The organism is Serratia sp. BW106 (assembly GCF_002607755.1).
In the GTDB taxonomy this organism is placed as follows: domain Bacteria; phylum Pseudomonadota; class Gammaproteobacteria; order Enterobacterales; family Enterobacteriaceae; genus Serratia; species Serratia proteamaculans.
The window spans coordinates 1-57,671 of sequence record NZ_MCGS01000001.1 but is presented as its reverse complement, the minus strand read 5'-3'; the positions used below and the strand labels follow the sequence as shown (position 1 = coordinate 57,671).

Here is a 57,671-nt window from a genome sequence, read left to right as displayed (position 1 = left end):
GTCCAGCCCGTACCGTGGCCCGGACGCCGACTCACTGTTCTCCTACCGTGGTCTGTTCTGGCATAAGCCAATTCTGTCCGCGGTCATGACGGTGATGATGCTGTCACTGGCCGGTATCCCGATGACTCTGGGCTTTATCGGTAAGTTCTTTGTTATCGCGATGGGTGTCAGTGCTCACCTGTGGTGGTTGACCGGCGCAGTGGTGCTGGGCAGCGCCATTGGTTTGTACTACTACCTGCGTGTGACCGTCAGCCTGTTCCTCAGTGCGCCGGAAGCGCTGCAGCGCGATACCCCGAACAACTGGGCGTTGACCGCAGGCGGTGTGGTAGTGCTGATCTCCGCCGCGTTGGTGCTGCTGTTGGGTGTTTATCCACAGCCACTGATTACGCTGGTGCAGATGGCACAGCCAATGTTCTGATTGGCAGCAAGGCAGTAAAAAAGGGCGCCATTTGGCGCCCTTTTTTTGAGTTTGATGAAGATGAAATCGTCATTGAAGCCGAGATACCCGGGCCTAGCGCACCGAGGGGCGCTCCGGCGGGCAAGCCGCTACGACCCCTTCGGCACGCTCTCCCTAATAACGGGCTTTGTCAGCAGTCTGAGGTCGCTTCGGCAACCTTTTTTTATGAGGCGGGAGATCAGCCGGGATTGTTTTGAAACGAGGCTTCCAGTGCCTGCACGACGGCACGTACCCGCGCGGCACGCTGCAGATCGGGATGCAGCACCAGCCAGATATCGACCCAGTCTTTATTCTCCGGGAAGATGCGCACCAGGTCCGGGTCTTTATCCGCCAGGAAGGAGGACAGCAGGCCGATCCCCAAGCCGTTACGGGTCGCCGAGCGCAGCAGTAACTGCGAATTACACTGCAGAACCACGTTGGGATCGATCAGCGCTTCGCCACAAAAGTCGTTCCAGTGACGGGGCACCAGTTCGCGCGGGAACATCAGCAGATCGTGACCGCGCAGATGGTCACCCTTGGTCGGCAAGCCGTGTTTGTCGAGATAGTCCTGTGTCGCATACAAGCCCATTTCGATGGTCGCCATACGTTTGATAATCAGCTCATCGGACTCGGGCCGTGCGCCGCGGATCGCCAGATCTGCGCCACGATAGGAAATATCAGAGATATTCACCGCCGTCAGCATGGTGACGGTGATTAGCGGGTGTTGCTCCCGCAGTGCTTTCAGCGCCGGGATGACAAAGGCCTCGGCCATGGTATCGGTGGTGGCGATGCGCACATTGCCGCACAGGCTGTCGTCGCCGCTGGTGGCTTTACGGCCAATCGCCTGCACGGCGTTTTCCATATTCATGACGTCCGCCAGCATTTCCTCGCCCAGGGGGCTGAGGGAAAATGATTTTGGCGTGCGGATAAACAGCTTGGAGCCGAGGCTCTCTTCAAAAGCGGTAATGCGCCGTCCGACGGTGGCCTGGTCGACGTGTAGTTCATTGGCGGCCTTTCGTAAAGTGCCGCAGCGTGCTACTGCCAGGAAGAAGCGTGCGTCATCCCAATTCATCATGCCATTTCCTTTGTACAGGCTTATCGGCCTTGTCGATGTTCATTCTTGCGCAACCGTACTGGCTCTGGTTTAGGCTGCAAATGGAGCCCACGTATCATAATTATTTATTATGTTTCAGGATATGAATAAATGCATCAACGTGAAGCAGTTTTGCATCTTTATTTTTACCCGACAATCTTTATGCTTATCAACGTTTATGCTGTGATCTGGCGCACATTTCGTGCCAGTGTTACCCTAAACGCATAAACAGATGCGTATGAGAGCCTGTCTCTGTTGGCTAACAGCCTGGTGGGATCGACTCTGAATCAGGTTGGCCTACCACGACTGGACATTAAAAATGGAGTCTCACGCAGAGAAGTTATACACCCCCGTTGCACTGGCAACTGCGGACGGTGTCAGGGTTATTGCAACGCCCGGCGCGAAAGCGGCAGAGCAAAGTAACGCTGATGTGATTATCCAGAGTCTTGAAGCACGCGGCATTCAGCACATATTCCTGGTACCCGGCAAGCTGGTGTACCCACTGATTAAATCCATTGAACATTCAGCCATTACCGGCATCGTCGGTGCTCATGAAACCGCCTGCGGTTTTATGGCCGATGGCTACGCCCGTGCTAATCGCAAATTTGGCGTCTGCCTGGGTATCTCCGGCCCCGGCACCATGAATTTCCTGCCGGCAATGGCCGCGGCACAGGCCGATAAAATCCCGGTGCTGTATCTGGCCGGCGGGATCGCCACTTATCATGAAGCGCAGGGCGCTTTCCAGGACGGCAGCAATAGCGGCATCGATGAGCTGACTATCGTCAAACCGCTGCTTTCCGCCGCCATAGAAGTGAAAAATAACCTTACGTTGCAGCACGAGCTGCGGCGCAGTTTGTCCTGCCTGAACACCCAGCGTAAAGGCCGTGCTTATTTAAGCGTGCCGGTTGATATGCAAAAGAAAGGGGTGGCCGGCAATTATGAAGCCAGCCCGCAGCGTACGCCGCAGTGCCGCGAAGCAGCGATCGACCAGCAGGCGCTGGAGCAGGTCGTGGACGATTATCTGCTGCGCGGGCTGAACGTTGCCTGCCTGGTGGGAAACCGCATGAATAACCCGCTGGATGCTGCACTGTTGTTGCGCCTGGCGGAGAAATACCGTTTGCCGGTCGCCACTACGCTGTCCGGCAAGGGCGCTTTTCCCGAAGGGCACGAGCTGGCGCTGGGGCTGTATGGCTTCGCCGGTCACACCCGGGCGGTGGAAACCATCAATGGCGACGAAGTCGATGTGCTGCTGGTGCTGGGCTGCGATCTCAGCCAGCGCGACAGCCTGAACTGGAATCCGCGGCTGCATGGCACCAAAACGCTGGTGGTAATTGATGAAGATTTTGACAAGGTCAGTTCGCATTATCAGCCGGACATGCAGATTTTCTCCAGCCTGACCGGCACGCTGCACCACCTGTTGGATGCGGTCAGCGATGAAGATGCGCATTTGGTCGGTATCAAAAGCTTGCGCAATGGCTGGCTCGAACAGGTGCGTTCACTGCCGCTGGAGCAACAACGACCCGATTTACAGGCGCGTCTTGCCCTGGGTGAAGCCAATATGTACCCCGGCGATGCCATCAAACGCATTCGCAGCCGTATGAATCAGGACACTAACGTGGTGGTCGACTCCGGTGCGCACCGGATCTTTATGGCACATCATTGGCTGGCCAGTGGGCGCGGTGATTACCATACCTCAAGCTCTCTGGCACCGATGGGCTGGGCGATTTGTGCCGGTATCGGCATCAAGCTGGCGGCGCCGCACCGTGATTGTGTGGTGGTCACCGGCGACGGTTGTATGCTGATGCACGGCATGGAGATCCAGACTGCGGCCCGTTATCAGGTCAAGATGACCTTTGTGGTGATGAATAACTGCGCCCATGGTGCGATGCACATAGATACCTTGCAGAACCGTGGTGTCTCGGCGGACTATACGGCGCTGCCGAATCACGACTGGAAGGCCTTCGCCAACAGTCTGGGGGTTCCTTCTGCCAAAGCGGCCACGCTGGAAGAGCTGGATGAGGCGTTAGCCGCTGCGGCTGAGCACGAAGGACCGTTCCTGATAGAAGTGTTGGTAGGTAATCATGTGGCGCCTAATCGATACTATGCCGAGAGCATCGTAGAATACGAGCAGCGTATCAAAGGCTTGTAAGGACGTAGCCCACAAACTGCGGGAGCCGTCATTATTGCTTTTGTATCACGCCATTCTATTTTGTTCACAGTAGTCATGGAGCGATAACAATGTATAAACTGGCACTTCTGGCATTAATGATGGCATTTCAGGGCTATGCCCAGGCCGCTGACGATCACGGCGAAGGCATTACCAAAGAAACCCTGCTGAAAACCGAGACCTCGTGGGAAGGTTCGCCGTACCAGCATTATCCGGCCGGCGCCCCGCAGATCACCATGTTGAAGGTCACGGTGGAGCCGAACAAGGTGCTCGCCTGGCATACCCATCCGTGCATTAGCGCGGTGTATATGACCGGTGGCAGCGTCTCACTGACGGTTAAGAAAACCGGCGTGAAGCACACCTTTAAGCAGGGCGACTCCTTTACCGACACGGTAGATATCGTGCATCAGGGCGTTTCCGGCGATAAAGGTGCCGAGATGCTGGTATTCTTTGCCTGCGCCGATAACAAGCCCTTGACGGTGAAAGCCGCCGAATAATATCCCCGACATCTTTCAAGCTACAGCGTTGTCGATTGCGTTACCTGTAGGGGGCGAATACATTCGCCCCGTTTTATTTTATTGCCCATTGGGGGCGGTATACCGAGGGAATCATGGTTGCTTTGTGGATGGTTGTCGCCAGCGGGTTCTTTGCGCTGATGGGGGCCAGCATCAAACTGGCTTCGGCCAAAGTCGGCTTTTTCGACATCATTTTTTACCGCTCGGTGATTAACGTGCTGATCGTCGCTGCGTTAATTCAGGTTAAAAACCTCGGCTTTCGCACCCGGCACCTGGGTCTGCATATGAAGCGCGCCGCCATCGGTAATGCGGCAATGTACTGCGGTTTCTATTCGCTGATCCACCTGCCGATCGCCACCGCCACCACGCTGGGCTACACCAACCCGATTTTCCAGTCGGCGATCGCCTTTGTGACGTCGAAAGGGCAGTTGACCGGCAAGCTGCTGTTCTCGGTGCTGCTGGGCTTTATCGGCATTGTGGTCCTGCTGCGCCCTGATACGCCGAACGGTGAGTATGCCGCCACGCTGATCGGCCTGTTTTCTGGCTTGTTGACCGCGCTGGCCTATTTTAACGTCGGCAAACTGGTGCGCAGTGGCGAACCGGAACTGCGGGTGGTGTTTTACTTCTCGCTGGTGGGCACCCTGGTGGGGGGCGTGATGACGACGGTCGTGGGCTTTACCACGCTGGATAGCGCCATGATGCTGTGCGTGGGTGCCATCGGCGTTTTTGGTAGCCTGGGGCAGATCACCATGACCCGTGCCTATGGCAGCGGCAACGCGGTGATCGTCAGCATTCTGTCCTACAGCACCATCATTTTCTCCACGCTGCTCGGCTATCTGCTGTTTGGCGAGACGCTATCTTATATTGCTGCGGGCGGTATGGCACTGATTATACTTTCCGGCGCGCTGGCTATTTTAAAACGCGCGCCGGCGAAGGTCGCCAAGGCCGAAGCGGTGTAGTTTTGCATGCAACAGGATGCATTAATGAATCACTATGATGCATTCTTGGCTATTTTGACGGTTATACCCGAAAGGTATGATGAACGCGTCTCCTGATGAGTTTGGTTTTCAGGGTTTAGTGTTTATCCAGATTATTTCGGGAGAGAAGAATGTCTGAAGGTGTGGCTGTTGATGAAGCGGCTAAAGCGAATTCGGGCACGTCGCATTTTGCCATCCTGCTGTTTTTAGCCCTGGCATTAATGTCTGCATTGCTCAACAGCAGTGCGCCGACGCCGCTTTATCCGCTTTATCAACATGAGTTGGCGTTAAGCTCGGTCAGCCTTACGGTCATTTATGGTGCCTATGCCGCCGGTGTGCTGATCTCGCTGTTCGGCGTGGGCAACATGGCCGGTAAGGTGAAAGACCTGCGCAGCATGATAGTACCGGCTTTGCTGGTGGTGCTGGCCGGGGCCTTGTTGTTCTCGATGGCCGATTCGTTTTTGATGATGTTTATGGCACGTTTGCTGGCCGGGATCGGCACCGGGGCGTTGACCGGTGCGGCCAACATTGCATTGGTGCGTTTTGGGCCGAAAGACGGCGGTAAAAATGCGGCGCTGATTGCCACGCTGTCATTCACCACCGGCCTGGCACTGGGACCGATTTTCAGCGGTGTGGCGCTGCAAACCGGGTTCCATACCACTTCGCTGCCGTTCATTATCATTATGGCGGTGGCCGCCGTGGCTGCGTTGGGCGTGATGCTGAAATGGCCGGTTGAAGCCGTTGCCGTGCCGTTAAGCGGGGCGCAGGGGAGTGATGCCGCAGCAGAGAAAAGTTCGTTGGCTGACGGCCTGCGCGCTACCGGCGGCAAGTTCTACCTGTGTGCCGGCGCACTGTTTATCTGTTGGGCGGTGGCCGCCAGTATTCTGGCGATCGGTCCGAGCGTGTCGGAAAAGCTGTTGGGTATGCATAGCCGCGGCGTTTACGGCTATGTGATTGCGGTTTACCTGGTGATTGCCGGTATCAGCCAGATCCTGAGTCGCCGCGTTAATGCGCGCCACTCGCTGATGTTTGGTTGTCTGGCGCAGGCGTTGTCGGTGGTGGTGTTTGCCGAAGCCATTCAGATCAACTCGTTGGGTCTGGCCAGTGCCGGCATGGTGATTGCCGGTTATGCCTACGGGGCTATTTTTGTCGGCAGTGCCACGCTGGTGAACCTGATTTCACCGAAGGCCAGCCATGCCAGACTGATTTCACTGTTTTACGTTATTGCTTATATCGCCAACTGGGTCCCGATCCTGTTGGGGGTAGTGATCGACCATGCCAGCCTGCATCTGGCGGTCAATCTGTTATTTATGGTCAGTGCCGTGGTGTGCTTAATTTTGAGCTTCATGGTGACCCGTGCGGGCTTCCCGCGCTGAGATACCCGTCGTCTTCCAAGCTGGATGTCTGATTGACTGAAAGTTGAAGTTGGTAGGGTATAAGTCTCTAGTCGCTGCGCAATGTGGCGATCCGATTTCCCTGGTGTTGTTGTGTGTCATTTCCAGCGTGCTTGCCACGCTGGTTTTTTTTGTGACAAATTCCACAACTCTGTAATTACCATGTTTCTCATTACATGTTTTATGTGAATTTCATCACATAACATTGCCGATTTTCGAGTAAACTGCGCGCTTTCTCTGCTGCGGGTCGGTTTATGAACGTTATTTTTGCCATTGCTGTGACGACCGGGATCCTGTCCGGCGTGTGGGGCTGGGTGGCGGTTAGCCTGGGGCTGATCAGCTGGGCCGGTTTCCTGGGCTGTACGGCCTATTTTGCTTGCCCACAGGGCGGGCTGAAAGGGTTGTTGATCAGCACGCTAACCTGTTGCAGCGGGATCTTTTGGGCGATGGTGATCATTCACGGCAGCGAATTGGCGCCCGCCTGGAGCATGCTCGGCTACCTGTTGACCGGTGCGGTGGCCTTCCTGATGTGCATTCAGGCCAGGCAGCAGTGGTTGGGGTTTGTTCCCGGTACCTTTATTGGCGCCTGCGCCACCTTCGCCGGTGGCGGTGACTGGCCGCTGGTCACCCTGTCCTTGCTGGTGGGGTTGGTATTCGGCTACGCGATGAAAAACAGCGGCCTGTGGCTGGCGGCGCGCAAAGATAAACCTAAACAGACAACGGCTGTTACCGAGCATGTTAACCGCTGATTTAAATGGTGCCGCCGAGTGAAATGCGGTAGTGCAGGTCAACGCGCTCAATGCAGGGCACCCCTTTGATGCGTTTCAGCAAAATCTCTGTAGCGACCTTGCCCATATCAAACCTTGGGGTGATCACGCTGGCGATCCCCGGCGTGGTAGCCTTACCGATATCCAGACCGTGAAAACCTGACAGGGCGATATCCTGCGGGACCTTCAGCCCGAGCCGCAGACACGCCTGCAATACACCCACCGCCAGATCATCATTGGTGCACAAGATAGCATCCAAATCAGGGTAGAGCTGTCGCGCCATCGCCAGCATGTCGGAGCCGACCGAGACCGACGACACCCGATGCGGCGTGATTTGCCGCGGCATCAACCCCTGCTTCTCCATCGCCCGGCAATAGCCCTGGAAACGTTTGGTGTCGCGTGCGTCGGACATGGCGCCAAAGTAAACCACCTGACGTTTACCGCTGGCGAGCAGCGCTTCGGTCATGTCAAAACCCGCCTGATAGTTATCAAACCCCACGGCGATCCGTCCTTCAGGCCCTTCAAGATCCATGACCTGCGCCACCGGGATTTTTGCCGCCGCCAGATATTTTTCCGCCCGCAGAGTGTGCTCTGAATCGGTGAGGATCAACCCGGCGATCGGGTAGGCCAGCAGTTGGATAATGTGCTCTTCTTCCCGCTGACGACTGTAGTCATAGTTCACCACCAGGGTTTGATAGCCGTGCTCCAGCGTGATGGATTCGATACCGGCCAGCAGATCGGCAAAAATCTGGTTGTTGAAGGAGGGGATCAACACGCCAATACGCGGTTTTTGAGTTGAGCGCGCCTCATCGCTGTCGGTGAAGTTAACTTCTTTCATCACCTGGGCAATTTTCGCGGCGGTTTCGGCCGCCACCTTTTCCGGCGTACGCAGATAGCGGCTGACGGTCATTTTGGTCACACCGGCGAGCAGTGCAATGTCCTGCAGCGTGACGCGTTGGTTCTTCATTCAGGGGCCTTAACAGGGTGGAGCGGAAAGATGGCTAATTCTGCCATGTTAACAAATCGATCTGGTGATAACAATCGACGTTGTAAAGTATAAACTTCATGTTTTTCAATTAAATATGGTAATTCCCTGCCCCGGGTGAATGCGCGGCTTCACGTTAAAGGTAACAGCTTTTAGTAACACTGTTTTAAGTGATCTTTATCACGTTTTTACCGACGGCGATCCGCTGAGATAGGCGTCAGTCCTATCCAAATGCTATTGCCGGGGAATGTTATGAACACCTTATTTTCACTGGATAACAAAAAAATACTGATTACCGGCGCTTCTCGAGGCATTGGTTTTCTGCTGGCTCGTGGGCTGGCGCAGTATGGCGCCCATATTCTGGTCAATGCCACCACTCAGGAAAACGCCCAGCGTGCGGTTGAAACACTGCGCCGTGAAGGGTTCCGCGCCGATGCGGCGGCTTTTGACGTCACCGACTCACAGGCTATTCATGCTGCGATAGAAAAAATCGAGGCGGAAAGCGGCGGGATTGATGTGTTGATCAACAACGCCGGTATTCAGCGCCGTCATCCGTTTACCGAATTTCCGGAAAAAGACTGGGACGACATTATCGCCGTCAACCAGAAGGCGGTATTTATGGTGTCACAAGCCGTAGCGCGCCATATGGTGCAGCGCCAAAGCGGCAAAATTATCAATATCGGCTCGATGCAGAGCGAACTGGGCCGCGACACCATCACGCCGTATGCCGCCTCCAAAGGTGCGGTAAAAATGTTGACGCGTGGCATGTGCGTGGAGCTGGCACGCTACAACATTCAGGTCAATGGTATCGCACCGGGCTATTTCAAAACCGAGATGACCCAGGCGCTGGCGGATAACCCGGAGTTTACCGCCTGGCTGACCAAGCGTACCCCGGCCGCCCGCTGGGGCGATCCGCAGGAGCTGATCGGCGCGGCGGTGTTCCTGTCGTCCAAAGCCTCGGATTTTGTTAATGGTCATCTGCTGTTTGTCGATGGCGGCATGTCCGCTGCGGTCTAGCCGCCTGCTCAAGGGAAAATCATGATGAAAATTCAAACCCAATCCTGCGTGGTAAACGGCAAATATGACGTGGCGGTGGTGGAGCAGGAAGTGGATTATCAGGGGATCGGCACGCTGGTGAAAATCACCCGTGGTGGCATCTGCGGTTCCGACCTGCATTATTACCAGGAAGGCAAAGTCGGCAGTTTTCAGGTGCGGCAGCCGATGGTGCTCGGCCATGAGGTGATCGGTGAAGTGGTGGCCAGTGATACCGCGCGGCTGCCAGTGGGGCAGAAGGTGGCGTTAAACCCCAGCAAACCCTGTGGACAGTGCAAGTATTGCCTGGCGAGTCAGCAAAACCAATGTACCCAAATGCGTTTCTTCGGCAGTGCGATGTACTTCCCGCATGTTGACGGCGCCTTTACTCAGTACAAGGTGGTCGATAGCACCCAGTGCATTGCCTTCGATGCCGATCGCGATGAAAAGGTGATGGTGTTTGCCGAACCCCTGGCGGTGGCGATCCACGCGGCGAAACAGCCGGGTGAGGTTAAAGGGAAAAGGGTGTTTGTTTCCGGCGTTGGCCCGATTGGCTGCCTGTTGGTGGCGGCACTGAAGGCGCTGGGCGCCGACGAAATTGTCTGTGCCGATCTCAGCCCACGTTGCCTGGATATTGCCCAGAAAATGGGGGCGACCCGTTGTCTGCATGCCGGCAATGACGATTTTAGCCCCTACCAGCAGGAAAAGGGGGTCTTTGATATCGCTTTTGAAGTTTCCGGCCACCCACTGTCGTTGCAGCGTTGTCTGGAAGTCACCCGCGCCAAAGGTACGGTAGTGCAGGTAGGCATGGGCGGCAGTTTCCCGGACTTCCCACTGATGTTGCTGATCGCCAAGGAGTTGACTCTGCTGGGATCGTTTCGTTTTGTTGAAGAGTTTGATTTGGCGGTGGCCTGGTTGGCCGAGGGGACCGTCAATCCGTTGCCGCTACTGTCTGCCGAGTTTGATAATCAGCAACTGGCACAGGCGTTGACCTTTGCCGGTGACAAGAGTCAGGCGGCCAAGGTACAGCTGGTGTTCTGATTTTAGCCGATAGTCTGATGGCGAAGAGCGGTGATCCTTGTCTATAGTTAAGGGCCTTTCATTTTTTATCACGGAGAACTTAACATGGCGAGAAATACGGATACGGATCAAACCACGCTCGATGACGATCTGAGAATGCTGAGCGACACGCTGGAAGAAGTGTTGAAGTACTCCGGCGATCGTGCCGATCAGGCCTATATTGACATCAAGGCTCATGCCGAAGAGGCGTTGAGCGAGGTCAAATCACGACTGGCTGACTCTACCGAGTCCTACTATGCGCGGGCCAAGGATGCGGTTTGCCGCACCGACGGTTACGTGCGTGAAAACCCATGGCACAGCGTGGGCATCGGCGCGACGGTCGGTCTGGTGCTGGGCTTGCTGCTGGCGCGTAAATAACGCCTGTCAGAAGGTGGGCGCGGCAACCGCCGCGCCCTGACATTTACTGCCCCAGCGTGACCTCCACCTGATGGATTTTCCCATCGTCCAGCAGCATTATCACGGCCTCCGGCTGTTTTTCACCGTCGACAGTCACCTGCGCATCACCCTGTCCCTGGCGGACAATCAACTGATACTCGCTGCCACCTTCCCGATAGTTAACCGTCACCTGCGGCCAGTCGGCTGGCAGACGGGTGTTAACGGTCAGCCGATCGCCATGGCGTTTCAGCCCCAGCAATGACTCGAGGATCAGCCGGTACATCCAGCCGGCCGAACCGGTATACCAACTCCAGCCGCCACGGCCAACATGCGGTGCCACCGCGTAAATATCGGCGGTGACCACGTAAGGTTCGACCTTGTAGCGCTCGGCAGCGGTGCTGTCCAGGCTATGGTTGATCGGGTTGATCAGCGCCATCAATTCCCAGGCGCGTTCAATATTGCCCATCTCGGCGAAGGCCATCACCGCCCATACGGCGCCGTGGGTATACTGGCCGCCATTTTCCCGCACGCCGGGCAGATAGCCGCGAATATAGCCAGGATTAGGGCCATTGCCGTCAAACGGCGGCGTCAGCAATTTGATCAGACCGGCCTGATCGTCGACCAGATGTTTGTCCAGTGACTGCATGGCCTGCAGGCTGCGCGGCTGATCGCCGGCCCCGGACAGCACTGACCAGCTCTGGGCGATGGCATCGATACGGCACTCGGCCGACTGATGAGATCCCAGCGGTTCCCCACTGTCAAAATAGCCCCGGCGATACCATTCGCCGTCCCAGGCGTGGTCGCGCAGATTATCGCGCAGGGTGGCGGCCTGTTGACGACACTGCGTGGCCAGGTCGGCGTCGTTACGGCGTTGCGCCAGTTCACCGTAGCGCTGCAGAATATGGAACAGGAAGAAACCGAGCCACACGCTCTCACCGCGGCCCTCCAGGCCCACCATATTCATGCCATCGTTCCAGTCACCGGCGCCCATCAGCGGCAGACCGTGTTCACCGAAGGTCAAGCCGTGTTTCAACGCTCGCACGCCGTGCTGGTACAGGGTTTCCTGCGTTGCACTCAGGGCCGGCTGTTCGTAGGAAGATTCCTCGCCCGGCGCCAGCTTGCGTGCCTCCAGATAACCTACCTGTTCGTCCAGAATGCTTTGATCGTCGGTGGCGTCCAGATAGTGACAAATCGCCAGCGGTAGCCACAGATAGTCATCTGAACAGCGCGTGCGCACCCCATTACCCTGTGGCGGGTGCCACCAGTGCTGCACGTCGCCTTCGACAAACTGACGTGAGGCGCACAGCAGGATCTGTTCTCGCAGGCGCTCAGGGGCGGCGTGGGTCAATGCCAGCGTATCCTGAAGCTGATCGCGGAAGCCAAAGGCACCGCCGGATTGGTAGTAACCGCTGCGCGCCTGAATTCGGCAGGACAGGGTCTGGTACAGCAGCCAGCCGTTGGCCAGCAGATCGACGGCCGGCTGCGGCGTGCCGATCTGCACCTTGTTGAGAATGCCGTCCCAATGCGCGGCGACCTGCTGCAGTTCATCTTGCAGGCTGTCTTCCCGCAGGTAATTTTGCAGCAGCGCCTGGGCCTCATCGGCGTTTTGCCCCAAGCCGAGGGCGAATACAAAGCTGCGCTGATCGCCGTCGATCAGACTGATGGCCGACTGCACGGCGCCACAGGGATCCATGGCTGCGCCGACCTTGCCAGACAGCCGCCGCAGCTTCAGCACCGCCGGATTGGTTAGCGAACCATTGCGGCCAATGAATTCACGCCGATCGCCGCTGATCGAACAGTGCACACCGGTCACGCCAAAGAAAGCCGTGCGTTCCGATCCGCTGCTGCCGTAGTGGTTGGTGGCCAGGATCCCGCAGCCGCTCTCGAGCGTTGCCGCCTGGGTGACGATGTGCATGGCGGATTTTTGCCGCAGATCGCCGAGGATAAACTCCACATAGCCCGTGGCAGACAGCTTGCGCGTGCGCCCGGAAGTGTTGGTCAGCGTCAGCAGGAACAGTTTGACCGGTGCCTCTTTGGCCACCAGCACGGTGAGCTGGCTGTCGATACCGTTTTCGCGGTGATCAAACACGCTGTAGCCAAAACCGTGGCGGGTCAGATAGTGACCGCGGCCGCGGGCGGGCAACGGTGTGGGCGACCAGAAATGCCCATTCTCTTCATCACGCAGATAGAAGGCTTCCCCGCTGCGGTCACAGATCGGATCGTTATCCCACGGCGTCAGGCGGTATTCATGGGCGTTTTCGTACCAGGTGTATGCCTGACCACTTTCCGAGATCACCGAGCCGAACATCGGGTTGGCGATCACGTTTGACCAGGGCGCGGGGGTGATCTTGCTTTCATTCATCGCAATCACATATTCACGGCCATCCTCCGAGAAGCCGCCGAGACCGTTATAGAACTGCAGTGCGTCAATGGCGGGCAACTGCGGCGAATGCAGGTTACGCGGCAGATTGTCCACCGTGGCCAGTTTCGACGAGGCGGTCACCGGCGACAGCGGTTGCTGCAGAATTTGCGGCAGTTGCAGGCGCTGATTGAGCTGTTCGGTCAGTCCACCGCGGCGATCGTCGAGATATATCCGCGCCACGCTGAGCAGCAGGCGGTGATCATCCGGTGACATATGTTCGCTGGTGCGCACGAAGATGCCGCCGGGCTTGTCGGTCTGGGTAGATTCCATCCCGGCGGCGATCAGGCTCATGATCTGATTTTGCAGTTCCTGGCGGTAGCCGCCGACGTCTTCGTTGAGGATCACCAGATCCACCTGCAGCCCTTTCAGACGCCAGTAGTTGTGCGCCTGGATCAGCTGCTGCACCAGCTCGATATTTTCACCGTCGGTGACGGTCAGCAGCACAATAGGCAGATCGCCGGAGATCGAATGTCCCCACAGCCCTGACTGGCCACGGCGGTTTTGGATAATCTCGTTGCTGGCAGCGCGCATTTCCTGCGCCGGGAACACCACCGCGCTGGCCAGGCGATTGAACAGGTTGGCGTCTTCCTCGTTGGCATTCAATTGGCGCAGTACCACCTGGCTGTGTGACCAGGCCAGTTCAAACACGCGGTCCGCCAGATGACGGTCGCGGTATTTTTCCAGCATCGCCAGGCTGCTGACTCGGTCTTCACAGACGCCATAGAAAATATCCAGCGTCAGCGGCACGTTCGGTTCCAACACCACGCGCTGGCGAATAGCGATGATCGGGTCAATTACCGGGCCGGCGCTGTTGCTCAGCGGCGTATTTTGATACAGCGCCTGGGGGTTGGCCGGGGTACGACCACGGCCGATAAATTTGGCACGGTCGGTTTCAAACGACGTTTGGCTGCTGCGGCCCTGTACCGTCATCATGTGCAGCAACCACGGGCATTTCTCTTGCGGTTCGCGTGGGCGGCGGTGGCACAAAATAGCGTCCTGATCCGCCAGCAGCTCGGTTTGTACAAACAGGTTGCTGAAGGCCGGGTGAGCCAGATCGTTGCCGGCCGGCGCCAGCACCACTTCCGCATAGCTGGTGACTTCGATAGTCCGCGGCTGTTTACCACGGTTGATCAGCGTCACCCGGCGTAGCTCGATATCATCCTCCGGTGACACCACGATCTGCGTTTTGACCGACAACGCGCCCTGCTGGCGCTGGAACTCGGCGCCGGCATCGTTGAATACGGCGCTGTACCCCTTGGCGGCACCGCCGATCGGTTGCCAGGTATTACTCCATACCTCGCCGGTTTGCGGATCGCGCAGGTAGCAGAAAGCGCCCCAGTTATCGCAGGTGGCATCTTCACGCCAGCGGGTCAGCGCCAGGTTCTGCCAGCGGCTGTAGCTGCCACCCGCCTGGGTCAGCATCAGGTGATAATTGACGTTGGACAGCAACTGCACTTCCGGGATCGGCGAGTCCACCCGGTTGAATTCGCGTGCGGCGAAACTGGCCGGGGTAATGGTGCCCTCATGGGTTTCGAAGTGGCGGCGGGTGCTGTACAGCTCAACCGCATCCGGCACCCGTTCCTGCAGCAGCAGGCGTGTCGACTGGAATGCCGGATAGTCTGCAAAGCGCGCCACCATCGGCGCATCCAGCAGCAGGTGCGACAGGGCCAGGAAGCTCATGCCCTGATGGTGCGCCATATAAGAACGGATAATTACGTACAGCTGACCGCGGCTGAGGCGGGCAGTGGTGTAATCCAGCGCCTCGTAGAAACCATAGCGGCCTTTAGCGCCGTTTTGTTCCAACGTGACCAGGTTATTGCAGGCGGCGTGCGGATCGACAATCAACGCCATCAGCGTGGCGTAAGGTGCGACCACCATATCGTCACCCAGCCCGCGTCTCAGGCCCAGTCCGGGCACGCCAAAGGCATGATACTGGTAGTTCTGATCGGCATCGAAGCCAAAGTAGCCGGATTCGGAAATGCCCCAGGGCACGCCACGTTCCTTGCCCCAGGCAATCTGCCGTTCCACCGCCGCCCGGCACATTTGCACCAGCAGCGAATCGGGGTAGGCGGGCATCACCAACTGCGGCATCAGGTATTCAAACATCGAACCGCTCCACGACATCAGCGCTGGTTCACGGTCGATCACGGTGAACAAGCGGCCAAGCGCAAACCAACTGCGTTGCGGTACCTGGTTAGTGGCGATAGCGACGTAGTTGGTCAGGCGGATCTCCGATGCCAGCAGATCGTATTTACTGCTGTCCATGCGGTTTTGATCGCAGTTAAAGCCGACGGTCAGTAAATGGGTCGATTCGTCATACAGGAAGTGGAAGTCCATCTGCGCCATTTTTTCCAGCCGCTGCTGCAGGCTGTACAACTGGGTCAGTCGTTCCTGCGCCAGGGCGCTGGCTGCCTCGAGTTGGCTTTGCTGCTCCGGCGACAGCTTCAAGGTTCCCGGTGGGTTAGCCAGCCAGTGCAGGCTGGGCACCTGTTCCAGTTCTGACAGACCGTCGCTCAGCCAGTCGCACCACTGCGCCCATTCCGCACAGAGCTCATTGAGCTGTTGATGCAGTGCACCGGCCCAGCGTTGGGTTTCCTCATCGTGATTCAGTGCCGGCTCTTGCAGCCCGTTGCTGTAATTGCGCATGGCATTCAGCTCCGCCAGCAGGGCGGCGGGGTGGCTGTGGTGCGCTCGCTCCCAGTGATTACGCAGCTTCGACAGGTTTTTCGGCGCAGCGTCGCCCCAATGTTGCTCCAGCAGTTGCAAACTGTCGCCCAGCCCGGCCAGCATCTGTTGCGGGTCAATGACCGGTTGGTGAGCCAGGGCCGGCAAGCCGGCGCTGAGGGTCAGCAGGTGACCGGCCAGGTTGCCGCTGTCGACGCTGGAGATATAACGCGGGGTCAGAGGCTCCAGCGTGCGAGTGTCGTACCAGTTGTACAGGTGGCCGCGATAGTGTTCCATTCGGTCGAGGGTATTGAGCGTCAGTTCGATACGCCGCAGTGCCTCACTGAGCGTCAGATAACCAAAGTCATAGGCAGTGAGGTTCGCCAGCAGCGACAGCCCGATATTGGTCGGTGAAGTGCGGTGCGCGACGACCGGTTCGGGTATTTCCTGATAGTTATCCGGCGGCAGCCAGTTTTCCTGTTGATTGACGAAGGTATTGAAGAAGTCCCAGGTCTGGCGGCTGGTATGGCGCAGGAAGCGCCGCTGTTCATCGTTAATGGCGGTTTTACTGCGCTGGGGTTCGTGGCTGAGATAGCACAGCAGCAGTGGCGCCAGCATCCACAGGGCGGCCAGCGGCAGGGTGATAAACAGCGCCATCGGGTTATGCATCAGGGTGAAGAACAGCAGCACCAGGCCGGTCACCGGATTGATCCACATCGCGCGGTAGAAGTTTTTCAGCGTGACCTGCTGGCGGGCTTTGGATTGATCGTAACTGGTCCACTCCTGCAGGTTGCGTTGAGTGATCAGCAATCGCCAGAGGGTGACGGCAATCGCTTTCAGGCTGTACAGCGTTTCATGCGGCAGCGTGGCCAGCCGCAATCCAACCTGCGACAGTCGGCGCAGTGAGCCTTTCAGCGCCAACAACAGGTGCTGCAGGAACGGCCTGCGAGGCGGTTTGTGCACGATGTCCTGCACCAGCGCCAACAGGGTCGGCAGCAGCAGAATAATGGCAAACACCGCCAGCCAGTAACGGGTATTCGGCAGCCAGACGAAGCCGCAAAACAGCAGCAACAGCAGGCTGGGTGCCGTCAGGCTGCGACGCAGGTTATCGAACAGCTTCCAGCGCGACAGGGTGCTCAGCGGGTTGGCGGTACGGCTGCCGTCTGCGGTTTTCACCCGTGGCAGTAGCCAGTTGAGCAGTTGCCAGTCACCGCGGATCCAGCGCGAACGCCGCGCCACGTCTACCAGATAATTACTGGGATACTGTTCATACAGCAGCACGTCGCTCAGCAGGCCGGAGCGGGCATAACACCCCTCGAGCAGATCGTGGCTCAGCACCAGATTGGGCGGACAGGTTCCCTTCAGACTGTGTGAGAACACGTCTACGTCGTAAATCCCCTTACCGATAAACGAGCCTTCGCCAAACAAATCCTGATAGATATCCGAGGCCATCAGCGTATAGGGATCGTTACCCGGCGTACTGCTGCACAGCGCGGCATAACGGCCCTGACCATAGCTTGGGATCTCCTCGGCCATGCGTGGCTGCAGGATGGCATAACCTTCCACCACCCGTTGCTGACGCGCGTCATACTGGGGCTGATTGAGTGGATGGGCCATGGCGGCAATCAACTGGTGAGCGCTTTCACGCGGCAATACGGTATCGCTGTCCAGGGTGATGACGTATTTGACGTTTTTCAGCACTTCCAGCCCGTCGCCAATCTGGGTGCAGAAGGCGTTGCCACGGTTGCGCAGCCAGTCGTTCAGCGCATTCAGTTTGCCGCGCTTACGCTCCAGCCCCATCCACACGCCCTGTTTTTCGTTCCATTCACGGTTGCGGTGAAACAGGAAAAAATGGCTGGGCCCTTCACAAGGGTAGCGCCCGTTCAACGCCTCCATCTGTTGGCTGGCATAGGCCAACAGTTCGGCATCGTCCGCGTGCTGCTGTTGCGGGGCATCGTTGAAGTCGGTAAGCAGGGCAAAGTGCAGATGTTTCATCGCGTTGCCCAGATAACAGACTTCAAGTGCATTGATCAGCTTATCGACGTCGCTTTTACTGTCAATCAGCGTCGGTATCACCACCAGGCTACGGAACTCGGCCGGAATGCCGCAGGAAAAATCGAGCCTCGGCAGCGGTTGTGGGGTACGGCTGCGGGTAGTGACCTCGCTGAGCAGGTTTAGCACGAATTGGCTGATGACGATCGCCATGGGGAAAAACAACAGCGCCAGCCCCCAGCTGATGCCGGTGCTGTAAGCGTGGCGCAGCAGTTCGGCGCAGCAGGCGGTGGTGATCAGGCTCAGACTGCCGAGCCAGGAAAGCAGCGGCGCCTGACTCAACGCATGGCGCAGGCGGGTAATACGGCCGAGGCGCACATCAAGTTGCTGCTCCAGCTCCGGGCGGCCATCATCAATCAGGTAATAGCCGATGTGGTTGCAACGTGGATCGCTGGAGGGAATTTCAGCCGCAATGCGCGCCATATTCAGCACATGCTGGGCGACCTGCACTTCATTGTGCGGGCAATGCCGCGCCAGCATTTCAATCACGTGGCGGTAGTTGTCGCGGGTGGTGAAGTGCATCAACGGGTAAACCCCGGCCGGATCCTGGCGCAGAGTTTGTTCCACCTGGCTCATGGTTTCGACAAATTCAGCCCAGTCCATTTCGCTCAGTTGGCGGAGGCCGGAAATACTGTTGCTGACCGACAGCTGGCTGACCGCCAATTGCTGGTTAAAGCGGTGGATCAATTCGTCGGAGGTCAGGCCGACTTCCGCCAGGCGCTGCTCCACCCAGGTGAGCGGCAACGCCAGCATGGTGCCGTGACCCTGCAGGCGGCGAACCAGCTCGGCGACGAAGGCACTGGTGCGCGGGGGATTGGATCGCGCCATGTCGGCAATCACCACGATCAGATTGGCCGGATCGTTTTCCGCCGATTCCAGCATTTTAGTCACCCAGCTGTCGGCCAGATTGCGCTCCTGCTGCGCCTGGGCCACCTCAACGCTGACGCGCCGCAGGTTTTCGATCAACGCCAGGCGCAGCATGCCAGGCAGCGCCCAAAGCTCACCCAATGTCAGATTGGCTTCTTTTTGATAGGCGGCGATATAGCGCGTGAGGCTCTCGGCATCCCAGCGGCCGTCACCGTGTGCAATGGCTTCCGAAGCAACGTCATAGATGCGTGGACAGTTATGCGGTGCACTCAATTGCGGCAGGCCGCGCCCGAAGGTTTTCGGCAGGTGATGGCGCACGACGCGGATTTGTTCTTCGATCAGATAGTAGTTATCCAGCAGCCATTCGCCGGCGGGGGTCATGCTGGCTTTCTTGCCATTGCTGAGTTGATGGCAGCTTTCCGCCAGGATGCGCTCGTTATCATCCAGTCGTTTCAGCAAGTAGTAGGGAGTCTTACGCGTCGCCAGCTTGTGGGAGCGCGCCAGACGTTGGCCATAGCGCTCCATTTGATCGACAGAAAAGAGCTCGGCCTTGATCGTTCCGCCGCTAGGCTCGGGTTCTCCCTTGCCGCGCCGGGCGGGTAAAGATTTTACTTTCGGTGTTCTGCGTTGTTTTTTTAACCAATTGATTAGTATTTCTTTCACACAAAAGCTCCTTACATCTGACCCAAAGGGCAGCCGGTGAAACCGCTGGGAGATCGTGAATATCCTGTTTTTAGCGCCGGGCAGATTTGGCGTGGGTTCGCAGCAGGCAGGAACATGCCTTCTCAGTATAGCTGCATAATGGCATGTTGGCCGTTTTTTGAACTAATTGTTTAATTTTAATAAACAATTAAAGACCGCTGGCGTTGATCCCCAACGCTATTTTTCCGCCGTCCTGCCTTGATTTGCCGTATAATTCCTTACATTAAGCTTGGTTATTGAGGTGGTCGTGGAACAACTTTCGGGATTGCTGAGGCGGTTACGCCAGCAGCTTGAACAACCTTTTCCAGCTGTGGGTGGTTTCCGGCAGCTTTCACTTCCCGTACCGGCACCGTTAGCCGGCCATTTGCTGGAGTGGCTGGCGGCGCAAGCGGCATTCCCGCAATTTTATTGGCGTCATCGCGATGGGCATGAGGAGGCGGCAGTCTGCGGCGCAGTATGTCAGTTTAGCCAGCCACGGCAGGCACAGGCATTTCTCAGGGAGCATGAGGGAGCGCGGGTATGGGGGCTGAATGCTTTTGACGGTGAGGCCCATTTATTTTTGCCACGGCTGGAAATTCTGAGCCGTGACGGTGAAACACATTTAACTCTGAATCTGTTTTCTGCCAGTTCGCTGCGCGAAGATGCGGTGTTAGCCGGCCACGGGCTGGAGCAGCCCTCGTTGGCAAGGCCCATCACGCCATTAAAGGCGCAGGTGACCCAGGTGCAGCATCAACCGGATCTTGCCGGGTGGGAAATCATGCTGCACGACGCACTGCAAGCGATAGGTCGGCAACGGATGGAGAAGGTGGTGTTAGCGCGCAGTACGTTACTGACGCTGGATTGCCCGCTGTCTGCACCGGCGATGATGGACGCCAGCCGCCGGGTGAACCACCGCTGCTATCACTTTATGCTGCGCTTTGATGCAGATTGCGCCTTTCTCGGCTCCAGTCCGGAAAGGCTCTATCTGCGCAACGGTCGCCATCTGCAGACGGAGGCGCTGGCGGGCACCGTGGCCAATCACCCCGATCGACAGCAGGCTCAGACGCTGGCGCAGTGGTTGTTGCAGGATGGCAAAAACCAGCATGAGAATCTGCTGGTGGTGGATGACATCTGCCAACGTCTGCAAGGGGGAGCCGATGCGGTGGATGTGTTGCCGCCGGAGGTGGTGCGCTTGCGTAAGGTGCAGCATCTGCGGCGTCGCATTGAAGGCCGGCTCAACCAGGGTGACGATGCCGATTGTCTGCAGCGCTTGCAGCCCACGGCGGCGGTTGCCGGGCTCCCACGCCAGGCTGCCCGCGAGTTTATCCTGCAACATGAACCTTTCGACCGTGGCTGGTACGCCGGATCTGCCGGTTACCTGTCTTCTTCCCGCAGTGAGTTTTGTGTGTCCCTGCGCTGCGCGCAGCTCGATGACCAGGGATTGTGGCTGTATGCCGGTGCGGGCATCGTGGCCGGCTCTGACGCCGCCGCAGAGTGGCAGGAAATTGAAAACAAGGCCGCCGGGTTGCTGAGCTTGCTGCAACCCTAAGCCTGGCCTGAATTTCCCTGCTGTTGTTCTGGATTCATTGAGAGAATGGCGCGGTGAGTGTAAACTGTTTGTGATTTTTATGTTTATTTTTTGTTCAAAATCAATTGATTGTCTATCATAAAGTCACCGGGATATACGGCGTTTTTGCGCTGGCGCAAAAGTCGTAAAGATAACTACTCATATAATGCAGAACATCATTTTTGGCACACCGCCGATTGGCGGGGCCAGCGGACGATTCTGTTAACCGACTTGTGAGCGAATTATGTCGACAAGTGTTTTTAATCGCCGGTGGGCGGCGTTGCTGTTGGAAGCGCTGGCCCGCCATGGAGTGCGACATGTCTGTATCGCTCCGGGGTCACGCTCTACACCGTTGACGCTGGCGGCGGCGGCTAACAAGTCTTTTATCTGCCATACCCATTTTGATGAACGCGGGCTGGGCCATTTGGCGCTTGGCCTGGCGAAGGCGTCGCGGGAGCCGGTGGCGGTGATCGTCACTTCCGGTACTGCGGCAGCCAACCTTTACCCTTCCCTGATCGAAGCCGGGCTGACCGGTGAACGGCTGGTGTTTCTCACCGCCGATCGGCCACCTGAACTGATCAACTGCGGCGCCAACCAGGCGATCCGCCAAAATGGTCTGTATGCCAGCCACCCGGCGCTGAGTATCGACCTGCCGCGCCCGACGACCGACATTCCTGCCCGTTGGCTGGTGTCCACCGTCGACAGCGCGATGGCACGCCTGCAGCACGGCGCTTTGCACATTAATTGCCCGTTTGCCGAACCGCTGTACGGCGGTGATGAGCAACAGTATGCCGACTGGTCGGCGACGCTCGGCGACTGGTGGCAAGGCAGCCAGCCCTGGCTGCGGGAAATGGATCCGCACCAGGTGCTCAAGCAGCCGGACTGGTTCTTCTGGCGGCAAAAGCGTGGCGTGGTAGTGGCGGGGCGCATGAGCGCGGAAGAGGGCGAGCAACTGGCCCAATGGGCCGAACTGCTCGGTTGGCCGCTGATTGGTGACGTGCTGTCTCAGACTGGGCAGCCGCTGCCCTGCGCCGATTTATGGCTGGCTCAGCCGCAGGCGCAAAAGCTGCTGGATGATGCGCAGTTGGTGGTGCAGTTCGGCAGCAGCCTGACTGGCAAACGCCTGTTGCAGTGGCAGGAGCAGTGTCGTCCGCAAGAGTATTGGCTGATCGACGATTTACCGGGGCGGCTCGATCCGGCGCAGCATCGTGGACGTCGCATTCGTGCCAGCGTGGCGCAGTGGCTTGAACTGCACCCGGCGCAGCGGCGTTCTCCCTGGGCCGATGAGTTGACTCGGTTGGCAGACAACGCGCTGGATAGCGTCGCCGGCCATTTGGTTAACCGCTTTGGTGAGGCGCAGTTAGCCCACCGACTGCCGGAATTACTGCCGGTAAATGGCCAACTGTTCCTCGGCAATAGCCTGATCGTGCGGCTGATCGATGCGCTGACCCGCTTGCCGGCCGGTTACCCGGTATTCAGCAATCGCGGGGCCAGCGGTATCGACGGCCTGATCTCCACGGCGGCTGGCGTACAGCGGGCAACCGCCAAACCGACGCTGGCAGTAGTGGGGGATCTCTCTGCGTTGTATGACCTGAACGCGCTGGCGCTGCTGCGCCAATGTTCTGCGCCGACGGTGCTGATCGTGGTGAATAACAACGGCGGCCAGATTTTCTCACTGTTGCCGACGCCGGAAGAAGATCGGCAGCGGTTTTACTGCATGCCGCAGGACGTCGAATTCAGCCATGCGGCGGCGATGTTCCAGCTGGCTTACGCCTGCCCGGAAAACTGGGGGCAACTGCTGCAGGCGGTGGAACAGGGCTGGCGCCATAGCGGTGCCACGCTGATTGAGCTGCAGGTGCCGCCGAGTGATGGTGCGCAGACGCTGCAGCATCTGGTGCAACAGATGGCGGAGCAATGATGCTGGCAACCAAAGTATTGCAACAGGGCGAGGCCGATCGCCCATGGCTGATCTGGCTGCACGGCCTGTTGGGCAATAATAATGAATGGCGAGTGATCGCTTCACGCTGTCCGGAATGGCCGTCGCTGGCGATCGACTTGCCCGGCCACGGGGATTCCGTTGCGGTAGTCTGCACCAGCTTTGACGATATCAGCGCGCAGATCAGCGCCACTCTGCAAATGCACGGCATCGAACGCTATTGGCTGGTGGGCTATTCGCTGGGCGGACGTATCGCCATGTATCACGCCTGCCACGGTGACACCCGTGGCTTACAGGGTGTCATTATTGAAGGGGGGAACCCAGGGCTGGCCGATGTCGCGCAGCGCGAGCAGCGGTTGGCGCATGATGCCGCCTGGGCCGAACGTTTTCGCCGTGAGCCACTCGCCGAGGTGCTGGCAGACTGGTATCAACAGCCGGTGTTCGCCAATCTCAGTGCGGTGCACCGTGAGGCGCTGATCGACGCCCGCTCAGACAATGCCGGCGCGGCCGTGGCGGACATGCTGGAAGCCACTTCGCTGGGCAGACAGCCCTCTCTGGCGCCACTGCTGCAACAACTGCCGGTCCCGCTGGTGGTGCTGTGTGGTGGTGACGATCACAAATTTCAACAGCTGGCGCGCGACGCCGGGCTGCCGTTACGCATCGTGCCGCAGGCCGGGCATAACTCGCACCTGGCCAATCCGCAAGATTTCGCCGCCGAGCTGCGCACTTTTCTCGTTAACCCTGGTTAAAGGAACAGAACATGCTCTATCCGAATGAAGAACAACTGTACGCCGCCATCGACTGGCAGGATTGCTCCGGTGATTTCGAAGATATCCTGTATCACAAGTCCAGCGACGGCATTGCCAAAATCACCATCAACCGTCCGCAGGTGCGCAATGCGTTCCGTCCGCATACGGTAAAAGAGATGATCGAAGCGTTGTCCAATGCCCGTTATGACGACGGGATCGGCACCATTATCCTTACCGGTGCCGGCGACAAGGCATTTTGCTCCGGTGGCGATCAGAAAGTACGCGGCGACTACGGCGGCTATCAGGACGACAGCGGTGTACATCACCTGAACGTGCTCGACTTCCAGCGTCAAATCCGCACCTGCCCGAAACCGATTGTGGCGATGGTCGCCGGCTATTCGATCGGCGGTGGCCACGTGTTGCATATGATGTGTGACCTGACCATTGCGGCGGACAACGCCATTTTCGGCCAGACCGGCCCGAAAGTCGGTTCTTTCGACGGCGGTTGGGGCGCTTCTTACATGGCGCGTATCGTCGGCCAGAAGAAAGCCCGCGAGATCTGGTTCCTGTGCCGTCAATATGACGCAGCCGCAGCACTGGACATGGGCCTGGTCAATACCGTGGTACCGCTGGCGGAGCTGGAAAAAGAAACCGTGCGCTGGTGCCGTGAAATGCTGCAGAACAGCCCGATGGCGCTGCGCTGCCTGAAAGCGGCCCTGAACGCCGACTGCGACGGTCAGGCCGGTTTGCAGGAATTGGCGGGTAACGCCACCATGCTGTTCTACATGACTGACGAAGGCCAGGAAGGGCGCAACGCGTTTAACGAAAAGCGCCAGCCTGACTTCAGCAAATTCAAGCGTAATCCGTAATGAACACGGCTAGACGTAACGCGGCCGTTTACCGTTACAGCCTGCTGATGGACGCTGGCGTCGTGCTGCGCAACCAGCGGCTGAAAACCCGCGATGGCTTGCTGATCCATCTGCAGCAGGGTGAACAGGAGGGCTGGGGTGAGATCGCGCCACTGCCGGAGTTCAGTCAGGAAACGCTGGCGCAGGCCGAACAGGCCGCACTGAGCTGGCTACAAAGCTGGCAAGGTGGGGCATTACCGGCAGAAAGCCCGTTACCTTCGGTGGCGTTCGGCATCAGCTGTGCATTGGCCGAGCTGGAGCAGCGGCTGCCGCTGCAGGCCGATTACCGCAAGGCGCCGCTGTGTACCGGTGACCCCGATGAGCTGTTCGAAGTATTGACCGCCTTGCCGGGGGAAAAGGTCGCCAAGGTGAAGGTCGGGCTGTATGAAGCGGTGCGCGACGGCATGATCGTCAACGTGCTGTTGGAAGCACTGCCGGACCTCAGACTGCGGCTGGACGCCAACCGCAGCTGGACGCGTGCCAAGGCCGATGGTTTCGCTAAATACGTCAACCCGGCGCTGCGTGACCGCATTGCTTTCCTTGAAGAACCTTGTAAAACCCGTGATGAATCGCGGGATTTCGCTCAGGCGACTGGCATTGCCATTGCCTGGGACGAAAGCGTGCGCGAGGCCGATTTTGTGGTGCAGGCGGAACCGGGCGTGGCAGCGATAGTGATTAAGCCGACGTTGGTCGGTAGCCTGACCCGTTGTCGTGCGTTGGTGGATCAGGCCCATGCGGTGGGGTTGACGGCGGTGATCAGTTCCAGCATTGAATCCAGCCTGGGGCTGACGCAGTTGGCGCGCATCGCGCACTGGCTGACGCCGGCCACCGTGCCTGGACTCGACACGCTGGATCTGATGCAGGCACAACTGCTGCGGCGCTGGCCGGACAGCAAGCTGCCGCTACTGGATCAGCAAGCGCTGGAGTGTGTATGGCGCAGTTAAATGACTGGCCATGGCGATATTGGGCGCAACGGCGTCCGCAGGCGACGGCGCTGATTGTCGGTCATCAGCCGGTGAGTTGGCTGGTGTTACGGCGTCAGGTGGATAAGCTGGCGGCGGATTTTCAGTACCAGGGGGTAGAGCCCGGTTGCGGCGTTGTGCTGTGTGGCAAGAACAGTTATCCGCTGTTGTTGGCCTATCTGGCGCTGTTGCAGTGTGGTGCACGACTGCTGCCGCTGAATCCGGCGCTGCCTGCTACCCTGCTGGCGACGCTGTTGCCCGAGCTGGATATCGATTTTGCCTTCAGCCCAGACGCGTTGCCGACCTTGCCGGCCAGCGTTATCCGCTTAAATCCTCCTTCTACCGAACCCCGTTGGCTGAATCCGCCGCGCTGGGATCCCCAACGGTTGGCCACGCTGACCCTGACCTCCGGCTCCAGCGGCAGACCGAAAGCGGCCGCACACAGTTTTGCCGGGCATCTCGCCAGCGCCGAAGGCGTGTTGCAGCTGATGGAGTTTCAACCTCGGGATCGTTGGCTGCTGTCGTTACCCTTGTTTCACGTGTCCGGGCAGGGCATTGTCTGGCGCTGGCTGAAGGCGGGTGCCACGCTGGTGGTGCGCGATATGCACCCGCTGGCGGATGCTTTGGCGGGCTGTACCCATGCCTCGCTGGTGCCGACTCAGCTTTGGCGTCTGCTGGCGCAACCGCTGGCAGGGCTGACGCTGAAAAAAGTGCTGCTGGGGGGCGCGATGATCCCGGTTGCGCTGACCGAACAGGCGGAGGCCGCGAGTATCCGCTGCTGGTGCGGTTATGGGCTGACCGAACTGGCTTCCACTGTGTGTGCCAAGCGCGCCGATGCACGGCCGGGTGTCGGCCTGCCGTTGGCCGGTCGGGAAATTAAGCTGGTGGATGAAGAAGTGTGGATCCGTGCGCAGAGTCTGGCGTTGGGATACTGGCGGCAGGGTGCGTTGCAGCCGCTCGTTGATCCGCAAGGCTGGTTCCATACCCGCGATCGCGGCGTTATGGAGCAGGGTGAGCTGCGGATTATCGGTCGGCTGGACAACCTGTTTTTCAGCGGTGGAGAAGGCATTCAGCCGGAGGATATTGAGCGTGTGTTGGCAGCTCATCCGCAGATTTTACAAGTGGTAGTGGTTCCGGTGAACGATGCCGAATTTGGTCAACGCCCGGTGGCGGTTATCGACAGTGAGCAGCCTCTTTCGCTGGAAGAACTGCTGGCCTGGTCGCAAGATCGGCTGGTGAACTTCCAGCGGCCAATGGCGCTGTTGCCGATGCCAAATGCGTTGAAAGCCGGCGGCATCAAGATCTCGCGCCGTCAGTTGCAGCAATGGGTGGCGGAGCAGATCTCCATCGAATAGGCAGCCTGGATCGAAACGTTATTTTCTGGCAGTGAGATAAAAAGGAAAAGCGGGGCCGATTGTTTCTGGCACCGCTTTTTTTCGGCCAAAACCGTCGCTCAGCGGTCGTGTTGCGCAGCGCTTTCCATTGATGTGCAGGGTTCTGTCGCCGGATTTTTCGTCAGGACAATCAGCAACAGCACCATCGAATTCAGGGCAATCACGATCTCCCAGGCCAACCAGAAATCCAGTCGGTCGGCTATCAGACTCAATCCCAGACTTAACACCGTGGACAGGCAAATGAACAGCACTTCGTTGAAGGCGAGGATGCGTGCCAGTTCTTTGCTTTCTGCCTGGGTCATGATCAGTGTGTTTCTTCTCACCCGAATATGGGAATGACAGAAGGCGATCATAAAAAGACAGATATAAACGGCGGGGAGACTTTTGAAAAACAAGGGTAAAAGCAGTCCGATAATAAAACCGCTGCCGAAAATAACATACACGGATTTTAAGGTTGGCACCCAAGATTGTGTATTTAGCATACTGCCTATAATGGCACCCAGCCCATAGGGGACGACGAGAATAGCATATGCGCTGACGGGGGCCCCTATATGAGTAAATAGAGCCGGATATAATGCGTTCAGGAACACGACGCAAATGTAGGGGAATAATGAGAGCAGTTCAATAATTCGTTTTTTGTCACCGAGGAAAAAAACATAGCCATTATGGTACATCGTCAGTTTTTTTGGTTCTGGTGTTGTTGACGCATCCACCTCATTGATAATGTCTCGGGGGATATAGCGGTTGATAACTAATGAAAGAGAGAAACAGATCAGGGCAATCAAACAAACGTTTTGAATGGATTTATCCTGCAAGATCAAAAATGCAATTCCGCCGGAAAGAAAAGTTATCCCTTGCCTGACCATTTCCAACAACCTGTTGGCGTGGTACAGCTTATGTTCAGGCAAGACCTTTTTCATGTAGGTGGAACGGATCACTTGGTCAGATGCACGTATCAGCGTAAACACCGCTGTGGATAACAAAATGACGATAAATGAAAGTAATGAGTCGTGCGTGGCTGGATTTATTATCAAAAAAACCAGCGCATTGAAGGCCCCCGCGACGTAAATAATATTGAGCATTTTTTTACATGTTGTTTTGTCTGTCAGGTGACCGATGTAGGGCAGGGCAAAAAAGGTGATGATATACCCTGACGACAGAACGACAGAAACCAGCAAGCTGGAATTGAACGTGCTCTCTATAAACCAGGCAATGGCAGTGAAGAATACTGCCATCGAAACGCCGGATGTGAATGCGGAGAGCAGAATGGGAAACATATCTTATATACCAAAGTAGTCGACTCGTTGACGAGGGATGTAGTTGCCTTCTTTTGAATAATACTCTTCTATTTCAAGACACTGAAGATCAATGGCATGTTTTATGTCATGTATGGCATTCAAAATGAAAGAGGTTTTTTCCAGCTCTCCGAGGCTAACCAGATGGCTATGTTCGTCGAGCAGGCGTGAATGGCCCAATTCGTAGTCGATTTGTGAATGTTGGAAGAATGGCTCAAGGGTACCTGGTTCAAGGTCATAGTGCTGCGTGATGTCCTCAATGGCTTTTGTGACTTCTGCCTGGTCAAAGTCATGAGACTCGATGACCTTGGCAATAAGGAATACGGTACTGGGGTGGGTTCTGAACAACGCGCTTATCATGCTGATTAAATTAAGCGTTGAGACCAAAGGAACCGAGCTTTCCACTTCGGCCTGTTTCATTCCCAGTTTCAGTAATGTCGACAATATAAAAGATTCATGCCCTGTTTCTTGCTGTTTGTATTCTGTTAAAACCATTTTTAGCTCGGGATTGTCTGTATTATCAATCGCAGCGTTAATGATGGATGGGAAGGCCTTTATATAATGGTAAGTTTCCATGAAAAAACCGATAAGGACGTTTCGGTTGGTATCGCCATACAGAAACTTATTAAATAAATGCGTTTCTTCGACCTGCTCCGCCCACATCTCACAGGCTTGGATAGCTTTGCCAAGAAAATCTTCATTAGCCGATTTTGTCTCGTTCCTAACCATGCCTATTTCGTTAAGAGAAGCGACCATCTCCTCGATACGCTGAATGGGGATATCTGTTTTACTTGAAATTTCAGCTACGGTGTTATGACCGGTGCAATAGCTGCGTATTTTATAAAAATCCCGGGCATCTTCCTTTTCCACTTCGTAAAGCCCTGCGGTAAAACGCAGATAGTATTCGTCATCTTCATTAGTGGTCCACAGGTTGTGAACGAATTTTGGAGAAGTCTGGTAGTTTTTATCCATGGCTTTTTCCTTTTATTCTGAAGGCAGGGCCGGTGCTTATGACTGGCCCTGCTTATTATGATCACCGGTTAGCCGCAGGTTGCGCCGCCCAGCTTCTTCGTGGATTTTTTGCTGATTTTTTTCAGTTTCATCACATTGATCCTTTTGTAGGGTTGGTATGCCTGACACCAGGCATCAGCATATTTCTCAGAAGTCAGTCGGAAGGGCAAAGGGAATGTGTTTTTTTGTACGAATCATTAGATGTTTATCACAATTCAACTAGCGAGGTTACTTTTTGTACTTTTTAGCCTTGCGTAATTGCATGCCGATATCTATGCACATAGAGGTGGGGAGAACAATGAATCCCGCACCATACCTGGGTTTTTCCGCTGTTCTCAAGTGTTTATGGTGTTTGGTTTGGCCAGGTGCTCGTTTTCGGCGCAGGGTAGATGGTTATAAAATACATTCAGAATGGTAATGGATGTCATTTGATGTAAAAGGTTTCAAAATCGGACGCCGAGTCTGATTTCAACGCCTTTATTTTCCGGTATAAAGCACCGACGAGATAATCAATCGGTGCTTTATACCTATAGCGGCTTTCCCATTCAGCGAGCTTGCGTGCATGGTATTAGCCGCAGGGGCAGTTTGTCTTCAGGACAGGTTTATTTCAGACCCAAAGCCTTGGCCACGCCGGCACCGTAGTTCGGGTGCACTTTGCTAAACAGATCAACCTGACGGCGCTGAATTTGTTCCGGCACCTGCGACAACTCACCGGCGATGCGGGTGAACATGCGCTGATGCTCTTCGGCACTCAACAGGTTGAACAGCGCGCGTGGCTGGCTGTAGTAATCATCGTCTTCACGGTGATTCCAGTGGTCGGCTGCGCCTTCGATGCTCAACGGCGGTTCGCTAAAGTCCGGTTGCTCCTGGAACAGACCGAAGCTGTTCGGCTCGTAGGTTGCTCCGTTGCCGCTGTTGCCATCCACGCGCATTGCACCGTCACGATGATAGTTGTGGAATGGGCATTTTGGACTGTTAACCGGGATTTGATGGTGGTTTACGCCCAGACGGTAACGCTGTGCATCTCCGTAAGAGAACAGGCGTCCCTGCAGCATTTTATCCGGAGAGAAACTGACGCCAGGGACCACGTTGGCTGGGTTCACCGCCATCTGTTCAACTTCGGAGAAGTAGTTTTCCGGGTTGCGATGCAGTTCGAAGAAACCCACGTCGATCAATGGGTAATCACCGTGTGGCCATACCTTGGTCAGGTCGAACGGGTTGTATGGAGTTTGGGAGGCTTCGTGTTCTGGCATAATCTGGATTTGCAGTTTCCAACGCGGGAAATCACCCCGTTCGATGGCCTCATACAGATCGCGCTGTGAGCTTTCACGATCCTTGGCGATGATCGCTTCCGCTTCATCATCCATCAGGTTCTCAATGCCCTGTTCGCAACGGAAGTGGAATTTCACCCAGAAGCGCTCGTTGTTGGCGTTGATAAAGCTGAAGGTATGGCTGCCGAAGCCGTGCATATGACGGTAGGATTTCGGAATGCCACGGTCGCTGAAGTCAATGGTCAACTGGTGCAGGCTTTCCGGTGACAGCGAGAAGAAATCCCACTTGTAGGTTGGATTACGCAGATTGGTGCGTGGATCGCGTTTGACCACGTGGTTAAGATCCGGGAATTTCAGTGGATCGCGCAGATAGAATACCGGTGTATCGTTACCTACCAGATCCCAGTTGCCTTCCTCGGTGTAAAACTTCATGGCGAAGCCACGAATGTCACGCTCGGCATCTGCGGCACCACGCTCACCGGCGACGGTGGAGAAGCGGATGAACATGTCAGTTTGCTTGCCGATTTCAGAAAAGATTTTTGCGCGGGTGTACTGGCTAATATCGTGAGTCACGGTGAAAGTGCCGTAGGCGCCGGAGCCTTTGGCGTGCATACGGCGCTCGGGGATCACTTCACGATCGAAATGGGCCAGTTTTTCCAGGAACCACACGTCCTGTAACAGCATCGGGCCGCGTTTGCCTGCGGTGATCACGTTATTATTATCGACAACCGGGGCGCCGGCTGCGGTAGTCAGTCCTTTCTTGCTCATCACTTGCTCCTTAAACTTAGTGCAATCGAGTGAAAACTCGGGCGAATTAAGCGTTCATCATCATAATTCAGCAGGGAATGGTTACCCTGACTTGGGTCAATGCCACTACTAGTTGTAGCCCTATTGAACGCTCGCGGCAAATAGGTCTGAGTTATCGTTGCCATTGCCTCAGTGGAGATGCGCTTTGCTTGCAAAACTTTACATTTGTTTGATTAATTAAGGATTTATCCCTTAAGGACTGGTTGTGCTTTGGTATAGACTTGTGACGGTATTATTACGGGTTAACTCATATCATTCGCAATGGATGAAGCAGCAAGAGGGATAGATGATGAAAAAGACTTTGGTGGCCTGCGCAGCAAGCATGCTGTTCGTGACCGGTGCGGCGAGCGCTCTCAGCCTGTCGGGTGAAGCCGGGCAGCACTACACCAACCTTGGCTTTGGCCAGGACACCGGGACCACCGGGTTGGGGCTAACCGGCAACTGGGCGCGCAGCGATCATAACGGCAACGTTGGCAGTCTCGGGTTGAATTTTGGCCTGCCGCTTGGGCCGCTGACCGCCACTGTGGGCGGCAAGGCACTGTATCTGAGTCCGAAAGACGGCGATAACGGTGGCGCATTGGCATTGGGCGGCGGCCTGGACTGGGCTATCAGCCGTTACTTCAGCCTGCATGGCGAAGGCTATTTTGCTCCGGATTCACTGACCAGCGGTGTGAAGGCGTATAACGAAGCCAGCGGCGGCCTGCGCTGGAATATATTCCGTCCGCTCAGCGTAGATGTAGGTTATCGCTACATTAAGATGGAAGGGAAAGACGGGCATCGTGACAACACCCTGGCCGATGGCCCCTATGTGGGTGTCGGTCTGAGCTTCTGATACCAACAACAAAGGGGCCAATCGGCCCCTTTGTTTTATTGACCAATCTATTACCCTACTGCAGGCAGGATGCCGCTGGCGATGCCCAACTGAATGGCAATCACCGTTATCCCGCAGACAAACACCAATGCCAATGCCGGTGTGCCACCCCAGACGCGGTATTTTGCCTGATGCTGCTGACGGGTTTTCCACACCAGTAGTGACGGTAATAACAGCGCCAGCACCGCCAGCGCGATGGCAGCAAAGCCCAGAGCCAACACAAAGCCACGTGGATAGAACAGGGCGAAAGCCAACGGCGGCAAGAAGGTAATGGCCCCGGTCTGCAGACGACCCCGCATGTTATCCTGGCGCTTAAACAGGTCAGCCAGGAAATCAAACAGTCCGAGCGCTACGCCGAGGAATGAAGTGGCCAGCGCCAGATCGGCAAACAGATGCACCGCCAGTTCGACGTGTGGGGATGCCACGACGTCACGTACTGCCTGCAACAGGCCGTTCAGACCGGCTTGCTGCGCCAAAATGCCCACGAAAGTGGTGGAGCTGATGCTGCCGAGCGTCGCCAACTGCCAGAAGATATAGGCCACCAGCGGAATGGCACTGCCGATAATGAATACCCAGCGCAGCTTGCGGATATTGCCGCCCATGTAGTTAACAATGCTGGGCACGCTGCCGTGGAAGCCAAACGAAGTGAAGATCACCGGGATGGCCGACAGCGCCAGTCCCTGTTCCAGCGGCAGGGTCATCAGGTTGGTTTGATGGATATTGGGTAACATCAGGCCCAGCATGACGATCAGGAACACCACTTTGGCACTGAACAGGATACGGTTAAACAAGTCGACCGAATGGGTGCCGATGCAGACGACGCCGCCTGCTACCAGAGTAAACAACAATACGCCGAGCGTGGTGGGGAAATCCTGTGAGGTCCATTGACTGATACTGGCCGCCAGCAATTCGCCGGCGCCGCTGATATAAGCGGCGGTCAGGGCATACATCAGGAACATCATGCTGAAACTGGTCAGCCATTGGCCCCCGCCGCCAAGGTAGCGTTTTGCCAGCGTGCCGAGGCCGGTACCGGCCTGCTCATGTTGATAAACCTCAACCAGCAGCAGCGCGGTATAACACATCAACAACCACAGTCCGACCAACAGACCCAGCGTGACGCCAAAGCCGACACCGGCAGCCGCCAGTGGCATCGCCAACATCCCTGCGCCAATGGTGGTTCCTGCCACGATAAAAACACTGCCAAGCGTGCGATTTTTCACGTTTTTCTCTACCAGCCAAAGATTTTGTAAAATTATAGGTAACCCATGCTATGTGCGGCAGGATAGTGGATGGATTATTTTGTGTCAAACAGGCGTTACGGAGGATGTTAACTTATGTTTACACCCCAATGGGCCGCGTGATATCGCAAAAAAGTGCCTTCGACAGAAATTATCCGCTGATGCTTAGTGAAAACTTATTTACGGGCTTCTATAGTGGAATGATCAGAAAATGTGGGAGAGATCAATGTTAAGGGTGGAGATGCTCAGCACCGGTGATGAGGTGCTGCATGGGCAAATTATAGATACCAACGCCGCTTGGCTGGCAGACTATCTGTTCCAGCAGGGTATGCCGATGAGCGGGCGCGAAACGGTGGGGGACAGTCTCTCCTCTTTGATCGAAACATTACAGGAGCGCAGTCACATCGCCGATGTGCTGATCGTTAACGGGGGCCTGGGGCCGACCAGTGACGATCTCAGCGCGCTGGCGGCGGCCACCGCTTGTGGCGTTGAGCTGGTTGAACATGCTGAATGGATGGCGCGTATTGAGGCTTATTTTGCCGAGCGTGGGCGGCCGATGGCGGCTTCAAACCGTAAACAGGCGCTGATCCCGGCTAACGCCGAGATGCTCGATAACCCGGTCGGTACCGCCTGTGGCTTCGCCTTGAAGCTGAACCGATGCACGATGTTTTTCACCCCTGGTGTGCCTTCTGAATTCAAAGTGATGGTCGAGCAGCAAATCGTACCGCGTCTGCGTGAGCGCTTTACCTTACCGGCACCCCCGCTGTGCCTGCGTTTAACCACCTTTGGCACCTCGGAGAGCGATCTGGCCGCCGCGCTGGATGGCATGCCGCTGCCGGCAGACGTGGTAATGGGCTACCGCTCTTCCAGCCCGATCATTGAACTGAAGTTAACCGGCCCGGTGACCCAGCGAGCAGCGATGGAGCAGGCATGGGAACGGGTGCGTCAGGTGGCGGGGGATAACACTCTGTTTGAGGGAACTGTTGGCCTGCCGGCAGTATTGACGCAACGCTTGAATCAGCAGGGGTTGAAGTTGGCACTGAGCGAACAGTTTAGCGCCGGCTTGATCAATCTGCAGTTACAGAGCGAGGGCGCGCCGCTGGCCGGTGGTGAGCTGCTGCCGGCGCACTGTGTGGAAACGCTGGAAACCACGTTGGCCCGCGCTCGTTCGCTGGCAGAACTGACCGGGGCACAGCTGGCGCTGGCGGTCAGTGCCATGAGCGGTGATCAGGTGAGCGTGGTGTTGCATACGCCAAAAGGCGGTATCGGGCAGACAGTGCGTTACCAGGCATCGCGTCATGGTTTGCGTCTGCGGCAGGAGTCGGTGGCAATGTTAGCGCTGGACATGTTGCGGCGCTGGCTAAACGGTGGGCCAGTATGTGGGAAAAACGGCTGGTTGGAGATCGTCGAGATTATCGAGTAGTGAATGCTTGATGGTAGTGATATATCCCTTATTAATCATAATATTATAAGGGGTTATCGCGTTGAGGACAGGCTGTTACAATTACTGCGGGTGCTTGAGACTATTCGTCTTGGGCATTGTGTGGCAAGGCGGATAGATGAAAGCCCCAAACTGACTCTCAATCAGAATGGGGCTGCCCTAACGCCTAGACACCGTTATGGTAGCCCCTTCACAGCAAGGAGGCAAGCCATGTATAAAAAGCATGCGCTATACGCGTTAATTGTTGTATGTATTACGGTTTTGGTATTTATCTGGATGATTAAAGATCGCTTTTGCGGATTGGAAATCTACCAGAAAGATATCACTATCCTGATGACGTTAACCTGTATGTGAAGCGGTAATCATAGGGCGGGGGAAACCCCGCCTTCTGGTCTCCAGGCGCGGTTTCCGGCACCCAACTTTTTAGAGTTCCAGTTCGATATCGGTCAGTGGCATACAGCAACAAGGCAGGATCTCACCGTCGTTGATAAACGCCAGCGGCTGCTGGTGATAAACCACTTCGCCTTTTACCAGCTTCAGGCGGCAGGCGCCGCAATAGCCGGAACGGCACTGGTATTCCACTTCAACGTCGTGCAATTCCAGCACGTCGAGCAGGCAGCCTTCACTTTTTGGGCAGGATAGCTGCGTACCTGTGGCACGCAGCGTCACGATTGATAATGCCATCGCTTAGAGTTCGAAGTCGCTCAGGTCGTCGGCATGCACTTCCGAGTCGATCTGGCCGACCAGGTAGGAGCTGACTTCCACTTCCTGCGGGGCAACCTGCACGTTATCAGACACTAACCAGGCGTTGATCCATGGGATCGGGTTAGAGCGGGTTGCGAACGGCAGGCCAAGGCCGACCGCCTGCATGCGGATGTTGGTGATGTATTCCACATACTGGCACAGGATGTCTTTGTTCAGGCCGATCATCGAGCCGTCACGGAACAGGTATTCCGCCCACTCTTTTTCCTGCTCGGCCGCCAGCACGAACAGGTCATAACATTGCTGCTGACACTCAACGGCAATTTCCGCCATCTCCGGGTCATCTGCGCCGGAGCGCATCAGGTTCAGCATATGCTGGGTACCGGTCAGGTGCAGCGCTTCGTCACGGGCGATCAGCTTGATGATTTTGGCATTGCCTTCCATCAATTCACGTTCCGCGAAGGCAAACGAACAGGCGAAGCTGACGTAGAAGCGGATGGCTTCCAGTGCGTTAACGCTCATCAGGCACAGATAGAGTTGTTTCTTCAATGCGCGCAGGGTAACGGTCACGGTTTTACCGTTGACCTGATGCGTGCCTTCACCCAGCAGATGATAGTAACCCGTCATCTCGATCAGATCGTCGTAGTAGCCGGAGATGTCTTTCGCGCGCTTGAGGATCTCTTCGTTGGTGACGATGTCGTCAAACACCACCGCCGGATCGTTGACGATGTTACGGATGATGTGGGTGTAGGAACGTGAGTGAATCGTCTCGGAGAAGGACCAGGTTTCTATCCAGGTTTCCAGCTCAGGGATCGAGATCAGCGGCAGCAGGGCGACGTTCGGGCTACGGCCCTGGATCGAATCCAGCAGCGTCTGATATTTCAGGTTGCTGATGAAAATGTGTTTTTCATGTTCCGGCAGCGCCTGATAGTCGATACGGTCGCGGGAAACGTCCACTTCTTCCGGACGCCAGAAGAAGGACAGTTGCTTCTCAATCAGTTTTTCGAAAATTTCATGTTTTTGCTGATCGAAACGCGCAACGTTAACCGACTGACCGAAAAACATCGGCTCCAGCAACTGGTTGTTTTTGTTCTGAGAAAATGTGGTGTAAGCCATAAGCCTGAATCCATCGTAACGTGGCTAAATGAAGGGGCCGGAAGAGTTCCGGCCCGCTGTGTCAAACTTTAGATCTTGCAGGCACCGCTTTCGCAGTCATCATCGCCACCTTTTGCCGGCAGCAAATCTTCCTGAATATCATCGGCACCGTCGCGGGTGTTCTGATAGTACAGCGTCTTGACACCAAACTTGTAGGTGGTGAGCAGGTCTTTCAACAGCTGCTTCATTGGCACCTTGCCACCCGGGAAACGCGTTGGGTCATAGTTGGTGTTGGCCGAGATCGACTGGTCGATAAACTTCTGCATCAGACCAACCAACTGCAGATAGCCGTCGTTGTTCGGCATTTCCCACAGCAGTTCGTAGTCGTTTTTCAGACGCTCATATTCTGGTACCACCTGGCGCAGAATACCGTCTTTAGACGCTTTGATACTGATGTGACCGCGTGGCGGCTCAATGCCGTTAGTGGCGTTGGAAATCTGCGAAGAGGTTTCCGAAGGCATCAGCGCCGACAGGGTAGAGTTGCGCAGACCGGTTTCCTTGATCTCTTTACGCAGGCTTTCCCAGTCGTAGTGCAGTGGCTCCTGGCAGATGACATCCAGATCTTTCTTGTAGGTGTCGATCGGCAGGATGCCCTGTGAATACGTGGTTTCATTGAACCACGGGCAGGCGCCTTGTTCCTGAGCCAGACGGTTCGAGGCCTTCAGCAGGTAGTACTGGATGGCTTCGAAAGTCTTGTGGGTCAGGGCGTTAGCGCTGCCGTCGGAGTAGCGTACGCCGTTCTTCGCCAGGTAGTAAGCGTAGTTGATCACGCCGATACCCAGGGTGCGACGACCCATAGCACCACGGTGAGCGGCTTTGATTGGGTAGTCCTGGTAGTCCAGCAGGGCATCCAGAGCACGTACTGCCAGGGTAGCCAGCTCTTCCAGATCGTCCAGGCTTTCGATAGCACCCAGGTTAAAGGCGGACAGCGTACACAGGGCAATTTCGCCGTTTTCGTCGTTGACGTCATCCAGCGGCTTGGTCGGCAGGGCGATTTCCAGGCACAGGTTGGACTGGCGTACCGGCGCGATCTGCGGATCAAACGGGCTGTGGGTGTTGCAGTGGTCAACGTTCTGGATGTAGATGCGGCCGGTAGAGGCACGTTCCTGCATCATCAGCGAGAACAGTTCAACCGCTTTCACTCGTTTCTGGCGGATGCTGCTGTCTTGTTCGTACTGGGTGTACAGACGTTCGAATTCGTCCTGATTGGCGAAGAACGCGTCATACAGCCCCGGCACGTCAGACGGGCTGAACAGGGTGATGTCCTGGCCCTTGATCAGGCGCTGGTACATCAGGCGGTTCAACTGCACGCCGTAATCCATGTGGCGCACGCGGTTGCCTTCAACGCCACGGTTGTTCTTCAGCACCAACAGGCTTTCAACTTCCAGATGCCACATCGGGTAGAACAGCGTAGCTGCACCACCACGCACGCCGCCCTGAGAACAGGACTTCACCGCGGTCTGGAAATGTTTGTAGAACGGGATACAGCCGGTATGGAAGGCTTCACCACCGCGGATTGGGCTGCCCAGCGCACGAATACGACCGGCATTGATACCGATACCGGCGCGTTGCGAAACGTATTTCACAATGGCGCTGGAAGTGGCGTTGATGGAATCCAGGCTGTCGCCGCACTCGATCAGCACGCAAGAGCTGAACTGGCGGGTTGGGGTGCGCACGCCGGACATGATTGGCGTAGGCAGTGAAATCTTGAAGGTGGAGATCGCGTCGTAGAAACGTTTAACGTAGTCCAGACGGGTATCACGCGGATAGTTGGAGAACAGGCACGCGGCCACCAGGATATACAGGAACTGTGCGCTCTCGTAGATCTCGCCGCTAACGCGGTTCTGCACCAGATACTTCCCTTCCAGCTGCTTAACGGCTGCGTAGGAGAAGTTCATATCACGCCAGTGATCGATAAAGGAGTCCATCTGCTCGAACTCTTCAGTGCTGTAGTCTTCCAGCAGATGCTTATCGTACTTGCCCATTTCTACCATGCGCGTTACGTGAGCGAGCAGCTTCGGTGGCTCGAATTGGTCGTAAGCTTTTTTACGCAGATGGAAGATGGCCAGGCGTGCTGCCAGATACTGATAGTCCGGCGCATCGCGCGAGATCAGGTCGGCTGCCGCTTTGATAATGGTTTCATGAATATCAGCAGTTTTGATGCCGTCATAAAACTGAATATGGGAACGCAACTCTACTTGAGAAACCGAGACGTTGTTTAACCCTTCCGCGGCCCAGTCGATGACACGGTGGATTTTGTCGAGGTTGATGCGCTCTTTACGGCCATCGCGTTTAGTTACAAGCAGACTTTGGTTCATGTGGTGTTTTACCTGTCCGTATGGTGCCCCTAAGCAGAAGTGTAGTAGCTCTGCTCAGTATGTAAACACTATATATAGGGGTTGTATGTCGGTGAGGTAACAAGATAGTGAGAAAACAGGGCGTTTGCAAGTGAACAAAAGTGACCTAATTTGTGGATAACTTGGGGGTGAAATGTGACTTGTCTTTCGCAGTGCGCGCTGTGACTGGCGCGACAAGCTTGTCAATAAGCGGGATAAGAATTTCCTTAGAATCAGAAAAACGTGATCGTTTGCCGCTTTATTAAACGTTAGAAAAAAACGGCATATTGATCTGATTTAATATTCTTAAAAACTGTTTACAACGGTGATTTTGATCGAAAGCGGAAAAATCAGGTATTTATCTTAATGTTATCGGCGCACCGGAACAGACAAGCCAGTCCCGGCGCGCTTTGGAAGGCTCAGCCTTCGTGCTGAGTATGTACCATATAGTTCACATCAACGTTGCGGCCAAGCTTGAAATGGTCGGTGATTGGGTTGTAATGCAGGCCAATCATATGCTTTTCGCGCAACGGCGTGCCGTCAACCCAGCCGATCAACTCAGAAGGGCGGATGAACTTCTTATGGTCATGGGTGCCCTGTGGCACCATCTTCAGAATATATTCCGCACCGACCACCGCCATCAGCCAGGCTTTGGTGTTGCGGTTAATGGTGGAGAAAAACACGTGGCCACCCGGTTTGACCAGGTGAGCGCAGGCGCGTACCACCGAAGCCGGATCGGGAACGTGCTCCAGCATTTCCATGCAGGTCACTACGTCATAGCGTTGTGGGTTGGCCTGCGCATGGCTCTCCACCGTTTCCTGTATGTAGTTTACATTCACGCCGCTTTCCAGTGCGTGCAGCCGGGCAACCTGCAGCGGCTCGGCGCCCATGTCCAGCCCGGTGACCTGTGCGCCTTCTCGCGCCATGCTTTCCGCCAAAATGCCGCCGCCGCAGCCCACGTCGAGGACGGTTTTGTCAAAAATGCCGCCGGCGCGCTGCAGGATGTAGTTCAGACGCAGCGGGTTGATACGGTGCAGCGGCTTGAATTCACCTTCCAAATCCCACCAGCGTGAGGCCACGGCCTCGAACTTGGCGATTTCATGATGGTCTACGTTTTGCGCTTGGCTGGATGATTCTGCATTCATGGGCGTATTTGGCTCCTGGTTCTCGTTGCGCGGATTATACATGTTCCGGCGCAGCACCGTCTGCGTCGATGCATTTTTACTGCACATATATGCATAATTTAAGTTAAACAGCGGCGGTTATTTTCCCGTAAAGCGTGCTTTGTGATATAGTTTTACACCTTTGCCACTATGGCAGCGGGCAGATGAATCATTAGTAGAGGGATAGCAGCTCCATGAGCGACCTTGCCAGAGAAATCACACCGGTAAACATCGAAGACGAGTTGAAAAACTCGTATCTGGACTACGCGATGTCCGTAATTGTCGGACGTGCGCTGCCAGATGTTCGTGATGGACTGAAGCCGGTGCACCGTCGCGTTTTGTTCGCGATGAGTGTATTGGGTAACGACTGGAATAAACCATACAAAAAATCGGCCCGTGTCGTCGGGGACGTAATCGGTAAATATCACCCACACGGTGACAGCGCGGTTTACGACACCATCGTGCGTATGGCTCAACCGTTTTCGCTGCGCTATATGCTGGTGGACGGTCAGGGTAACTTCGGTTCTGTCGATGGCGACTCCGCCGCGGCGATGCGTTATACCGAAGTGCGCATGTCCAAAATTGCTCACGAACTGCTGGCGGATCTGGAAAAAGAAACCGTCGACTTTGTGCCTAACTATGATGGCACCGAGCAGATCCCAGCCGTCATGCCAACCAAGATCCCGAACCTGCTGGTTAACGGCTCGTCGGGCATCGCCGTGGGCATGGCCACCAACATTCCGCCGCATAACCTGTCAGAGGTTGTCAACGGCTGCCTGGCTTATATCGATGATGAAAACATCAGCATCGAAGGCCTGATGGAGCACATCCCGGGGCCGGACTTCCCGACTGCGGCGATCATCAACGGCCGCCGCGGCATCGAAGAAGCCTACCGCACCGGGCGCGGCAAAATCTATTTGCGCGCACGCGCCGAAGTAGAAGCCGATGCCAAAACCGGTCGCGAGACCATCATTGTTCACGAGATCCCGTATCAGGTGAACAAGGCGCGTCTGATTGAGAAGATCGCCGAACTGGTCAAAGAAAAACGCGTGGAAGGTATCAGCGCGCTGCGTGATGAGTCCGACAAAGACGGCATGCGTATCGTGGTTGAAATCAAGCGCGACGCGGTCGGTGAAGTGGTACTGAACAATCTGTACTCGCTGACGCAACTGCAGGTCACCTTCGGTATCAACATGGTGGCATTGCATCAGGGTCAGCCAAAACTGCTGAACCTGAAAGACATTCTGAAGGCGTTTGTCCGCCACCGCCGCGAAGTGGTGACTCGTCGTACCATCTTCGAACTGCGTAAAGCCCGCGATCGTGCCCATATCCTGGAAGCGTTGGCTATCGCCCTGGCTAACATCGATCCGATCATCGAAATGATCCGTCGTGCGTCAACCCCTGCGGAAGCCAAAATCTCGCTGGTGGCTCAGGCGTGGGAGCTGGGTAATGTGGCTGCAATGCTGGAGCGAGCCGGTGACAACGCCGCTCGTCCTGAGTGGCTGGAACCGGAGTTCGGCATCCGTGACGGTAAATACCATCTGACCGAGCAGCAAGCTCAGGCGATTCTGGATCTGCGTCTGCAGAAACTGACCGGCCTGGAGCATGAAAAGCTGCTGGACGAATATAAAGAGCTGCTGACGGCGATTGCCGAGCTGATCTTTATTCTGGAAAACCCAGACCGTCTGATGGAAGTGATCCGCGAAGAGCTGGTGGCAGTCAAAGAGCTGTACAACGACGGCCGCCGCACCGAGATCACCGCCAATACTTCAGATATTAATATCGAAGACCTGATCAACCAGGAAGACGTGGTCGTTACGCTGTCGCACCAGGGCTATGTGAAGTATCAGCCTCTGACTGACTATGAAGCGCAACGCCGCGGTGGTAAAGGCAAGTCAGCGGCACGTATTAAAGAAGAAGACTTTATCGATCGTCTGTTGGTGGCTAACACCCACGATACGATCCTGTGCTTCTCCAGCCGTGGTCGCCTGTACTGGATGAAGGTGTACCAACTGCCTGAAGCCAGCCGTGGCGCGCGTGGTCGTCCAATCGTCAACTTGTTGCCGCTGGAAGCCAATGAGCGTATCACCGCCATTCTGCCAGTGCGTGAGTATGAAGAAGGGCGTCACGTGTTTATGGCTACCGCCAGCGGCACCGTGAAGAAAACCGCGTTGACCGATTTCAGCCGCCCACGCAGCGCCGGCATCATCGCCGTTAACCTCAATGAGGGTGACGAGCTGATTGGTGTTGACCTGACCGACGGCAGCAACGAAGTCATGCTGTTCTCCGCCAACGGTAAAGTGGTGCGCTTCCCGGAAACGCAGGTGCGTTCAATGGGCCGTACTGCTACCGGCGTGCGCGGTATCAATCTGGGTGAAGGCGACAGCGTTATTTCCCTGATTGTGCCACGTGGTGAGGGCGATATTCTGACCGTCACCCAGAACGGCTACGGTAAACGTACTGCGGTTACCGAGTATCCGACCAAGTCACGCGCCACCCAAGGGGTTATCTCCATTAAGGTGAGCGAGCGTAATGGTCAGGTAGTGGGTGCGGTTCAGGTGGATACCACCGATCAGATCATGATGATCACCGATGCCGGTACGCTGGTGCGTACCCGCGTATCGGAAGTCAGCGTGGTCGGGCGTAATACCCAGGGTGTTACGCTGATCCGTACTGCGGAAGACGAGAACGTCGTCGGTCTGCAGCGCGTTGCCGAACCGGTGGAAGATGAAGAGCTGGACAGCCTCGAACCGGGTGCGGAAGTTGCAGAAGAAGACGCTGCACCGCTGGATGAAGGCGATGATGATTCTGAAGCGTCAGATGACGTGGAAGATGACAACGCCTAAGTGGTAGGGGCTGGCTTGCCGCCCCTGTCGCACTGAGGTTAAAAGGGCCTGGCAGCGATGCTAGGCCCTTTTTCAGTTATATGGTTTAATTGCCGGACCCAAGTCAGAGATCCCGGCTCTGATATGAACGCGCTGGTCGCCACTCACTTTTGTATGGTATCCGATTGAAATATTTAGCTTCTTTTCGCACCACGTTAAAGATATCCCGCTATTTGTTCCGGGTGCTGGCGATAATGCTGTGGTCGTTGGGGGCGTTGCTCACCACCTTCTATATCCTGAATATCCTGCACCAGAAAGAGTCTGACATTCGACAGGACTACAATCTGAATTTCGATCAGGCGCAGGGCTATATCCGCCATTCTGCCGATATAATGCGTGATATCAAATATATGGCGGAAAACCGCCTCAACGGCTCAGTCAGTAGCCTGGACATGTTCAGCGGTATTTTCCCCGGCAAGAACACTCCACTGGAGTTTGTACCACTGTATTCAGAGTCCAACTGTTCACTTAATACCACTTATCGCAGCTCGCTCAATTCACTGAGCGGACTGATTCAGTATTGGAAAGAGAATTTCGTTGCGGCCTACGATCTCAACCGGGTGTTTTTCATCGACGGTGACACTTTATGCATGGCGGAGTTTGGTGGCAGCAGCAGCGGTGTGGCCAACCGAGCCGACGCGCTGAAAACCCTGCATGAGCGCATCCTCAAATACCGTAATGCCAAGAACCAGGACAAAGACAATAATCTGTACTGGATCAGCCCAAGCCAGCAGCGGCCGGATGTCGGTTATCTGTATGTGCTGACGCCTATCTATATTGGTAACAAGCTTGAGGCGCTGCTGGGTATTGAGCAGACTATTCGTCTGGAAGACTTTGTCACCGCAGGCAGCTTGCCGACCGGTGTAACCCTGCTGGATGAGAATAACCAACCGATATTGCGGCTGGTGGATGGCGAGCGCGATGCGCAGGCCCCCGGCAGCTATCCGGACGATCCGGCTTACTTTGGCTATGTAGATAACTACCGCGACCTGATCATGAAGAAGGCGCTGCCGCCGTCATCGCTCAGTATTGTTTATGCCGTGCCGGTGCAGACGGTGGTTGAACGCTTCAGGATGTTAATCCTCAATGCAGTACTGCTGAATCTGCTGTCCGCCATTGTGCTGTTCAGCCTGGCCTGGCTGTTTGAGCGAAAAATGTTCCTGCCGGCGGAAGACAACGCTTTCCGGCTGGAGGAGCATGAGCAGTTCAACCGTAAGATTGTCGCCTCGGCACCTGTGGGCATTTGTATTCTGCGCATCAGTGACGGTACCAACATTCTGAGTAATGAGCTGGCACACAACTATATCAACCTGCTGACTCACGAAGACCGTGACCGCATTACACGCATCATCTGCGAACAACAGGTGAATTTTGTCGATGTGATGACCAGTAATAACAATAATCTGCAAATCAGCTTTGTTCATTCCCGTTACCGCAACGAGGATGTGGCGATCTGCGTGCTGGTGGACGTTAGCGCACGTGTGAAAATGGAAGAGTCGCTACAGGAGATGGCGGCGGCGGCAGAGCAGGCCAGTCAATCCAAATCGATGTTCCTGGCGACCGTCAGCCACGAGTTGCGTACGCCGCTGTACGGCATTATCGGCAACCTCGATTTATTGCAGACCAAGGCGTTGCCGCAGGGCGTTGATCGACTGGTCAATGCGATGAACAACTCGTCCGGGCTGTTGTTGAAGATCATCAGCGACATCCTGGACTTCTCGAAAATTGAATCCGAGCAGTTGAAGATTGAACCGCGTGAGTTCTCCTGCCTGGAGGTGATCACCCACATCGCCGGCAACTATTTGCCGCTGGTGGTGAAGAAACGGTTGGGGTTGTACTGTTTTATCGAGCAGAACGTGCCGGAGCGCATTTCCGGCGATCCGGTGCGTTTGCAGCAGGTACTGTCGAACTTGTTGAACAACGCGATTAAGTTTACCGATACCGGCTGCATCATTCTGCAAGTCTGTACGCGTGGTAGCTATCTGGAATTCAGCGTTCGCGATACCGGGGTCGGCATTCCGGAGAAAGAAATCACCCGCCTGTTCGACCCGTTCTTCCAGGTCGGCAGTGGTGTGCAACGCCATTTCCAGGGCACCGGGCTGGGGTTGGCGATTTGCGAAAAGCTGATCAACATGATGGATGGCGACATTGCCGTTGAATCCGAGCCGGGATTAGGCAGTCTGTTCACCATTCGCATTCCGCTGTTTAACGCCCAGTTCCCGATCCCGCAGCCCAGCGATACCTGGCAAGGTAAAACTCTGTGGCTGGATATCCGCAACCAGCGGTTGGAAAGTTACCTGATGGAGATCCTTGGTGGTTATGGAGCTACGGTACTGCGTCACCAGGGGCAGGATACCGCCGTAGGGGATGTGATGCTCAGCGATCACCCACTGATGGTCAATACGCCACTGCTGGCGCAGATCCAGTTCACTACCGAGCATATTGGCCCGTCGCAGGAAACCCGGCCGGGCTATTGGATGCACAGTACCTCAACGCCACGTGAAACCCTGGCGCTGCTCAACCGTTTGTTTGGTACCCGTGATGAAAGCGGCAATAGCCTGATGCAATTACCGGTACCGGCCAAGGCCAGCAGGGTAGACAACGGGGATATTCATTTGCTGGTGGTGGATGACCACCCGATTAACCGCCGGTTGCTGTCCGACCAGCTTGGCTCATTGGGCTATCAGGTGGTGACCGCCAATGATGGAGTAGATGCACTCGACGTACTGAATCGCAATACTGTCGATATCGTGCTGACCGACGTCAACATGCCCAACATGGATGGCTATCTTTTGACCCAGCGTTTGCGCCAGTTGCACTTTACCGCTCCGGTGATCGGCGTGACGGCGAATGCCCTGGCGGAGCAGAAGCAGCGCTGTATTGAGGCGGGGATGGATAACTGCCTGTCGAAACCGGTGACGCTGGAAACGCTGGAGCAGACTTTGGGGTATTACAGCCAGCAGGTACGCCGTACGCGGGCTGAGTCAGAAGACGTCTGAAAGCAAAAGGGCGCAGCAAAATGCCGCGCCCTCTGTTAACTACCGGGATTTTAGTCTTTGTCCAGCGGTGCCATGCTGACAGAGGAGAGGTAGTTGAGCAGCGCAATATCGTTCTCAACACCCAACTTCATCATCGCCGATTTCTTTTGGCTACTGATGGTTTTGATGCTGCGATTGAGCTTCTTGGCGATCTCGGTCACCAGGAAACCTTCGGCGAACAGGCGCAGTACTTCGCTCTCTTTCGGTGACAGACGCTTATCACCGTAACCGCTGGCGCTGATCCTCTCCAACAGTTTGGAGACGCTTTCCGGCGTGAACTTCTTGCCTTTCTGCAATGCGGCCAGCGCTTTCGGCAGGTCGGTCGGCGCACCCTGTTTCAGCACGATGCCTTCGATATCCAGATCCAGCACGGCGCTAAGAATAGCCGGGTTGTTGTTCATGGTCAGAACGATGATCGACAACTGCGGATAATGGCGTTTGATGTATTTGATCAGCGTAATGCCGTCGCCATACTTATCACCCGGCATCGAAAGGTCGGTGATCAGGACGTTCGCGTCCAGTTTGGACAGATTGTTGATCAGTGCTGTTGAGTCTTCAAACTCCCCAACGACATTCACCCATTCAATTTGCTCAAGTGACTTCCGGATGCCAAACAGTACGATAGGATGGTCATCAGCAATAATTACGTTCAGGTTATTCATGTTGTTGGCTACCTTGCTGCAGCAGTCTACTGACGAAAAAATCAATCTGACTGATGTTATTCTCGATCTTGAGCGCATCACCGTCTGCGATGTGCTGTTCTAACGATTCACACAGTTGCTTGCCGGGAAGCAGATTTAACATGGCAAACACGCCTTTCAGGCGGTGTGCTGTCTGTGACAGAGCATTGAAATCACTGCTGCCCGCCTCAGTATACAGTTTTTTGACATCGTCGGGTACTGTATCAATAAATAGGCCATAGTAATCACTTGATTTCAATTGTTTTTCATAGAGTTGGATGTCATCGGCGGTCAGTGAAAGCGCGCTTTCCTGCTGTTCCAACGCGGCCATTTGCTGCTCAATCAGCATCAGCACGGCGTCTATCATCGCACCACTCAGGTTATAGTTTACCCGAATATACCGTTTTTCAAGCTGCTGCCATCCGGCTTCATCGCTGGTCAGCAACAGGGTGTAATCGTCTGCTCTTTGCGGGTTATCGGTCAGCAATACGTCGTAGTCGCGATTAATCTGGCGTTCGTCGGCAACGATGCAGCTTGCACCGTAGGCGTGCAACAGATGGGTGACGATGCCACGCACTTCTTCAGAAGTGATGTCCAACAATGCGGTCACACCGTCGAGCAGCTTTTCCTGCGCTTCCGTCTCTTTTTTCTCCATTTCCATCGGCACGCGGATGGTGTAGCGGGTGCCGATATCAATCTTGCTGCGGATATCCAACTGGCCATTGAGCTTTTTGCACAGTTGATTACACAGAAAGAAGGTGAGGCCGGAGCCGTGATTAAAACGATCCACCAGCGTCTGGCTAAGGAACGGATAGTTCAGGTTGCTGATCTCTTCGTTGGAAATGCCTGACCCGGTGTCATTGATATGGAACACCAGGCGATCGGGATGCTCGGGCTCATGATCGATCACCAGCGAAATCTTGCCGCAGGCGGTAGTGATAATGGCGTAATGCACCAGCAGTGAGATCACCTTGCGCAGTGCATTGGCATCCCCGATATATTGCTGTTCGACATCAAGATGGAAATGATTGAACAACGACAGACCTTTTTGATTGATGGATGGCAGGGCTTCCTGCAGTAATTCATCTATCAGGGCCGATGGGCTAAAGGGGTGACGCGAAGGCTGCCAGTCCTGGGTTTCCAGCCGGGTGAGCAGGGTGATGTTTTCAATCAGCCCCAGCACCGTCGACGATTGTACCGTCAGTTGCTTCAATAGCGCTTGTTGCTGTTCTTCATCCGCTTGCGTACGCAGGCGATCGGCCAGATCGTGCATCTGGCGCACCGGCTGGCTCAGCTCAATGCCCAGGTTATGCAGCATCAGTTTGCGTGCCTGGACATTTTTATCGTACTCGCGCTGCGCCTGCTGCAACCGCTTGTTCACCATCACTTCCTTGTCCTGATCGTTGAGCAGGAACAGGTAGGTTTCCGGCGACAGTTGGCTGCGGAAAATGCGGATCTCATACACTTCATTGTTGACCGTAGCCTGAATAACGCCGTGATGCTGTTCGGCCATATGGGCGATTTTTTGCAGGCTTAAATGTGGCAACAGGTGTTGGGCGATCTTGTTACTGGCGATCACCGTATTGCTGGCGAAGTTGTACACCAGCAGGCCGGAAGGCAGGCTGGCGATGATTTCCTGATTCAGTGCGCGTTCGGCTTCAAGTTCAACCGCCATATTCTCGCTCGGGCGGATATATTGGCGACGGATAAAGTAAATACCCACCAACGACAGCGCCAACAGCAACAGATTGATGGCGATCAGCCAGATATTGTTCCGCAGCAGGTCGATCGCCAGGCTGATAGCGGAGACGCGGTAAACCACTTTCAGCGGCGAATTAGGCAGGGGAGCGCTGAACTCCACCCAACTGCCACTCATTGCTATGCCGGTGCTGGTCGCCGTATCCAACGGCAAGGTTCCGTCATCCATGCTGCTATCGTCAGGCAACAGCATGAAGTTGGCGCGCGCCATATTAATGGGGATGATGTCGTTAATCGGCAGGTCGAAGGCGATCACCGTGGCCAAATGACCCGGCTGGTTAAAAGTGGTGCGGATTGAAAACGAATAGGTGTTCTGGAAGCGTTGTTTGCGCAACGCGGAAAAACTTTCACGCTCGTCGAGCATATTGGCCTGTTGCAGCATTTCGGCCCGACGATCCTCTGCCGAGGTTGTCAGATAGCTTTCCTTGAAGCGTGAGGCCAGTTCTTTCAGCGGCTGGGTGGTGATCAGACTCAGGCTGTTATCTTGCCCGTTAAGGTAATACATGGCGTAATTTTCAGTCTTGGCCCCCCAACGGGTGTCCAGATAGTCTGAAATATTGGCGATCATCGCCAGAGTGCTTTCTTCATGACTGCCAAAAATAACCGCGTCGGTCTTTTTATGCGGCTTCTCCAGGTAATAAACGTCCGGGCGCAGCCGGGTTTCCTGCAGGCTGGGATCGACATTCAATGACGGCGCATTACCGAATTTGTCGTAGATCTGATAAGTGATGTAGCGGTAGTTGTCGATACGCTTTTGCAGGCCGTTGGCGATGCTGTTCAGCGCGTATTTCTTTTCTGCCAGCCAGGCGTTGGTGTAGTTGTAGCCATACAAGCCGATGGCTATCGTCAGCAGTACGGAAAATAACAGGAAGCAGCGGGTAATATTGCTTGAGCTGATGGTCAGTTGTTTATTTTGCATAGTTGACTGCGCATTCCTGAATCAACGGGTTATGGCCCGGGCACTGGCGGTGACTGCCAGGAGTAATACTGCAACGCAGGCAAAGGCCGCCGTCAGGCTGGAGAACTGGGCGATAAAGCCGATCAGTGCCGGTCCGGCGAGAATGCCGGCATAGCCCACGGTGGTCACTGAGGCGATGGCCAGATTGGCCGGCATATCATGTTGGTTGCCCGCCGCACTGAACAGGATTGGCACCACGTTGGAAGCCCCCAGGCCCACCAGCATAAACCCAATCAGTGAAACCATGGCGTTGTTGAACACAATGGCCAGGCTCAGGCCAATGGCCGCACACAGGCTACCCAGCAGCAATACCTTATATCTGCCCAGCCGGTTCACTACCCAATCGCCGTTCAACCTGCCGATAGTCATGGTGATGGAGAACAGCGCATAGCCTAATCCTGCCTGGCTATGGTCAACCCCACGCAGGGTGGTGAGGAACAGGGCGCTCCAGTCGAGCATCGAGCCTTCCGCCAGGAACATAATGAAGCACAGGATACCGATAAACATCACCCAGCCACGAGGCAGCACGAACATCGGCCCGCCTTCTTCACCGCCGCTTTCGCGCAATAAATTGCGACTGGCCAGCATCAGCAGCGCGGCAATGGTCAATACGGTGACCCAGGTTGCCAGCAAGGGTGACAGCCCCAGCCACAGCATCAGGCTGACGCCGCCGGCACCGGCGATACCGCCAACGCTGAAGAAACCATGGAAACCGGACATCATTGCCTTGCCGCTGGCGCGCTCGACTACCACCGCCTGCACATTCATTGCCACGTCGATCATGCCGATCGCTGCACCAAACAGCAGCAGGGCCAACGCCATACCGGTGGTGGTGTTCATCAGAACCAGCAGGGGCAAATCAATACACAGCGCCAGGCCAGCGAGCAGGATCACCGGTCGACAGCCCAACCTGCCGGTCAGGAAGCCGGTTAACGGCATCGCTAACATCGAACCTGCGCCAATGCACAGCAGCAGCAGACCCAGCGAGCCATCGTCTATGCCGATACGTGCTTTGGCAAACGGCACCAAGGGTGCCCAGGCGGCCATACCAAAGCCGGCGACAAAGAAAGCCAACCGAGTTGCAATCTGGGCCGGGACGCCGGGTTTTTGCTGTTCATTACACAAGGTGGATGTCATGTGGGCATAAGGATCTATTGTGGAAATGCGGGCTGAAAGTTATGGAGTGTTTTTATCACAATCCGCGATCCGGGTCGAAAGGATTCGCGCTGTCATCGGCCTTTGCGCCTGCTCGTCGCTCCAGCCACAAGGCAATGACTTGCACAATGTACCGCTTTTGTTGCTCATCCAGCGCTTGCCCCTGGGGAATGTCATGCCACTTGGCCAGACAGCCCCGGCAACAGGTGGCGGTGGCATGCTGAGCGACAAATACCGGATGGCCACGCATCGGGGTTTGCTTACCGTCATTTTTCGGGAAAGGGGCCGCCAGCCGTTGCTCGATAAAATCTCGTGCGTGGCTGAGGATCAGCGGCAACCCTTTGGTATCAAAGTAAAGTTGGTCTTTGGGGTTCAGGCGGAACCTGGCGCGGAAAGGGGAGCTTTGCAGCCGACGCCATAACGCTTCGGGTTGAAATAGCATGGGTCATCTCTTCGGGATATTTTGCACAGGCTATCAAAATAGGCAGGATGAGCCAATGTTGCTTCCCCAAACCGAATGCCGACTTAAGCTGAAGGTGTTTTAGCAATAAAACGCTCTCCTAATTAATGCGATTAATTCATAGCCTAAATCAGGCTAATAAATTAGCGATTAGTGCGAAAGTTAATTAGGGGGATAATATCTATAGGTGATTATTTTTTGGCAAAAAGTGCGGATAAAGATGAAATGTGAAGAAAATGTAAAATAATAAAAAACCGGCCAGAAGCCGGTCGAAATGTACAAAAATTATCTTACAGATAATGAAGGTAATAATGAAAATAATGATGATAGCGGGATTATTATAACGTCAGAGATATGAGATGTTTTTGGCACAATGTGCTTATCAGTGGTGAGTTTTGTATATCAGTCTGTTTTTTCTTAAAGTTTTGTATAACTAACTGATTTTATATCTATAAATGTATTTTTTGGCATTGTGTGCCTTATTTTGTTTGTCTGTAATGTTTTGTGGAAGTTCGCGCAAATTTACATTTGGAAACCTTTATTAATCACAATGAAACACTATCGGATACTTGGTATCATTTTCTTTCTGGATTAATATAACCCTTGTTACCAGAATGGTAATGCACAGTCGTGCTAATAATGCTCAAAAGGGCAGTGGCCATAGTTCGACATAATTAACGAGGATAATAACGATGAAACTTCGAGTACTTTCACTGATAGTACCCGCTCTGCTGGTTGCAGGCACTGCAGGCGCGGCGGAAATCTACAACAAAGACGGTAATAAACTGGATTTGTTCGGTAAAATCGATGGTCTTCACTATTTCTCCGACGATAAAGGCTCCGATGGCGACCAGTCTTATATGCGTTTTGGCCTGCGTGGCGAAACACAAATCAGCGACCAACTGACCGGTTATGGTGAGTGGGAATATCAGGCAAACCTCAACCGCGCAGAAAGTGAAGACAACAATAACTTCACCCGTGTTGGCTTTGCCGGTCTGAAATTCGGCGATTACGGCTCATTGGATTACGGCCGTAACTACGGCGTGCTGTACGACATCGGCGCATGGACCGACGTACTGCCAGAGTTCGGTGGCGATACCTACGGTGCGGACAACTTCATGTTCCAGCGTACCAATGGCGTGCTGACTTACCGTAACTCAGACTTCTTTGGTCTGGTTGACGGTCTGAACTTTGCTCTGCAATACCAGGGTAAAAACGACAGCGCTACCGAATCCAACAATGGTCGTGACGTGTTGGCACAGAACGGTGACGGTTATGGTATGTCCGCGTCTTACGATCTGGGCTACGGCATCAGCGCTGCAGCGGCGTACTTCTCTTCCGACCGCACCAACGATCAAAATGGCAATAACAACCCTGGCATTCTGGGCCGTGGTGACAAGGCTGAGGCCTACAGCGGCGGTCTGAAATATGATGCCAATAACGTCTACCTGGCAGCGATGTATACCCAGTCTTACAACGCAACCCGCTTCGGTAGCAGCAACAGCAGCACTTACGGTTACGCTAATAAAGCGCAGAACGTTGAAATTGTTGCTCAGTACCAGTTCGACTTCGGTCTGCGCCCATCCGTGGCTTACCTGCAGTCTAAAGGCAAAGACATCGATCGCGGTTACGGCGATCAGGATCTGATGAAGTATGTTGATGTGGGCGCGACTTACTACTTCAACAAAAATATGTCTACCTACGTTGATTACAAAATCAACCTGATGGACGAAAACGACTTCACCAAATCTGCCGGTATCAACACCGACGACGTGGTTGCCGTGGGCCTGGTTTACCAGTTCTAAGCAACAGAGTGTGGATATGATCACGCGGCCTTCGGGCCGCGTTTTTTTTGCCTGCGGTTTGGCACAAATTGGAATTTTAGCGGCACGGATTGCTATTTCGATGTGCCGGGGTTTACCTAAACTTCTGCCATATAGATAAGTCAGGGGGCTAATATGGAACTCAAGATAGATCGAGTGGTTGAAACGGTGCTGTACGTCAAAGATATCGAGCGTGCCGCGGTTTTCTATCAGCAGGTATTAAAGCTTTCAGCGATGGTGGCCAACGAGCGTTTTCGCGCCTATGACGTGGGCCAACAAAGCGTGCTGCTGTTGTTCATTGAAGGCGACTCGGTGAAAGGCGCGCATTACCCGGAAGGGTACATCCCTCCACATGACGGCAGTGGGCCACTGCATATTGGCCTGGCAGTAGCGAAAGAACAATTACCGCAATGGGAACAACACCTGACGGCACATGGCGTAGCGATAGAAGGGCGCATGAGTTGGGAACAGGGTGGAGAGAGTATTTATTTCCGCGATCCCGATGATCATCTGCTGGAGCTGGTCACACCGGGGATCTGGGCTAATTACTGATGGTTCCAGGCGGTGGCCAAGGCGTTCAGCATTTCGTTCAGGAGCAGTAGTGCGTTCTGTGCCTGCTGCTCAATTTGCACCTTGACGATCGCTCCGTCGATCAACATCGCCAGCATCTCTGCCTGTTGTTCCTGTTCAGGACCGGCGGGCAGGTAGCGGGCAAGCACTTCTGCCATCTGCGCCTTATGTCGGCGGGCTATGATTAGGCTTTCCGGTAGCATGTCCGCCAGTTCCACCGCTGTATTGATAAACGCGCAACCACGGTAGTGGGGATCGCTGAACCACTCTTCGAGACAAGGCACCAACGCGAGCATCACATCTCCTGACCGCGCGACATGCTGCTCCAGCGACAGACTGAACCAGCTCAGCCACTGATCGTGACGGTAGGCCAGAAACGCTTCAATCAGTTCATTTTTACTGGGGAAGTGACGATAAAACGTCACCTTGGCCACGCCTGACTCGCTGATGATGCGATCGATACCGGTCGCGCGTACCCCATCGCGGTAAAACAAATCATGGGCAGTCAGCAGGATACGCTGACGCGGCGGCAGAGCGCTGGGAGTAGCAGGCATCGAAATATCTCCTGAAATATTGGCTTGAATGATTGTAGACAACTCTGTCTACATGCGCTAGCTTAATCGTGTAGACAAACCTGTCTACTTGATTATAACCCGCAGAGGTGAGCTATGAGCATTAAACCCCCGCTACCGCCGTTTACCCGTGAATCGGCCATCGAGAAAGTCCGTCTGGCGGAAGATGCCTGGAACAGCCGCGATCCTGAACGAGTCTCACAGGTCTATTCTGTGGATACTCACTGGCGTAACCGGGCGGAGTTTGTTGATGGCCGTGAGGCCGTCTGCGCGTTCTTACAGCGTAAGTGGGCAAAAGAGCTGGAGTATCGGCTGATTAAGGAGCTCTGGGCGTTTGATGGGGCGCGTATCGCGGTGCGTTTTGCCTACGAATGGCGTGATGACTCCGGCAACTGGTACCGTAGTTTTGGCAACGAGAATTGGGAGTTTAATCCGGACGGTCAGATGATTAATCGACACGCCTGCATCAACGATATGCCAATCCGCGAACAGGATCGTCGGTTCCACTGGCCGCTTGGCCGTCGTCCGGATGAGATTGCGGCACTGAGCGAATTCGGTTTCTGACCGGCGTTACTGATAATAGGGCCGCAGTTGTGTATGAAGCGTGGAGATAAGCCGTTTTTTCCACTCCAATTCCCCCTGTCTATAGTGCGAAAACAGATGACCAATAGCCAGATTGTCCAGAATAGGCAGGGTGAACAGCCCTTGTTTATCCGGCTGCGCGCTGAACCATGGCTGCGGAACTACCGCCATCAGCTGAGCTGCTCGCAGCACCGGCGGTAGCTGGGCATAGTCAGCGCAGCTGAGTTGGATCCTGCGCTGCAACCCCTGGCGATCCAGTTCATTTTCCGCCTGAGGCCAGGGATGACAGTAATAGTGTGCGTAGTCTGCCAATTCGCTGAAGGCCAGCCCACTCTTGTGCTGCAACACAGGCTGCAAAGGCGGCCCAAATACCGCCACCAGCCGGGTGCTGCCAATGAGTTCATAACACAGTGTGCTGGTGCGCTGTTGATGATCGCCGACTGCGATCACCATATCGATACTGCCTTCCAACAGTTCATTGCGCCATGAGCGTCGCTCAAAGTTTTGGCAGCGGATATCCGCGTTGACGAGAGTGCTTTTCTGCGCCAACAGTGGCAGTAAAATTGGATGCAGCGCCGGTGGTGCAACCAGGGTGAAGTTCCGTGGCACATCCTGCACATGACCGAACAATTCGCCGTCCAGTGAAGAGAACAGCGGCGCCAGTTTTTCTTTAAGTGACAGGGCAAAAAGTGTAGGTACCTGGCGATGTCCCTCGCGGCGAAATAAAGGTTCATCCAGCACTTCACGCAGGCGAGCCAACGCATGGCTGACGGCTGAGGTGCTGATGCCCAACTTGTCCGCCGTTTTCTGACTGGATCCGGTACAGGTCAACAGATAGAGCACTTTCAGCAGGTTCATGTCCATTTGCAGGATATTCATTAATGGCCTTTTGAATTGAATACCTTTCAATATTGGTCTGAGTATACTTCAGCCCCATTTACCCCGATAGAAGTGGATCATGAAAAAGAATGTTGGCTATCTGACGGCCATGACTCTTGCCTTGTGTTTCAGCGCTCAGGCGCAGCTTAACCCAGCCCAACCCTTGTCCAGTGCGCCACCGTATTCATTGTTTGAGCAATGGGCGCAGCCGGTGGCACCCTTCCAGATGTTTCCACATGTTTATTATGTCGGTACCCGCAACCTTTCGTCGGTGTTGCTGAGTACGCCAGAAGGTTTGATTCTGATCGATGCTGCGTTGGATGCCAGCGCTCCGACGATAAGAGCACACATTGAGGCTTTGGGTTTCAACATTAAGGATCTGCGCTATATCATTAATAGCCATGCGCGTCTCGATCAGGCGGGTGGTATCGCGCGAATGAAGGCCTGGAGCGGAGCAAAAGTGGTCGCCAGCGCTGCCAATGCAAAGCAGTTGGCACTGGGGGGCAAACAGGATTTCGCGCTGGGAGATGCGTTGAGCTTCCCACCGGTGAAGGCCGATATTATCGTCGGAGAGGGGGACAGCGTTACCCTGGGAGGTCTGAGATTAACGGCATTGATGACGCCGGGCCATTTACCGGGAGCGACCTCATGGCTGACCACTCTGCATCAGGGCGGGCGAAGTTACCGGCTGGTTTATGCCGACAGCCTGGCTACGCCGGATTATTACCTGATCAATAACAAAAACTATCCCAGCCTGGTAGCGGATATCCGCGGCAGTTTCCTCAGCCTCGCGCAGCAGCAAGCAGATATTTTTATTGCCAATAAGGGAACGCGCTTCGATCTGGAAAATAAAATGTTACGACTGCAAGCGGGTGATCTGGACGCGTTTGTCGATCGTCAGGGGTTGCAGCAATACGTACAACAGTCACAACAGACATTTGAGGCGCAGTTAAAACAGCAACAAAATAAAATGTGAATTACGTTGGCCTGTCCACCGTGGACTGGTGAGGATATTGGCGCGAACCGCACCTATCGACAAAGTGAAATTTGTAGAAAAGCCTTCTCTCTTCTAGACTTAGAGGACAATAAACGTACTCTAAGAGGACAAACCATGACGAATAAGCTGGTTTTAGCCATTTGCACTGCAGCGACTTTCACCCTTCTCGCCGGTTGTACGGCTTATGACAGGGCCGCCAGTTACGTAGCGGAACCCGTGGTCAGTGACGTAAAAGTGGGAATGACCAAACAGCAGGTACGGGCGATTGCCGGACCACCGTCTACCACAGCTACCCTGGTTCATGCGCAGGGTACCTGCGACACCTATGCGGTGGCGCCACGTGACGGGAAAGTTCAAACCTATTTTGTCAGCTATAGCGACACCGGTCATGTGATGAACAAAGGTTATCAGACTTGTTCAGACTACGACTCACAACCTAAATAACCCCGTATTACTGTTCAATCCAGCCCCGCTTTAGCGGGGTTTTTCATTTTTTAACCGCTAGTGGCATGAAGTTTAACCAAACGCACTTTTTCCTGCATTTTTTATCATGAAACGATAGACATTTCATAACGGTAGCGCTAATATCTGCGCCCATTGGAAGGATGGCCGAGTGGTTTAAGGCAACGGTCTTGAAAACCGTCGAGTGTAACAGCTCCCAGAGTTCGAATCTCTGTCCTTCCGCCAAATTTAGCCGGCTTAGCTCAGTAGGTAGAGCAACTGACTTGTAATCAGTAGGTCACCAGTTCGACTCCGGTAGCCGGCACCATATAAGTTGTACAGACGTTTAACCCCGTCTACGAACCCCAGTAATCGTAATGATTGCTGGGGTTTTTCGTTTTCCGCCCGCGCCGACCGGGTCTTAAAAGGGCATTGTCAGGCGCAAGATGTTAATCTGCATAAATTGCAACCGGAGGTAGTTATGGGCAGCGGCTTCGAAGATTCAAAAGCCTTGTATATCGGCATATGTACGGTGATAGGTAGACTGGCCCCATGAATCT

The 57,671-nt window shown here is 55.2% G+C and carries 42 protein-coding genes and 2 tRNA genes (1 of these 44 running past the window's edge); 27 read left to right on the top strand and 17 right to left on the bottom strand.

Going from position 1 to position 57,671, the window contains the following annotated elements:
• Positions 1–418, top strand: partial view of an NADH-quinone oxidoreductase subunit NuoN gene (nuoN, locus tag BEI65_RS00220; protein WP_099061603.1) — the 3' portion only. Its footprint begins 1,040 nt before the window's first position; only the last 418 of its 1,458 coding nucleotides appear in the window; its start codon lies beyond the left edge, outside the window; the stop codon is at positions 416–418.
• A 217-nt stretch (positions 419–635) separates the two neighbouring features.
• On the opposite strand, the gene BEI65_RS00215 is transcribed toward nuoN, so the two are convergent.
• On the bottom strand, positions 636–1,511 hold the full coding sequence (locus tag BEI65_RS00215; protein ID WP_099061602.1) for a LysR family transcriptional regulator: 876 nt from the start codon (positions 1,509–1,511) through the stop codon (positions 636–638).
• 337 nt (positions 1,512–1,848) lie between these two features.
• Here BEI65_RS00215 and BEI65_RS00210 point away from each other — a divergent pair, with 337 nt between their 5' ends.
• The 5 genes from BEI65_RS00210 to BEI65_RS00190 all read left to right on the top strand — a co-directional run bounded on the left by BEI65_RS00210 (position 1,849) and on the right by BEI65_RS00190 (position 7,331).
• Positions 1,849–3,678 carry a thiamine pyrophosphate-binding protein gene (locus tag BEI65_RS00210; RefSeq protein ID WP_099061601.1) on the top strand — a complete coding sequence of 610 codons (1,830 nt, stop codon included), beginning with the start codon at positions 1,849–1,851 and terminating at the stop codon, positions 3,676–3,678.
• A gap of 89 nt (positions 3,679–3,767) precedes the next feature.
• Entirely contained in the window at positions 3,768–4,193 is a 426-nt protein-coding gene (locus BEI65_RS00205; RefSeq protein ID WP_099061600.1) for a cupin domain-containing protein, read from the top strand.
• A gap of 113 nt (positions 4,194–4,306) precedes the next feature.
• Positions 4,307–5,170, top strand: coding sequence for a DMT family transporter (locus BEI65_RS00200; RefSeq protein ID WP_099061599.1), 864 nt, complete (start codon positions 4,307–4,309; stop codon positions 5,168–5,170).
• A gap of 149 nt (positions 5,171–5,319) precedes the next feature.
• The gene (locus tag BEI65_RS00195; protein WP_099061598.1) at positions 5,320–6,564 is read left to right on the top strand and encodes an MFS transporter; all 1,245 of its coding nucleotides are present in this window, start codon (positions 5,320–5,322) and stop codon (positions 6,562–6,564) included.
• A 272-nt stretch (positions 6,565–6,836) separates the two neighbouring features.
• Positions 6,837–7,331 (top strand): DUF1097 domain-containing protein, encoded by a 495-nt coding sequence (locus BEI65_RS00190; protein WP_099061597.1) that lies wholly within the window; start codon positions 6,837–6,839, stop codon positions 7,329–7,331.
• Between the two features lies 1 nt (position 7,332).
• Here the strand turns inward: BEI65_RS00190 and BEI65_RS00185 are convergent, their stop codons facing one another.
• On the bottom strand, positions 7,333–8,316 hold the full coding sequence (locus BEI65_RS00185; RefSeq protein ID WP_099061596.1) for a LacI family DNA-binding transcriptional regulator: 984 nt from the start codon (positions 8,314–8,316) through the stop codon (positions 7,333–7,335).
• Between the two features lie 270 nt (positions 8,317–8,586).
• Between BEI65_RS00185 and idnO the strand changes: the two genes are divergently transcribed.
• The 3 genes from idnO to elaB all read left to right on the top strand — a co-directional run bounded on the left by idnO (position 8,587) and on the right by elaB (position 10,803).
• Entirely contained in the window at positions 8,587–9,351 is a 765-nt protein-coding gene (gene idnO, locus BEI65_RS00180) for a gluconate 5-dehydrogenase (protein WP_085117744.1), read from the top strand.
• Positions 9,352–9,375: 24 nt separating this feature from the next.
• Positions 9,376–10,407: an L-idonate 5-dehydrogenase gene (idnD, locus tag BEI65_RS00175; protein WP_198404381.1), complete on the top strand. Its 1,032-nt coding sequence runs from the start codon at positions 9,376–9,378 to the stop codon at positions 10,405–10,407.
• 84 nt (positions 10,408–10,491) lie between these two features.
• Positions 10,492–10,803: a stress response protein ElaB gene (elaB, locus tag BEI65_RS00170; RefSeq protein ID WP_099061594.1), complete on the top strand. Its 312-nt coding sequence runs from the start codon at positions 10,492–10,494 to the stop codon at positions 10,801–10,803.
• 43 nt (positions 10,804–10,846) lie between these two features.
• Here the strand turns inward: elaB and BEI65_RS00165 are convergent, their stop codons facing one another.
• On the bottom strand, positions 10,847–19,489 hold the full coding sequence (locus BEI65_RS00165; RefSeq protein ID WP_099061593.1) for a GH36-type glycosyl hydrolase domain-containing protein: 8,643 nt from the start codon (positions 19,487–19,489) through the stop codon (positions 10,847–10,849).
• A 286-nt stretch (positions 19,490–19,775) separates the two neighbouring features.
• Here BEI65_RS00165 and menF point away from each other — a divergent pair, with 286 nt between their 5' ends.
• The 6 genes from menF to menE all read left to right on the top strand — a co-directional run bounded on the left by menF (position 19,776) and on the right by menE (position 26,984).
• Positions 19,776–21,056, top strand: coding sequence for an isochorismate synthase MenF (gene menF, locus BEI65_RS00160; protein ID WP_099061592.1), 1,281 nt, complete (start codon positions 19,776–19,778; stop codon positions 21,054–21,056).
• Between the two features lie 262 nt (positions 21,057–21,318).
• On the top strand, positions 21,319–22,992 hold the full coding sequence (menD, locus tag BEI65_RS00155; RefSeq protein ID WP_099061591.1) for a 2-succinyl-5-enolpyruvyl-6-hydroxy-3-cyclohexene-1-carboxylic-acid synthase: 1,674 nt from the start codon (positions 21,319–21,321) through the stop codon (positions 22,990–22,992).
• Positions 22,989–23,759 carry a 2-succinyl-6-hydroxy-2,4-cyclohexadiene-1-carboxylate synthase gene (gene menH / locus BEI65_RS00150; protein WP_099061590.1) on the top strand — a complete coding sequence of 257 codons (771 nt, stop codon included), beginning with the start codon at positions 22,989–22,991 and terminating at the stop codon, positions 23,757–23,759. The genes menD and menH overlap by 4 nt, the downstream gene beginning before the upstream one ends.
• Positions 23,760–23,770: 11 nt before the next feature.
• Complete coding sequence (gene menB / locus BEI65_RS00145) at positions 23,771–24,628, top strand: 1,4-dihydroxy-2-naphthoyl-CoA synthase (RefSeq protein WP_085117730.1); 858 nt, start codon at positions 23,771–23,773, stop codon at positions 24,626–24,628.
• Positions 24,628–25,611: an o-succinylbenzoate synthase gene (gene menC, locus BEI65_RS00140; RefSeq protein ID WP_099061589.1), complete on the top strand. Its 984-nt coding sequence runs from the start codon at positions 24,628–24,630 to the stop codon at positions 25,609–25,611. Before menB ends, menC begins: the two co-directional genes overlap by 1 nt.
• Positions 25,599–26,984, top strand: coding sequence for an o-succinylbenzoate--CoA ligase (menE, locus tag BEI65_RS00135; RefSeq protein ID WP_099061588.1), 1,386 nt, complete (start codon positions 25,599–25,601; stop codon positions 26,982–26,984). The genes menC and menE overlap by 13 nt, the downstream gene beginning before the upstream one ends.
• Before the next feature lie 98 nt (positions 26,985–27,082).
• Here the strand turns inward: menE and BEI65_RS00130 are convergent, their stop codons facing one another.
• The 3 genes from BEI65_RS00130 to katA form a co-directional block, all read right to left on the bottom strand.
• Positions 27,083–28,258, bottom strand: coding sequence for a hypothetical protein (locus tag BEI65_RS00130; protein ID WP_232518942.1), 1,176 nt, complete (start codon positions 28,256–28,258; stop codon positions 27,083–27,085).
• A 45-nt stretch (positions 28,259–28,303) separates the two neighbouring features.
• Positions 28,304–29,290 carry an iron-containing redox enzyme family protein gene (locus BEI65_RS00125; RefSeq protein WP_099061586.1) on the bottom strand — a complete coding sequence of 329 codons (987 nt, stop codon included), beginning with the start codon at positions 29,288–29,290 and terminating at the stop codon, positions 28,304–28,306.
• A gap of 641 nt (positions 29,291–29,931) precedes the next feature.
• Positions 29,932–31,368, bottom strand: a complete 1,437-nt coding sequence (gene katA, locus BEI65_RS00120; RefSeq protein ID WP_099061585.1) for a catalase KatA — start codon at positions 31,366–31,368, stop codon at positions 29,932–29,934.
• Between the two features lie 328 nt (positions 31,369–31,696).
• On the opposite strand from katA, the gene BEI65_RS00115 reads away from it, so the two are divergent.
• Complete coding sequence (locus tag BEI65_RS00115; RefSeq protein WP_099061584.1) at positions 31,697–32,239, top strand: YfaZ family outer membrane protein; 543 nt, start codon at positions 31,697–31,699, stop codon at positions 32,237–32,239.
• A 50-nt stretch (positions 32,240–32,289) separates the two neighbouring features.
• Here BEI65_RS00115 and tyrP read toward each other — a convergent pair whose 3' ends face one another.
• The gene (gene tyrP, locus BEI65_RS00110; RefSeq protein WP_099061583.1) at positions 32,290–33,498 is read right to left on the bottom strand and encodes a tyrosine transporter TyrP; all 1,209 of its coding nucleotides are present in this window, start codon (positions 33,496–33,498) and stop codon (positions 32,290–32,292) included.
• A 244-nt stretch (positions 33,499–33,742) separates the two neighbouring features.
• On the opposite strand from tyrP, the gene BEI65_RS00105 reads away from it, so the two are divergent.
• Together BEI65_RS00105 and BEI65_RS27370 are read left to right on the top strand one after the other, a co-directional pair.
• The gene (locus tag BEI65_RS00105) at positions 33,743–34,939 is read left to right on the top strand and encodes a nicotinamide mononucleotide deamidase-related protein YfaY (protein WP_099061582.1); all 1,197 of its coding nucleotides are present in this window, start codon (positions 33,743–33,745) and stop codon (positions 34,937–34,939) included.
• 3 nt (positions 34,940–34,942) lie between these two features.
• On the top strand, positions 34,943–35,311 hold the full coding sequence (locus BEI65_RS27370) for a Hok/Gef family protein (RefSeq protein WP_369804715.1): 369 nt from the start codon (positions 34,943–34,945) through the stop codon (positions 35,309–35,311).
• A 69-nt stretch (positions 35,312–35,380) separates the two neighbouring features.
• On the opposite strand, the gene yfaE is transcribed toward BEI65_RS27370, so the two are convergent.
• From yfaE to ubiG, 4 genes are all read right to left on the bottom strand, one after another.
• Positions 35,381–35,641, bottom strand: coding sequence for a class I ribonucleotide reductase maintenance protein YfaE (yfaE, locus tag BEI65_RS00095; protein WP_099061580.1), 261 nt, complete (start codon positions 35,639–35,641; stop codon positions 35,381–35,383).
• A gap of 3 nt (positions 35,642–35,644) precedes the next feature.
• Entirely contained in the window at positions 35,645–36,775 is a 1,131-nt protein-coding gene (gene nrdB / locus BEI65_RS00090) for a class Ia ribonucleoside-diphosphate reductase subunit beta (protein ID WP_099061579.1), read from the bottom strand.
• A 68-nt stretch (positions 36,776–36,843) separates the two neighbouring features.
• Positions 36,844–39,132 carry a class 1a ribonucleoside-diphosphate reductase subunit alpha gene (nrdA, locus tag BEI65_RS00085; protein ID WP_099061578.1) on the bottom strand — a complete coding sequence of 763 codons (2,289 nt, stop codon included), beginning with the start codon at positions 39,130–39,132 and terminating at the stop codon, positions 36,844–36,846.
• A gap of 437 nt (positions 39,133–39,569) precedes the next feature.
• A complete protein-coding gene (gene ubiG / locus BEI65_RS00080) occupies positions 39,570–40,295 on the bottom strand; it encodes a bifunctional 2-polyprenyl-6-hydroxyphenol methylase/3-demethylubiquinol 3-O-methyltransferase UbiG (protein ID WP_099061577.1) in 726 nt (241 codons plus the stop codon).
• Positions 40,296–40,507: 212 nt separating this feature from the next.
• Here ubiG and gyrA point away from each other — a divergent pair, with 212 nt between their 5' ends.
• Positions 40,508–43,159, top strand: a complete 2,652-nt coding sequence (gyrA, locus tag BEI65_RS00075; protein ID WP_099061576.1) for a DNA topoisomerase (ATP-hydrolyzing) subunit A — start codon at positions 40,508–40,510, stop codon at positions 43,157–43,159.
• Between the two features lie 164 nt (positions 43,160–43,323).
• The gene (gene rcsC / locus BEI65_RS00070; RefSeq protein WP_099061575.1) at positions 43,324–46,197 is read left to right on the top strand and encodes a two-component system sensor histidine kinase RcsC; all 2,874 of its coding nucleotides are present in this window, start codon (positions 43,324–43,326) and stop codon (positions 46,195–46,197) included.
• Positions 46,198–46,247: 50 nt separating this feature from the next.
• Here the strand turns inward: rcsC and rcsB are convergent, their stop codons facing one another.
• The 4 genes from rcsB to BEI65_RS00050 are packed head-to-tail and all read right to left on the bottom strand — an operon-like array spanning position 46,248 to position 51,229.
• Positions 46,248–46,898 carry a response regulator transcription factor RcsB gene (gene rcsB, locus BEI65_RS00065; RefSeq protein WP_037420903.1) on the bottom strand — a complete coding sequence of 217 codons (651 nt, stop codon included), beginning with the start codon at positions 46,896–46,898 and terminating at the stop codon, positions 46,248–46,250.
• Positions 46,891–49,593 (bottom strand): phosphotransferase RcsD, encoded by a 2,703-nt coding sequence (rcsD, locus tag BEI65_RS00060; protein ID WP_099061574.1) that lies wholly within the window; start codon positions 49,591–49,593, stop codon positions 46,891–46,893. Before rcsD ends, rcsB begins: the two co-directional genes overlap by 8 nt.
• Before the next feature lie 21 nt (positions 49,594–49,614).
• Positions 49,615–50,769, bottom strand: coding sequence for an MFS transporter (locus tag BEI65_RS00055; protein ID WP_099061573.1), 1,155 nt, complete (start codon positions 50,767–50,769; stop codon positions 49,615–49,617).
• Positions 50,770–50,824: 55 nt separating this feature from the next.
• Entirely contained in the window at positions 50,825–51,229 is a 405-nt protein-coding gene (locus BEI65_RS00050; RefSeq protein ID WP_099061572.1) for a DUF4186 domain-containing protein, read from the bottom strand.
• A gap of 710 nt (positions 51,230–51,939) precedes the next feature.
• On the opposite strand from BEI65_RS00050, the gene BEI65_RS00045 reads away from it, so the two are divergent.
• Both BEI65_RS00045 and BEI65_RS00040 read left to right on the top strand, forming a co-directional pair.
• Positions 51,940–53,052 (top strand): porin OmpC, encoded by a 1,113-nt coding sequence (locus BEI65_RS00045; RefSeq protein ID WP_099061571.1) that lies wholly within the window; start codon positions 51,940–51,942, stop codon positions 53,050–53,052.
• Positions 53,053–53,205: 153 nt separating this feature from the next.
• On the top strand, positions 53,206–53,622 hold the full coding sequence (locus BEI65_RS00040) for a VOC family protein (RefSeq protein WP_099061570.1): 417 nt from the start codon (positions 53,206–53,208) through the stop codon (positions 53,620–53,622).
• On the opposite strand, the gene BEI65_RS00035 is transcribed toward BEI65_RS00040, so the two are convergent.
• Positions 53,616–54,194, bottom strand: coding sequence for a TetR/AcrR family transcriptional regulator (locus tag BEI65_RS00035; RefSeq protein WP_099061569.1), 579 nt, complete (start codon positions 54,192–54,194; stop codon positions 53,616–53,618). The genes BEI65_RS00040 and BEI65_RS00035 overlap by 7 nt on opposite strands.
• A 114-nt stretch (positions 54,195–54,308) precedes the next feature.
• Here BEI65_RS00035 and BEI65_RS00030 point away from each other — a divergent pair, with 114 nt between their 5' ends.
• A complete protein-coding gene (locus tag BEI65_RS00030; protein ID WP_099061568.1) occupies positions 54,309–54,776 on the top strand; it encodes a nuclear transport factor 2 family protein in 468 nt (155 codons plus the stop codon).
• 6 nt (positions 54,777–54,782) lie between these two features.
• Here the strand turns inward: BEI65_RS00030 and BEI65_RS00025 are convergent, their stop codons facing one another.
• Positions 54,783–55,673 (bottom strand): LysR family transcriptional regulator, encoded by an 891-nt coding sequence (locus tag BEI65_RS00025; RefSeq protein WP_099061567.1) that lies wholly within the window; start codon positions 55,671–55,673, stop codon positions 54,783–54,785.
• Between the two features lie 79 nt (positions 55,674–55,752).
• Between BEI65_RS00025 and blaSPR the strand changes: the two genes are divergently transcribed.
• From blaSPR to BEI65_RS00005, 4 genes are all read left to right on the top strand, one after another.
• The gene (blaSPR, locus tag BEI65_RS00020; RefSeq protein WP_099061566.1) at positions 55,753–56,649 is read left to right on the top strand and encodes an SPR family subclass B3 metallo-beta-lactamase; all 897 of its coding nucleotides are present in this window, start codon (positions 55,753–55,755) and stop codon (positions 56,647–56,649) included.
• A 135-nt stretch (positions 56,650–56,784) separates the two neighbouring features.
• Positions 56,785–57,114, top strand: a complete 330-nt coding sequence (gene osmE / locus BEI65_RS00015; RefSeq protein WP_085117690.1) for an osmotically-inducible lipoprotein OsmE — start codon at positions 56,785–56,787, stop codon at positions 57,112–57,114.
• 155 nt (positions 57,115–57,269) lie between these two features.
• Positions 57,270–57,357 (top strand) — tRNA-Ser (locus tag BEI65_RS00010).
• Positions 57,358–57,363: 6 nt separating this feature from the next.
• Positions 57,364–57,439 (top strand) — tRNA-Thr (locus BEI65_RS00005).
• Positions 57,440–57,671 lie beyond the last annotated feature (232 nt).

Bases quoted from the DNA above. Each gene is read 5' to 3' on its own strand.
- BEI65_RS00215 (WP_099061602.1), bottom strand. From the start codon at position 1,511: ATGATGAATTGGGATGACGCACGCTTCTTCCTGGCAGTAGCACGCTGC.
- BEI65_RS00210 (WP_099061601.1), top strand. From the start codon at position 1,849: ATGGAGTCTCACGCAGAGAAGTTATACACCCCCGTTGCACTGGCAACT.
- BEI65_RS00205 (WP_099061600.1), top strand. From the start codon at position 3,768: ATGTATAAACTGGCACTTCTGGCATTAATGATGGCATTTCAGGGCTAT.
- BEI65_RS00200 (WP_099061599.1), top strand. From the start codon at position 4,307: ATGGTTGCTTTGTGGATGGTTGTCGCCAGCGGGTTCTTTGCGCTGATG.
- BEI65_RS00195 (WP_099061598.1), top strand. From the start codon at position 5,320: ATGTCTGAAGGTGTGGCTGTTGATGAAGCGGCTAAAGCGAATTCGGGC.
- BEI65_RS00190 (WP_099061597.1), top strand. From the start codon at position 6,837: ATGAACGTTATTTTTGCCATTGCTGTGACGACCGGGATCCTGTCCGGC.
- BEI65_RS00185 (WP_099061596.1), bottom strand. From the start codon at position 8,316: ATGAAGAACCAACGCGTCACGCTGCAGGACATTGCACTGCTCGCCGGT.
- idnO (WP_085117744.1), top strand. From the start codon at position 8,587: ATGAACACCTTATTTTCACTGGATAACAAAAAAATACTGATTACCGGC.
- idnD (WP_198404381.1), top strand. From the start codon at position 9,376: ATGAAAATTCAAACCCAATCCTGCGTGGTAAACGGCAAATATGACGTG.
- elaB (WP_099061594.1), top strand. From the start codon at position 10,492: ATGGCGAGAAATACGGATACGGATCAAACCACGCTCGATGACGATCTG.
- menD (WP_099061591.1), top strand. From the start codon at position 21,319: ATGTCGACAAGTGTTTTTAATCGCCGGTGGGCGGCGTTGCTGTTGGAA.
- menH (WP_099061590.1), top strand. From the start codon at position 22,989: ATGATGCTGGCAACCAAAGTATTGCAACAGGGCGAGGCCGATCGCCCA.
- menB (WP_085117730.1), top strand. From the start codon at position 23,771: ATGCTCTATCCGAATGAAGAACAACTGTACGCCGCCATCGACTGGCAG.
- menC (WP_099061589.1), top strand. From the start codon at position 24,628: ATGAACACGGCTAGACGTAACGCGGCCGTTTACCGTTACAGCCTGCTG.
- menE (WP_099061588.1), top strand. From the start codon at position 25,599: ATGGCGCAGTTAAATGACTGGCCATGGCGATATTGGGCGCAACGGCGT.
- BEI65_RS00130 (WP_232518942.1), bottom strand. From the start codon at position 28,258: ATGGCAGTATTCTTCACTGCCATTGCCTGGTTTATAGAGAGCACGTTC.
- BEI65_RS00125 (WP_099061586.1), bottom strand. From the start codon at position 29,290: ATGGATAAAAACTACCAGACTTCTCCAAAATTCGTTCACAACCTGTGG.
- katA (WP_099061585.1), bottom strand. From the start codon at position 31,368: ATGAGCAAGAAAGGACTGACTACCGCAGCCGGCGCCCCGGTTGTCGAT.
- BEI65_RS00115 (WP_099061584.1), top strand. From the start codon at position 31,697: ATGAAAAAGACTTTGGTGGCCTGCGCAGCAAGCATGCTGTTCGTGACC.
- BEI65_RS00105 (WP_099061582.1), top strand. From the start codon at position 33,743: ATGTTAAGGGTGGAGATGCTCAGCACCGGTGATGAGGTGCTGCATGGG.
- BEI65_RS27370 (WP_369804715.1), top strand. From the start codon at position 34,943: ATGCTTGATGGTAGTGATATATCCCTTATTAATCATAATATTATAAGG.
- yfaE (WP_099061580.1), bottom strand. From the start codon at position 35,641: ATGGCATTATCAATCGTGACGCTGCGTGCCACAGGTACGCAGCTATCC.
- nrdB (WP_099061579.1), bottom strand. From the start codon at position 36,775: ATGGCTTACACCACATTTTCTCAGAACAAAAACAACCAGTTGCTGGAG.
- nrdA (WP_099061578.1), bottom strand. From the start codon at position 39,132: ATGAACCAAAGTCTGCTTGTAACTAAACGCGATGGCCGTAAAGAGCGC.
- ubiG (WP_099061577.1), bottom strand. From the start codon at position 40,295: ATGAATGCAGAATCATCCAGCCAAGCGCAAAACGTAGACCATCATGAA.
- gyrA (WP_099061576.1), top strand. From the start codon at position 40,508: ATGAGCGACCTTGCCAGAGAAATCACACCGGTAAACATCGAAGACGAG.
- rcsB (WP_037420903.1), bottom strand. From the start codon at position 46,898: ATGAATAACCTGAACGTAATTATTGCTGATGACCATCCTATCGTACTG.
- rcsD (WP_099061574.1), bottom strand. From the start codon at position 49,593: ATGCAAAATAAACAACTGACCATCAGCTCAAGCAATATTACCCGCTGC.
- BEI65_RS00055 (WP_099061573.1), bottom strand. From the start codon at position 50,769: ATGACATCCACCTTGTGTAATGAACAGCAAAAACCCGGCGTCCCGGCC.
- BEI65_RS00050 (WP_099061572.1), bottom strand. From the start codon at position 51,229: ATGCTATTTCAACCCGAAGCGTTATGGCGTCGGCTGCAAAGCTCCCCT.
- BEI65_RS00045 (WP_099061571.1), top strand. From the start codon at position 51,940: ATGAAACTTCGAGTACTTTCACTGATAGTACCCGCTCTGCTGGTTGCA.
- BEI65_RS00040 (WP_099061570.1), top strand. From the start codon at position 53,206: ATGGAACTCAAGATAGATCGAGTGGTTGAAACGGTGCTGTACGTCAAA.
- BEI65_RS00035 (WP_099061569.1), bottom strand. From the start codon at position 54,194: ATGCCTGCTACTCCCAGCGCTCTGCCGCCGCGTCAGCGTATCCTGCTG.
- BEI65_RS00030 (WP_099061568.1), top strand. From the start codon at position 54,309: ATGAGCATTAAACCCCCGCTACCGCCGTTTACCCGTGAATCGGCCATC.
- BEI65_RS00025 (WP_099061567.1), bottom strand. From the start codon at position 55,673: ATGAATATCCTGCAAATGGACATGAACCTGCTGAAAGTGCTCTATCTG.
- blaSPR (WP_099061566.1), top strand. From the start codon at position 55,753: ATGAAAAAGAATGTTGGCTATCTGACGGCCATGACTCTTGCCTTGTGT.
- osmE (WP_085117690.1), top strand. From the start codon at position 56,785: ATGACGAATAAGCTGGTTTTAGCCATTTGCACTGCAGCGACTTTCACC.